The 56412-nt window shown below is 70.0% G+C and carries 57 protein-coding genes (2 of these 57 running past the window's edge); 13 read left to right on the forward strand and 44 right to left on the reverse strand.

Features of this window, described 5'->3' with window-relative positions; all coding sequences use genetic code 11:
* The 9 genes from ABZZ22_RS02520 to ABZZ22_RS02560 form a co-directional block, all read left to right on the forward strand.
* A protein-coding gene (locus ABZZ22_RS02520) for a hypothetical protein (protein WP_354926470.1) crosses the window boundary here: on the forward strand, nt 1-61 show its final stretch. The gene continues 1529 nt to the left of window position 1, outside the view; 61 of the gene's 1590 nt are visible here — the last part of the coding sequence; its start codon lies off the left edge, out of view; the stop codon is at nt 59-61.
* A gap of 2 nt (nt 62-63) precedes the next feature.
* Nucleotides 64-405 carry a hypothetical protein gene (locus ABZZ22_RS02525; RefSeq protein WP_354926472.1) on the forward strand — a complete coding sequence of 114 codons (342 nt, stop codon included), beginning with the start codon at nt 64-66 and terminating at the stop codon, nt 403-405.
* Complete coding sequence (locus ABZZ22_RS02530) at nt 402-743, forward strand: hypothetical protein (protein WP_354926474.1); 342 nt, start codon at nt 402-404, stop codon at nt 741-743. The genes ABZZ22_RS02525 and ABZZ22_RS02530 overlap by 4 nt, the downstream gene beginning before the upstream one ends.
* Nucleotides 744-752: 9 nt before the next feature.
* Complete coding sequence (locus tag ABZZ22_RS02535) at nt 753-1187, forward strand: hypothetical protein (RefSeq protein ID WP_354926476.1); 435 nt, start codon at nt 753-755, stop codon at nt 1185-1187.
* Between the two features lie 2 nt (nt 1188-1189).
* On the forward strand, nt 1190-1621 hold the full coding sequence (locus tag ABZZ22_RS02540; RefSeq protein WP_354926478.1) for a hypothetical protein: 432 nt from the start codon (nt 1190-1192) through the stop codon (nt 1619-1621).
* A 12-nt stretch (nt 1622-1633) separates the two neighbouring features.
* Nucleotides 1634-1939: a hypothetical protein gene (locus tag ABZZ22_RS02545; protein ID WP_354926480.1), complete on the forward strand. Its 306-nt coding sequence runs from the start codon at nt 1634-1636 to the stop codon at nt 1937-1939.
* 155 nt (nt 1940-2094) lie between these two features.
* Nucleotides 2095-3855, forward strand: coding sequence for a hypothetical protein (locus ABZZ22_RS02550; protein WP_354926482.1), 1761 nt, complete (start codon nt 2095-2097; stop codon nt 3853-3855).
* Nucleotides 3855-6548, forward strand: a complete 2694-nt coding sequence (locus ABZZ22_RS02555; RefSeq protein WP_354926484.1) for a hypothetical protein — start codon at nt 3855-3857, stop codon at nt 6546-6548. The genes ABZZ22_RS02550 and ABZZ22_RS02555 overlap by 1 nt, the downstream gene beginning before the upstream one ends.
* 14 nt (nt 6549-6562) lie before the next feature.
* Nucleotides 6563-6901: a hypothetical protein gene (locus tag ABZZ22_RS02560; RefSeq protein ID WP_354926486.1), complete on the forward strand. Its 339-nt coding sequence runs from the start codon at nt 6563-6565 to the stop codon at nt 6899-6901.
* A gap of 69 nt (nt 6902-6970) precedes the next feature.
* Here ABZZ22_RS02560 and ABZZ22_RS02565 read toward each other — a convergent pair whose 3' ends face one another.
* The 9 genes from ABZZ22_RS02565 to rplS all read right to left on the reverse strand — a co-directional run bounded on the left by ABZZ22_RS02565 (nt 6971) and on the right by rplS (nt 10999).
* Entirely contained in the window at nt 6971-7237 is a 267-nt protein-coding gene (locus ABZZ22_RS02565; protein ID WP_354926488.1) for a hypothetical protein, read from the reverse strand.
* Nucleotides 7238-7246: 9 nt separating this feature from the next.
* Complete coding sequence (locus tag ABZZ22_RS02570; RefSeq protein WP_354926490.1) at nt 7247-7402, reverse strand: hypothetical protein; 156 nt, start codon at nt 7400-7402, stop codon at nt 7247-7249.
* Nucleotides 7399-7800, reverse strand: coding sequence for a hypothetical protein (locus tag ABZZ22_RS02575; RefSeq protein WP_354926492.1), 402 nt, complete (start codon nt 7798-7800; stop codon nt 7399-7401). The genes ABZZ22_RS02570 and ABZZ22_RS02575 overlap by 4 nt, the downstream gene beginning before the upstream one ends.
* Nucleotides 7801-7893: 93 nt before the next feature.
* The gene (locus tag ABZZ22_RS02580; RefSeq protein WP_354926494.1) at nt 7894-8151 is read right to left on the reverse strand and encodes a magnesium chelatase domain-containing protein; all 258 of its coding nucleotides are present in this window, start codon (nt 8149-8151) and stop codon (nt 7894-7896) included.
* Complete coding sequence (locus tag ABZZ22_RS02585) at nt 8151-8516, reverse strand: YraN family protein (RefSeq protein WP_179657016.1); 366 nt, start codon at nt 8514-8516, stop codon at nt 8151-8153. Before ABZZ22_RS02585 ends, ABZZ22_RS02580 begins: the two co-directional genes overlap by 1 nt.
* A gap of 128 nt (nt 8517-8644) precedes the next feature.
* A complete protein-coding gene (locus ABZZ22_RS02590) occupies nt 8645-8953 on the reverse strand; it encodes a DUF2469 domain-containing protein (RefSeq protein WP_179657015.1) in 309 nt (102 codons plus the stop codon).
* Between the two features lie 27 nt (nt 8954-8980).
* A complete protein-coding gene (locus tag ABZZ22_RS02595) occupies nt 8981-9637 on the reverse strand; it encodes a ribonuclease HII (protein WP_354926497.1) in 657 nt (218 codons plus the stop codon).
* 32 nt (nt 9638-9669) lie between these two features.
* The gene (lepB, locus tag ABZZ22_RS02600) at nt 9670-10572 is read right to left on the reverse strand and encodes a signal peptidase I (RefSeq protein WP_354926500.1); all 903 of its coding nucleotides are present in this window, start codon (nt 10570-10572) and stop codon (nt 9670-9672) included.
* A 76-nt stretch (nt 10573-10648) separates the two neighbouring features.
* Entirely contained in the window at nt 10649-10999 is a 351-nt protein-coding gene (gene rplS / locus ABZZ22_RS02605) for a 50S ribosomal protein L19 (RefSeq protein ID WP_354926503.1), read from the reverse strand.
* A 359-nt stretch (nt 11000-11358) separates the two neighbouring features.
* On the opposite strand from rplS, the gene ABZZ22_RS02610 reads away from it, so the two are divergent.
* A complete protein-coding gene (locus tag ABZZ22_RS02610) occupies nt 11359-12570 on the forward strand; it encodes a Fic family protein (protein ID WP_354926505.1) in 1212 nt (403 codons plus the stop codon).
* Between the two features lie 63 nt (nt 12571-12633).
* Here the strand turns inward: ABZZ22_RS02610 and ABZZ22_RS02615 are convergent, their stop codons facing one another.
* The 12 genes from ABZZ22_RS02615 to ABZZ22_RS02670 all read right to left on the reverse strand — a co-directional run bounded on the left by ABZZ22_RS02615 (nt 12634) and on the right by ABZZ22_RS02670 (nt 25026).
* A complete protein-coding gene (locus ABZZ22_RS02615; protein ID WP_354926507.1) occupies nt 12634-13890 on the reverse strand; it encodes an ammonium transporter in 1257 nt (418 codons plus the stop codon).
* A gap of 153 nt (nt 13891-14043) precedes the next feature.
* Nucleotides 14044-15216: a tRNA (guanosine(37)-N1)-methyltransferase TrmD gene (gene trmD, locus ABZZ22_RS02620; protein ID WP_354926509.1), complete on the reverse strand. Its 1173-nt coding sequence runs from the start codon at nt 15214-15216 to the stop codon at nt 14044-14046.
* The gene (rimM, locus tag ABZZ22_RS02625) at nt 15213-15779 is read right to left on the reverse strand and encodes a ribosome maturation factor RimM (RefSeq protein WP_354926511.1); all 567 of its coding nucleotides are present in this window, start codon (nt 15777-15779) and stop codon (nt 15213-15215) included. The genes trmD and rimM overlap by 4 nt, the downstream gene beginning before the upstream one ends.
* Before the next feature lie 212 nt (nt 15780-15991).
* Nucleotides 15992-16234 (reverse strand): RNA-binding protein, encoded by a 243-nt coding sequence (locus ABZZ22_RS02630; RefSeq protein WP_292652032.1) that lies wholly within the window; start codon nt 16232-16234, stop codon nt 15992-15994.
* A gap of 5 nt (nt 16235-16239) precedes the next feature.
* The gene (rpsP, locus tag ABZZ22_RS02635) at nt 16240-16785 is read right to left on the reverse strand and encodes a 30S ribosomal protein S16 (protein WP_354926513.1); all 546 of its coding nucleotides are present in this window, start codon (nt 16783-16785) and stop codon (nt 16240-16242) included.
* A gap of 173 nt (nt 16786-16958) precedes the next feature.
* Complete coding sequence (locus ABZZ22_RS02640; RefSeq protein ID WP_354926515.1) at nt 16959-18032, reverse strand: amidohydrolase family protein; 1074 nt, start codon at nt 18030-18032, stop codon at nt 16959-16961.
* Between the two features lie 14 nt (nt 18033-18046).
* Entirely contained in the window at nt 18047-19768 is a 1722-nt protein-coding gene (locus tag ABZZ22_RS02645) for an FHA domain-containing protein (protein ID WP_354926517.1), read from the reverse strand.
* A 165-nt stretch (nt 19769-19933) separates the two neighbouring features.
* Nucleotides 19934-20296 (reverse strand): hypothetical protein, encoded by a 363-nt coding sequence (locus ABZZ22_RS02650; RefSeq protein WP_354926519.1) that lies wholly within the window; start codon nt 20294-20296, stop codon nt 19934-19936.
* An 11-nt stretch (nt 20297-20307) separates the two neighbouring features.
* Nucleotides 20308-21870: a signal recognition particle protein gene (ffh, locus tag ABZZ22_RS02655; protein ID WP_354926521.1), complete on the reverse strand. Its 1563-nt coding sequence runs from the start codon at nt 21868-21870 to the stop codon at nt 20308-20310.
* Nucleotides 21871-22029: 159 nt separating this feature from the next.
* Nucleotides 22030-24243 carry a [protein-PII] uridylyltransferase gene (locus ABZZ22_RS02660; RefSeq protein ID WP_354926523.1) on the reverse strand — a complete coding sequence of 738 codons (2214 nt, stop codon included), beginning with the start codon at nt 24241-24243 and terminating at the stop codon, nt 22030-22032.
* A gap of 21 nt (nt 24244-24264) precedes the next feature.
* The gene (locus tag ABZZ22_RS02665; RefSeq protein ID WP_354926525.1) at nt 24265-24603 is read right to left on the reverse strand and encodes a P-II family nitrogen regulator; all 339 of its coding nucleotides are present in this window, start codon (nt 24601-24603) and stop codon (nt 24265-24267) included.
* Nucleotides 24604-24687: 84 nt separating this feature from the next.
* Nucleotides 24688-25026 carry a P-II family nitrogen regulator gene (locus tag ABZZ22_RS02670; RefSeq protein ID WP_354926527.1) on the reverse strand — a complete coding sequence of 113 codons (339 nt, stop codon included), beginning with the start codon at nt 25024-25026 and terminating at the stop codon, nt 24688-24690.
* A 196-nt stretch (nt 25027-25222) separates the two neighbouring features.
* Here ABZZ22_RS02670 and ABZZ22_RS02675 point away from each other — a divergent pair, with 196 nt between their 5' ends.
* Complete coding sequence (locus ABZZ22_RS02675; RefSeq protein ID WP_354926529.1) at nt 25223-26269, forward strand: class I SAM-dependent methyltransferase; 1047 nt, start codon at nt 25223-25225, stop codon at nt 26267-26269.
* A gap of 161 nt (nt 26270-26430) precedes the next feature.
* On the opposite strand, the gene ABZZ22_RS02680 is transcribed toward ABZZ22_RS02675, so the two are convergent.
* The 20 genes from ABZZ22_RS02680 to ABZZ22_RS02775 all read right to left on the reverse strand — a co-directional run bounded on the left by ABZZ22_RS02680 (nt 26431) and on the right by ABZZ22_RS02775 (nt 49842).
* Nucleotides 26431-27999: a glycosyltransferase gene (locus tag ABZZ22_RS02680; protein WP_354926531.1), complete on the reverse strand. Its 1569-nt coding sequence runs from the start codon at nt 27997-27999 to the stop codon at nt 26431-26433.
* 201 nt (nt 28000-28200) lie between these two features.
* Nucleotides 28201-29151 (reverse strand): sugar phosphate isomerase/epimerase, encoded by a 951-nt coding sequence (locus tag ABZZ22_RS02685; RefSeq protein WP_354926533.1) that lies wholly within the window; start codon nt 29149-29151, stop codon nt 28201-28203.
* Nucleotides 29152-29205: 54 nt separating this feature from the next.
* On the reverse strand, nt 29206-30213 hold the full coding sequence (locus ABZZ22_RS02690; RefSeq protein ID WP_354926535.1) for a sugar phosphate isomerase/epimerase family protein: 1008 nt from the start codon (nt 30211-30213) through the stop codon (nt 29206-29208).
* 26 nt (nt 30214-30239) lie between these two features.
* A complete protein-coding gene (locus ABZZ22_RS02695; protein ID WP_354926537.1) occupies nt 30240-31625 on the reverse strand; it encodes a nucleotide pyrophosphatase/phosphodiesterase family protein in 1386 nt (461 codons plus the stop codon).
* A gap of 76 nt (nt 31626-31701) precedes the next feature.
* Nucleotides 31702-32886, reverse strand: coding sequence for a metabolite traffic protein EboE (gene eboE / locus ABZZ22_RS02700; protein WP_354926539.1), 1185 nt, complete (start codon nt 32884-32886; stop codon nt 31702-31704).
* Nucleotides 32883-33740, reverse strand: coding sequence for a TatD family hydrolase (locus ABZZ22_RS02705; RefSeq protein ID WP_354926541.1), 858 nt, complete (start codon nt 33738-33740; stop codon nt 32883-32885). The genes eboE and ABZZ22_RS02705 overlap by 4 nt, the downstream gene beginning before the upstream one ends.
* Nucleotides 33740-34468, reverse strand: a complete 729-nt coding sequence (locus ABZZ22_RS02710; protein WP_354926543.1) for an EboA domain-containing protein — start codon at nt 34466-34468, stop codon at nt 33740-33742. The genes ABZZ22_RS02705 and ABZZ22_RS02710 overlap by 1 nt, the downstream gene beginning before the upstream one ends.
* Before the next feature lie 32 nt (nt 34469-34500).
* Nucleotides 34501-35370: a sugar phosphate isomerase/epimerase family protein gene (locus ABZZ22_RS02715; protein WP_354926545.1), complete on the reverse strand. Its 870-nt coding sequence runs from the start codon at nt 35368-35370 to the stop codon at nt 34501-34503.
* Complete coding sequence (locus ABZZ22_RS02720; RefSeq protein ID WP_354926547.1) at nt 35367-36215, reverse strand: SCO3242 family prenyltransferase; 849 nt, start codon at nt 36213-36215, stop codon at nt 35367-35369. The genes ABZZ22_RS02715 and ABZZ22_RS02720 overlap by 4 nt, the downstream gene beginning before the upstream one ends.
* Nucleotides 36212-37399: an inositol-3-phosphate synthase gene (locus tag ABZZ22_RS02725; protein WP_354926549.1), complete on the reverse strand. Its 1188-nt coding sequence runs from the start codon at nt 37397-37399 to the stop codon at nt 36212-36214. Before ABZZ22_RS02725 ends, ABZZ22_RS02720 begins: the two co-directional genes overlap by 4 nt.
* Entirely contained in the window at nt 37396-38217 is an 822-nt protein-coding gene (locus ABZZ22_RS02730) for a ThuA domain-containing protein (protein ID WP_354926551.1), read from the reverse strand. The genes ABZZ22_RS02725 and ABZZ22_RS02730 overlap by 4 nt, the downstream gene beginning before the upstream one ends.
* A 67-nt stretch (nt 38218-38284) precedes the next feature.
* Nucleotides 38285-39460, reverse strand: coding sequence for a Gfo/Idh/MocA family oxidoreductase (locus tag ABZZ22_RS02735; RefSeq protein ID WP_354926553.1), 1176 nt, complete (start codon nt 39458-39460; stop codon nt 38285-38287).
* A 77-nt stretch (nt 39461-39537) separates the two neighbouring features.
* Nucleotides 39538-40602, reverse strand: a complete 1065-nt coding sequence (locus tag ABZZ22_RS02740; RefSeq protein WP_354926555.1) for a substrate-binding domain-containing protein — start codon at nt 40600-40602, stop codon at nt 39538-39540.
* Between the two features lie 84 nt (nt 40603-40686).
* Complete coding sequence (locus tag ABZZ22_RS02745) at nt 40687-41736, reverse strand: ABC transporter permease (RefSeq protein WP_354926557.1); 1050 nt, start codon at nt 41734-41736, stop codon at nt 40687-40689.
* 76 nt (nt 41737-41812) lie between these two features.
* A complete protein-coding gene (locus ABZZ22_RS02750) occupies nt 41813-43372 on the reverse strand; it encodes a sugar ABC transporter ATP-binding protein (RefSeq protein WP_354926559.1) in 1560 nt (519 codons plus the stop codon).
* Nucleotides 43369-44649, reverse strand: coding sequence for an ROK family protein (locus ABZZ22_RS02755; RefSeq protein WP_354926561.1), 1281 nt, complete (start codon nt 44647-44649; stop codon nt 43369-43371). Before ABZZ22_RS02755 ends, ABZZ22_RS02750 begins: the two co-directional genes overlap by 4 nt.
* A 235-nt stretch (nt 44650-44884) precedes the next feature.
* Nucleotides 44885-47014, reverse strand: coding sequence for a PQQ-dependent sugar dehydrogenase (locus tag ABZZ22_RS02760; protein ID WP_354926563.1), 2130 nt, complete (start codon nt 47012-47014; stop codon nt 44885-44887).
* A 154-nt stretch (nt 47015-47168) separates the two neighbouring features.
* Nucleotides 47169-48374 (reverse strand): ROK family transcriptional regulator, encoded by a 1206-nt coding sequence (locus ABZZ22_RS02765; protein ID WP_354926565.1) that lies wholly within the window; start codon nt 48372-48374, stop codon nt 47169-47171.
* A gap of 50 nt (nt 48375-48424) precedes the next feature.
* Nucleotides 48425-49561 carry a signal recognition particle-docking protein FtsY gene (gene ftsY / locus ABZZ22_RS02770; protein ID WP_354926625.1) on the reverse strand — a complete coding sequence of 379 codons (1137 nt, stop codon included), beginning with the start codon at nt 49559-49561 and terminating at the stop codon, nt 48425-48427.
* A gap of 56 nt (nt 49562-49617) precedes the next feature.
* A complete protein-coding gene (locus ABZZ22_RS02775) occupies nt 49618-49842 on the reverse strand; it encodes a hypothetical protein (protein ID WP_354926567.1) in 225 nt (74 codons plus the stop codon).
* 195 nt (nt 49843-50037) lie between these two features.
* Between ABZZ22_RS02775 and ABZZ22_RS02780 the strand changes: the two genes are divergently transcribed.
* Both ABZZ22_RS02780 and ABZZ22_RS02785 read left to right on the forward strand, forming a co-directional pair.
* Complete coding sequence (locus ABZZ22_RS02780) at nt 50038-51030, forward strand: glycosyltransferase family 2 protein (RefSeq protein ID WP_354926569.1); 993 nt, start codon at nt 50038-50040, stop codon at nt 51028-51030.
* Nucleotides 51031-51053: 23 nt separating this feature from the next.
* On the forward strand, nt 51054-52097 hold the full coding sequence (locus ABZZ22_RS02785; RefSeq protein ID WP_354926571.1) for a methyltransferase domain-containing protein: 1044 nt from the start codon (nt 51054-51056) through the stop codon (nt 52095-52097).
* A 98-nt stretch (nt 52098-52195) separates the two neighbouring features.
* On the opposite strand, the gene ABZZ22_RS02790 is transcribed toward ABZZ22_RS02785, so the two are convergent.
* The 3 genes from ABZZ22_RS02790 to ABZZ22_RS02800 form a co-directional block, all read right to left on the reverse strand.
* The gene (locus ABZZ22_RS02790) at nt 52196-53236 is read right to left on the reverse strand and encodes an FUSC family protein (protein WP_354926573.1); all 1041 of its coding nucleotides are present in this window, start codon (nt 53234-53236) and stop codon (nt 52196-52198) included.
* 42 nt (nt 53237-53278) lie between these two features.
* Complete coding sequence (locus tag ABZZ22_RS02795) at nt 53279-53899, reverse strand: maleylpyruvate isomerase family mycothiol-dependent enzyme (protein ID WP_354926575.1); 621 nt, start codon at nt 53897-53899, stop codon at nt 53279-53281.
* A 194-nt stretch (nt 53900-54093) separates the two neighbouring features.
* On the reverse strand, nt 54094-56412 hold the 3' portion of the coding sequence (locus tag ABZZ22_RS02800) for a glycosyltransferase (protein ID WP_354926577.1). 828 nt of this gene lie beyond the right edge of the window; 2319 of the gene's 3147 nt are visible here — the last part of the coding sequence; its start codon lies beyond the right edge, outside the window — the gene reads right to left on this strand; it ends in the stop codon at nt 54094-54096.

Here is a 56412-nt window from a genome sequence, read left to right on the forward strand (position 1 = left end):
GGCGGCTGCCCTGCTCGACGGCAACAAGGTCCGCAAGCTCACCTACGACAACGCGGCCTGATCATGGCCACGATCCCCGACCTCGACGCGGTGAAGGACTACCTCGGCTCGGACCACTCATGGTCCGACGTCGAGATCAGTGCTGCCCTCGCGGCGCAGGCCGGGGATCAGGACAAGAAGACGGCCTACGTGGCCGACCCGGAGGACCCCACCTGGTTCCCCGACGCACTCGCCCAGGCGCTGTGTCGGCGGACCCAGGTGGCCCTCTCGCTCCAGCCGCTCCCCCTGGGCGTGCAGATGACCCTGGCCGACGGGGCCGCCGCCACGATCCGCGTGGGCTCCCCGACCAGGGACCCGCTGGTGTCCGACCTCGAGCGGCCCTATCGCAAGCTGGTCATCGGATGACCGCGCGCGAGGAGATCGCCACGGCGGCCTCCACCGTCGAGGGCATCCGGGTCACGCCCTACTACCGGCAGATCGCCAAGCCGGGCGAGGGCTTCGTCTCGATGGGTCCTCGCCAGCGTGGTGACAACGGCTTCGGCTACGTCGCCGAGTGGATCGTCCTCGTGGCCCTGCCGCAGGACTTGAAGGCGGCTGAGGTCTGGCTCGACGCCAACCTCGAGGCCCTCATGGCGGCGATCGACACCGAGATCGTCGTCCAGTCCGCAACCCCCGACACCTTCACATTCCGTGACGGTGCGAGCACCAACGCCGTGGCTATCACTGGCGTCCGAGAGGCCTAGGAGGCCAAGATGGCACGCGTAAACCCTCGCCTCATCGTAGTGATGGCAGGCGACTCCGGCACCGAGACCGACCGCTCCCTCGAGCTGTCCAAGTGCGAGTTCCACTCTGCCGAGGCAGACGTCGAGTTCGTCTCCTTCGAGGAGGCCCGCGCTGGCGGTGCTCGCACCTACACCGCCCAGCTGACCATCGCCCAGGACCACGCCACCGGCACCCTGTGGCGCGAGGTCTGGGACAACGCCGGCGCCACGATCTCCGGCATCTACCAGCCCTACGGCAACGTCACCCCGACCGCGTCTCAGCCTCACTACACCTTCGGCGCCGTCATCTCCGAGCCCGACGGGCTCCTGATGGGCGGGGAGGGCACCACCTCCACGCGAGCGGTCGCCTCCATCGAGGTCGAGTGGGAGCTCGAGGCCAAGCCCGTCGAGGACACCGGGGTCTAGCCATGGTGCGCCCAGGGTTCGGAGTCGAGGTCGTTGGTCTGAAGGAGACCATCCGCGGCCTCAAGGGCCTCGGTGCCGAGGCGTCCGATCTCAAGGACGTCTTCGGCCCGATCGCCTCCGAGGCTCGCGACGTAATGGTCGGGTTCGTCGGATCTCGCTCCGGGCGCCTGGTGCGCTCCCTGAAGGGCTCCAAGGCCCAGAACAAGGCCATCGTCCGCGGCGGCGGCAAGAAGGTCCCCTACGCCGGCGCCGTCCAGTGGGGATGGGGTCGCGGCAACAGCGAGTGGAAGCACGGCCGATACGCCACGGGCATCCGCGGCTCCTTCGCCGGTCAGCACTTCTTCGAGAAGACCGACGCCGTGATGGGTCCGCGCGCCGAGCAGATGTTGGCCGACGGCATCGAAGACATCATCCGCAAGTACGACCTCAGCTAGGAGCTGCACACCATGACCGAGACCGCCGACCGCATGCCGCTGGACGAGCTGGCCGAGACGCTCAACGGGTTCGAGGAGATCGCCATCCAGAAGTCGTTCGGACTCACCCTCGACCACCTCGAGGAGCAGGGCACGATCGCCGTCCGCGCGTTCGCGTTCATCGAGTTCAAGCGCGAGGGCCAGAAGGACACCGCCGCCTACAAAGCGGCCATGGAGATGACCCTGCGCGAGCTCACCGACCGCTACCCCGAGCTCGCCGAGGACGACGACTCCGCCGACCCGATGGCCGGCATCAAGGACGACGACCCAAAAGCCTGACCGCGGCCGCCGATGAGTGGACCCGCCGCAAGGCCAACTTCTGCATGGCCACCGGCTACCCGCCGAGTGAGTACGAGGCCCTGACCGTGCGAGAGCGCCGGATCTGGACCGAGGAGCACCGCCGCATGAACCCGACGAAGTGAGGAGGTAGACCGATGGCCGATCGCCGGATTGTGATCTCGATCCTCGGCAACGCGTCGAGGATGATCAAGTCCGTCTCCAAGGCCGACTCCTCGCTGACCAAGTTCCGCGGCACCGCGCTCAAGGCTGCGCTCGGCATCGCCGCCCTCAACTCCGCCATGACGCTGGGCTCGGCCGCCGTGGTCCTCTTCGCAGGCCTCCTCGCCGCGCTCCCGATCGCACTGGCCGGCATAGGACTGGCCGGGGCCGCGATGGATGAGCGGGTGCAGTCCGCGTTCGGCAACCTCAAGAAGCGAGCCACCGAGACGCTCAAGGGCATCGGCAAGCCGCTCGTCGAGCCCCTGGTCAAGGGCGCCGAGTCACTCGGCCGCGCCTTCGAGTCGGTCGCGCCCTACCTGACCGAGATCTCCCGGGCCGCCGCGCCGCTGGTCTCCGGCTTCTTCGCCAAGGTCGAGACCTTCGCCGACAAGGTCGGCCCCAAGCTCCCCGCGATGTTCCGCAACGCCATCCCCGTCCTCGAGGGCTTCGCCTCCCTGTTCGGGCAGATCGGCAAGGCCATCGGCCGGTTCTTCGGGGGCGACCTGCTCAAGGGCTCCAACCTCAAGGAGGCCTTCACCACCGCGGGCGCTACCATCGCCGGGTTCCTCGACCGCGTCCGCGCGATCGCCGACTTCCTGACCCCGTTCATCGAGCAGATCGCCGCCGGCCTGCAGCCCGTCATCGATGCCGTGGTCGTCGCCTTCGACGCGCTGCTCAAGAAGCTCGAGCCCGTCTCGAAGTGGTTCAAGGAGCACCCGAGCGTCATCCAGGCGCTCGCCACCGCCATCGGGATCGTGGTCGTCGCGCTCTACGCCTTCTCGGTCGTCATGGCGATCGTCAACGCGGTCATGCTGCTGAACCCGGTCACCTGGATCATCCTGGGCATCGTCGCCCTGATCGCGATCATCATCTTGTGCGTCCGGCACTGGGACAAGATCAAGGCGACCATGTCCAAGCTCTGGGGCTGGATCAAGGGTGTCTTCGCCAAGGGCTGGGACTGGCTCAAGAACAAACTCTCGCAGGCCGTACAGGGCTTCGTCCGCGCCAACAAGAAGGCCTGGGACACCGTCAAGAAGGCCTTGGCCACCGCGATCACCTGGTACGTGGGACTGCCCGGGCGCATCCTGCGGGCCGTGGGCCGCTTCGGCTCCCTGCTGCTGTCCAAGGGCCGCGATCTCGTCTCCGGGCTCTCTCGCGGCGTAGTCAATCGCTGGAACGGTCTGCGGTCCTGGATCCGCGGCGTTCCCGGCCGGATCAAGTCCGCTATCGGCAACCTTGGCGGGCTCCTCACCGCCGCCGGTCGCGCCCTCCTCGGTGGGCTCTACAACGGCATCGCCGAGAAGTGGCGCCAGGTGCAGTCCCTGGTCGGCGGGATGGCCAGCTGGATCCGGGACAATAAAGGGCCGATCTCCTACGACCTGCGGCTGCTGATCGACAACGGCAAGGCGCTCATGTCCGGCCTCGACAAGGGCCTCCTGGAGGGCTTCAACCAGAAGGTCAAGAAGACCATCGGGAAGATCACGGACACGATCGGCGCCGGCTTCTCGGCCGAGATCACCCCCGAGTTCAAGGGGGACCTGCTGCCTGCCGGCGCTGCTACACCTGGCGCCGACGGCGGAGTCACGATCCACGTCACCGTGCAAGGCATCGTCGGCGACCCCGTGGCGACCGGCCGCGAGATCGGCAAGGCGATCGGTGCCTACGTCGGCGCCGGCGGACGGGTTCGGGTGGCGTGATGGCTGACCTCGCAGACGACATCAAGGTCGAGGTCCAGTTGCCGCCCGAGGAGGGCGACAACCTGCTCACCAACACCTCCGGCCAGTACGGCGCATGGCAGTGGGCGCCCGACAGCCTGACGACCAACGTCACCATCACCGGGGACCCTGTGGCCCGCACCATCAAGCTGCAGCGAGGCGGCACCGCCGGGTCCACGGGCATCTGGACCGACCCCCTTCCCGTCACGCCCGGGATGTACGCCAACGCCCGCGTCGACCTGACCGCGATCACCACCGGCCACAAGGTCACCCTCGGCCTGCAGTTCTACAACTCCGCCTACCAGGTCATCTCTTGGCACTACTCCAGCCCGAGCACGGCCCTGGACACCCTGGCGTTCTCCTCGGTCACCATCCCGGGCACCGCCGCCTACGCCCGCCTCTTCGTCGTCCTCGACAAGACCGCCGACCCCAACCCCGACACCGGCTCAGCCAACGCCAACGCCCTGGCGACGTTCACCAAGGCGATGGTTACCGAGGTGACCGGCGCTGGTCTGCCCTCGGTCGTGCGCACCAACCTGATGCCCAACGGGGGCTTCCAGTACAGCACCACAGGCTGGACGGTCGGACAGAACATCGCCAGCATCAGCCGCTTCGAGTACGTCGGAGGCGCGTGGGTTCTCCGTGCCGACACCTCCGAGACCACACTGTCGAACGGCGAGGGCTGCTACGTCCACGGCCCCTACGTGTCGGACATTGTGGGTGGGGAGAACTACTCGCTGCGCGTCGACGTCCGCGTCGACGTGATGACCGATGGCCACACCCTCGAGCCCACGATGTACTACTGCTGGTACAACGACAGCAACGCCCAGATCGGCAGCTGCACCTTCGTCGACTCCGGCGTGACGGACGGGTCGTGGGTGCAGTTCTGGCGGATCATCACCGCACCGGCCGGTGCCACCAAGCTCCGCATCAACCCCGGCATGAGACACCGCGGCCCCCCGATCCTGGTCGCGGCCGGCTGGGATTTCGACGTCGACTCGGTCTCGGTCGTCCAGTCCTCGGCCCTGATGCCCTACTGGGACGGCGACACCGCCGACACCTCCAGCCACGTCTACGACTGGACCGGCACCGCTGGCAACTCGCCCAGCACCCGGTCCAGCGTCGGCGCGGTCGAGTACGTCGAGCCCGACGAACAGTTCATCGACGTCACGGGCGGCTACAACCAGTTCACCATCGAGCGCGACGAGCTCGACATCTCCACCATGAACGGAATCGTCGTCGACCCCGCGCTCTCACCGGCCAGGGCCGACTCCATGATCAAGCCCGGGCGCGGCATCCGCGTGTGGGCCTACCGCCCCGAGACCGAGGCCTTCGAGCGCCTGTTCACCGGCAAGCTCGGACCCTGCTCGGTCGAGTACGACCCGCTCGAGGACGAGAAGCGGAACAAGCTCAAGATCACCGTCACCTCCACCGGCCGCGAGTCCACACTGGCCCAGGCCTCCCGCCCCGGTGTCGCCCTGACCGCCGCGGGCCTGCCTGCGCTGGCGCTGTCCAGCGCCGGCGTGCCCTGGGTCGTCGACGGCTCCACCGCCATCACGCCCGCCACCTCCGTGGCCGACAACGAGAGTGCCTCCGCGCTGGACCAGGTCGCCCTGACCCGCGACACCGTCGGCGGGACCGCCTGGATCGACCCCACCGGAACACTCCAGTTCGAGACCACCCTCGGCGCCAAGTCGACCGGACCCGACACGATGGGGCCCGCCGACTACTCCGCCGCGGGGCTCAAGGTGGGCTTCTCCACCGACAACCTCATCAACCAGGTCCTCGTCACCCGCCTCATCCGAGCCTCCGACGGCTCCACCGAGGAGCGGACGGCCGGCCAGACCTACGAGGACGGCGCCTCGGTCCGCGAGTGGGGCGCCCACTCCTACCCGCTGACCATCGCCTCGACCCCCGGCGCGACCTCGGACGCCGAGGTAGCCGCCCAGCGCATCCTCGACGGCAACGCCACCCCGACCCTGGCGATCGAGCAAGTCGAGGTCAACTCCGCCGACGAGCGCACCCACGCATTCCACGACCTCTACGACCTGGTCACCGTCACCGCCGACACCATCGACGGCGAAGTCATCAAGGCGCTGCGCATCGCCCGCCGCAAGGACGAGTTCACCACCGAGAAGCGCCCCGGCGGACAGGGCCGCTGGAGGACCACCTACGGCTTCAAGGTCGAGGGCGTGGTCGCCTCCCCTTCCATCCAGCCGCCCCTGTCCTCAGGGGCGCCAAGCGCGGCTCGGGGGACGGTCACTACCTACATCTCCACCGCTGCCTCTGTGCCGACCGGCGGCTGGGCGACGACGCCCGGGTTCAGCACTGTCCTTGACTCCGCATCCGACACGGCAGCCCTCGCCGACCTCGGATGCTCGTATTCCTCAGGCGTCATCACAGTGACTACTGCCGGATTCCTCACGATTGGGATTCGATACCGCGCGGGCGCAACCGTCGCTGGACTGTTCGCAGCCCGACTGCTGGTGAACGGGACCTCAGCAAAGGAGATCGTGGATCCGAGTTGGAACACCAACTGCACCATCGAGGCCGAGTTGACGCGCCACTTCGATGCCAACGACCAGATCACGATGCAGATCTACAACAACACCGGCGCTTCACGGGCCCTGAATACCGGGTCCACTGGCACGTCCTTCTGCGTGACCCGGTACTAGGAGAGTGACGAGACATGCCCACGACTGAGACGTTGCTGACTGTCGCTGGCATCTGCGGTGCCGCGCTCGTGATGGCTGGCTTCTTCGCCGCGTTCTGGCGTCTCTTCAAGCGGCTGGAGACCCTCACCGAGGGCATCATGGGCAAGCCCGCCGTGACCGACTACGCCAACGAGGTCGTAGAGAAGGCCGTGCCCTCACTCCAGGCTCGAGTGGGGAAGATCGAGGAGCTCCTGGTCATCGCCGCCGACACCAGCGAGCGGCTGATGTCCCTGGAGACGTGGCGCGTCGAGCACGAGGAGTTCTCCCAGGAGCTAGTCCGCCGCCTGCTGGACATGAAGCAGACGACCGACTGACCACCATAACTATGGCGAAGGGCCGAAGTAGCAACTCTGCTACTCGGCCCTCCAGGGGAAATTCTTCCCCTACCAGTGCGCCGGCACGATCTCGAAGTTGTGCCACGCCTGGCTGAACTGCTGCTCGCCGACCTCGCCCAGCTGCGCCAGGCACGCCTCGGCCGCCGCGCCCCTGGACTCATGCCAGAGCACCCGGTGACCCTGGATGCACTTGCCGACGTTCGCGGCCGTGTTCGGGACGGGCGCCCGGGTGGGCTCGGGGGTATCAATCTTGATACCCGCCACGACGGCCAGGGTCAGCAGTGCGCCGACAAGGGCAGCGACGATCAGCTTCATGATGTGCTCCTACTCGTTTCGTCGATCCGCGTGGGCCTGGGCGACCTCGCGAGCGTTCCTGACGCCGTGGACCTCGGCCTTCCAGCCGCAAATGCAGCGCAGGTCGTAGGTGTTCGGGTCGGTCGCCTTCCGCAGCGGCGCGACGGTGACGATGTGCTCGGTCATGACGCCATCTCCTCCTCGGCCTCGCGCCGGCCGACCTCGCGACCGACGTCAGTGGCCTGCTCTTCGCGCCACTCGGCCTCGGCGGAGCTCAGCAGCTCCCAGTTGTCCCCGATCGAGAGGTAGCGACCGGGGCGGAAGGCGAGGAGGTGCTCGCCGCGCCAGTCGATGAACAGGCGCCCCTTGTCGATCTCGAAGGTGAAGCCGAACGGGCGCTTGGCCTTGGGCGGCTCCGGCTGCTTGGTCCGGGTGATCGTGATGGCCATCCAGTGGCCGCACTCGTCGCAGGCGTAACGCTCGTCCTCGCCGGGCTCGACGATGACGCCGTGCCAGGCGTCGGTGCTCTTGCACTTCGGGCAGCTCTCGCCACCGAGGGGGATGTTGGTAGATGATGTGCTCACGGTTCTGACCTCTCGCCAGGTTGGAGCCGAGGCCCTGGCTAGGTGTTCACGCACCTGCTGGGGCCGCTCTACGTTAGAAACGCGATTGCGCCTCTATGACAAGTCGTAGTGCGAGCCGCCCTTCCGAAGGTCGGCAGGCGAGAGCAGCACCGTGATCCGCTTGGTGGCGGGCCACTCCAGCTCGGAGTTGATGATCGCCATCCGCACCCGGTCGCGGCCCTCGGCCAGCACGCTGTCGGCGCGACCGACCAGCGTCACCCCCACCAGACCCGGCGAGACGTCGGCCTGCACGTCGACCAGATGGCCGACCGCGCCGCGAAGCGCGACGCCGTGAGCTCGTGCGTACCCCATCACAGGCCCCTGACGTGCTCGACCAGCGCCGAGCCCCGGGGCGCATGCATCACCGCGACCAGATCGATCCGGATCCCGGGGGCTTGCGCATCGTGCTGCTGCAGCCAGGCCATCCCCAGCCGCTTCAACCGGTCGAGCTTGGTCTTGTCGACCGCCTCGTGTGGCGTCCCGCACCCGTCATGGCTGCGGGTCTTCACCTCGCAGACGACGAGCGTGTCGTCCTCGCGAAGGACCAGGTCGATCTCTCCGTCGGCGCACCGCCAGTTGCGGTCGAGCACGGTCATGCCGGCCTCGACCAGATACCTCTCGGCGACCGATTCGCCGTAGTTTCCCAGCGCGATCCGCGCTGGTGCCGTTGAACTCATCATGGACCTCCTGCCATTCGGCTTCGAGGTCCACACTCATCGCGAGCACCGACAATCCGAGTCGGTTCCAGGACGCCTGGGGATAACCCAGGATCGAGATCACCCTGTGGACGGCAACTGGCCCGAGGTCAGTCCAGCGGCTCGTCGATGTCGGTCGGATTGAGCGTCTCCACGTTCACGTCCTTGAAGGTGAGCACCTTGACCGCCTTCGCGAACCGGGCCGGCCGATACATGTCCCACACCCAGACGTCGTTCATCGACACCTCGAAGTAGACGTCACCCGAGTCCGTACGCGCCCGGACATCGACCTGGTTGCACAGGTAGAAGCGACGGTCGGTCTCGACGACGTACTTGAAGATGCCGACCACGTCGCGATACTCGCGGTAGAGGGTCAGCTCCATCTCGGTCTCGTACTTCTCGAGATCCTCCGCGCTCATGCCGCCGCTCGCTCGCGCTCGCTCATGTCACGACTCTAGAGCCAGTTCCCTCGTAGAACCGGGAAGACTCCACGAGCGCCGGTGATATGCCGAGGGTCCGAGGCGCTCGAGCGCGGCGATGTGGGCGGGCGCGGAGTAGCCCTTGTTGTCAGCCCACGCATAGTCAGGGTGCTCCTCGTGGAGCGCGACCATCAGCGCGTCGCGCGAGGTCTTCGCGAGGATCGAGGCGGCGGCGACCGCGGCGCACTTCATGTCTGCCTTGATCATCGTCGTCACCGGCGGCACCTCGACCTCCTCCACCATCGCGGAGACCTCACCGAAGAGCCCCTCCTGCACCGGTGGGGTCAGATAGTTGTGGTTGCCGTCGAGGAGCAGCGCCTCGGGACGTACGTCCAGGGCACCCAGCGCTCGCTGCCCCGCCAGCCGCATCGCCGCCATGATCCCGACCTCGTCGATCTCGGAGGCCAGGGCATGTCCGACGGCGGAGTCGACGGCCCAGCGGCGCACCTTCGGCGCGAGCAGCTCGCGGGCCTCGGGCGAAAGCAGCTTGGAGTCGCGTACGCCCTGGGGTGCTGTGCGGGTCGCCGCCGAGATCACCACGATCCCGATCGAGACCGGGCCGCAGAGAGCACCCCGCCCCACCTCGTCGACGGCGCCGAGATGGGTGATGCCATCGCGAAGCATGGCACGCTCGACTCTCAAGGTAGGCGCACTGCTCACTGTGACGGCACGTCCTCGAAGCTCTTGGGCCGGTGGATCCACTTCGCGCGGTCCAGCGGCCAGCCCAGCGCGACGACCTTGCCGACCACGTTGTCCTCCGGCACCCAGGGGACCATCGCGCAGTCGGTCTCCTTGGCCGTGCACATGTGCACCGTCGAGTCGGCGGAGTTGGCCCGGTTGTCGCCCATCACGAACAACGACCCGGCGGGCACGGGACCGACCTCCCAGTGGCGGGTGCCGGGCATCGGCCCGAAGCACTCGCCCTCCTTGTTGGGGCGGCCGCATCTGGTCTGGGATGGCCGGGCGTACACCTCGTCGATTGGGACGCCGTTGACGATCAGTCGGCCCTGCTTGTCGCAGCACTCGATGACGTCGCCGGAGACCCCGATCACGCGCTTCACCAGATGGCCGCCCTCGGGATAGAGGCCGATGACGGCGAGCGTCTTGCCGAGTACGTTCTCCGGGCCGGCGGACTCATCGGCACCGAGCCACGAGCCGGGGTCGGAGAAGACCACGACGTCACCGCGCCGGGGTGTGCCCGAGAGCCAGTAGGAGGGCTTCTCCACCAGCACCCGGTCGTCGGTCGCCACCGACGGACCACCCTGCAGGGCTGGCTCCATGGACTCGGAGGGGATGTAGAAGGCCTGAACGAACAGGGCCTTCACGATGATCGCGACCAGCACTGCCAGCACGACCAGGACGATGCCCTCCTGCCAGGCCGACAGCCGGGGCTTGGCCTCCTCCTCGCGGCGCGGACCGGGTCCCGGGCGATGCTGCTCGGGGGCTCGGCGAGGAGCCTGGGGCGAAGACGAGAACGACCGCGATCCCCCTGTCTCGGGCCCGTCCCAACGGGCCTGGGGCCCGACGCCGACGGAGGGATCGCGGTCGTTCGAAGTCACGCGGTGAGTCTAGAGACTCCCTCCACAACGAGCCTCATCGACTCGCAATGCTCAGGAAACCCTCAGACCTCCCGGCTCACGCCTCGCGGCGCTCCTTGATCTTCGCCTTCTTGCCGCGCAGGTTGCGCAGGTAGTAGAGCTTCGCGCGACGGACGTCACCACGGGTGACGACCTCGATCTGCTCGAAGATCGGCGAGTGCAGCGGGAAGGTGCGCTCGACGCCCACACCGAAGGAGACCTTGCGGACGGTGAAGGTGCGGCCGATGCCGGCCCCGTGGATGCGGATCACGACGCCCTGGAAGACCTGGACGCGGGACCGGTTGCCCTCGACGACCTTGACGTGGACCTTGACGGTGTCACCGGCGCGGAACGCCGGCAGGTCGTCACGCTTGGCGGCGTTGCCGACCTCAGCGAGTACGTTGCTCATCTTTTCTCCTCACGCTCGCCACAGGTCGATCGCGGTCATCAATGCCCTGGTCAGGGCGATCTTTGGCGGTGGCCCAGCCGCACTGGCCGGCGGCGCACGGCTCCCCCTGTGGCAGGAGCCTGGCGCGACACCTCCGGGTGTCTTCTTCGGAGCGTGCTTTCGGCCGACTGGACCGGCCCACAAGTCTGCCACAGCGCCATGGACCGCCGAGAATCGAGACGACCGAGCGAGGTCGAGCGGCGAGACGACCGGAGCGAGGTCGAGCGGCGAGCTTGCTCGTCCGTTCGCGCCGAGCGAGGGAGTAACCCCGCGAAGCACGAAGACGTACGCAGCACCCGCTGACGTGGAAGGATGCGTCCGTGACCGATACCGACTGGGCACCGCACACCTACGTGACGCGACCCTATCGGCAGCGGATCCCGCGCGGCCCCCGCGCGGACCGGATGCTCCGTGAGGTGACGGTGGCGCTGCCGCCCCACATCGCCGACCTCGACCTCGCCCTGGAGCGGCCGGTGGCGGCGATGACGACCGCCAGCGCGGGCGCGCTACGTCACCTCGACCTGGTCCACGGGCGGACGATGGCCGGCCTCAACCACCTGCAGCTGCGCACCGAGGCGATCGACTCCTCCAAGATCGAGCACGTCGAGGCCAGCCTGGCCGACTACGGACGGGCGCTGCTGGGGATCGGAGCCAACGCCTCTGCGATCTCGATGGCCTCCGCCACCCAGGCGATGGAGCGGCTGATCCGGGAGGCCGACACCACCCGCAAGATCACCTCCGACGCGATCTTGCGCGCTCACGGCGACCTGTTCGGCCGTCACCCCGATGAGGCGGCCACGGCGGGCAGGTTCCGCACCGTCCAGAACTGGGTCGGCGGCTCCGACTACGCACCCCGGGACACCCTCCACGTGCCGCCCCCGCCGGAGACGGTCGTCGACTACATCGAGGACCTGGTCGCCTTCGCGAACCGGGACGATCTCGCTCCCATCGCCCAGGCGGCGATCGCGCACGCCCAGTTCGAGTCGATCCACCCCTTCATCGACGGCAACGGCCGCATCGGTCGAGCCCTCATCCACGCCGTCCTCCGCCGGCGTCGTGCCTCCCGCCACCTGGCCGTGCCGATCGCGTCGGCACTCGTCGCCCACCGCGACCGCTACTTCGCCGCTCTCGACGACTACCGCGCCGGCACCGCGGCCACGATCATCGCGATGCTCGCCGCCTCGACGACCATCGCCACGACCGAGTCGTGGAAGACCGCCGAAGCGCTGGACCGGATCCGGCGCGGCTGGGGCGGGGCCGCCGGCGACCCACGGCCGGGGTCTGCTGCGTACCGTCTTCTCGACCTGCTCACCGAGGAACCCATCATCAACGCCCCTCTCGTCGCCGAGCGCCTCGACCTCGAGGAAACCACCGAGACCATCGAGGCTCTGGAGCGGGCCGGCGTCCTCGTCGGCGCGAAGCGCAGCCGCCGCTCCCCCGTGTGGCTCACCCCGGCGGTCCTGGGTGAGGTCGAGGACCTCAGCGCCCGCATCCAGCACCAGGCCCGGCAGCTGCCGTACGGGCCGCGGTAGGTCTCGTACGCTGCGAAGCCCGCCCCGGCGAACCAGGACGGGCCTCGCAGCCGAGGTGATCGATCAGCCGAGCTCGGAGTAGCCCGGCTCGTGGAGAACGGTGTCGATACCGGCGACCTCGTCCTCCTCCTTGGCGCGGAAGCCGATGGTCTTCTCGATCGCCATGCCGATGACGAAGGCCACCACGAACGAGAAGGCGATCACGGTGAGCGAGGAGAGAACCTGGGCGCCGAGCAGCTTGAAGCTGCCGCCGAAGACCAGGCTTCCACCGGTGAGCGCCTCGATGCCGAAGATGCCGACCCAGATGCAGCCGATGAACCCGGCGACGAGGTGGATCCCGACGACGTCGAGGGTGTCGTCGAAGCCGAGCTTGAACTTGAGCTCCACGGCCAGGGCGCAGATGGCACCGGCGACGAGGCCGAGGACGAGGGCCCAGACCGGGCTGACGAACGCACAGGCTGGCGTGATGGCGACCAGACCGGTGACGATGCCAGACGCGGCGCCGACGGCGGTCGGCTTGCCGTCCTTGAACTGCTCCACGACGATCCAGCCGATCAGGGCAGCTGCCGGGGCGATGATCGTGTTGATGAAGATCAGCGAGGTCTGACCCTCGTCAGCACCGAAGACACCGGTGTTGAAGCCGAACCAGCCGAACCACAGGATCGCGGCGCCGATCAGCACGAGCGGTACGTTGTGAGCGACCGTCTCCTCCTTGGAGAAGCCGACCTTGCGACGGCCGAGCACGAGCGCCAGGGCGAGCGCCGCGGCACCGGCCGACTGGTGGATCACGGTGCCGCCGGCCCAGTCGAGGGAGCCCCCGAGGCCGTAGACGTTGTTGGCGAGCCAGCCGTAGAAGTTGCCCTCGGCGTCGACGCCCCAGATCCAGCGGAAGGTCGGGAACACCACGAGGGTGGAGAAGAAGACCGCGAAGATCATCCACGGCCAGAAGCGCGCACGGTCAGCGACCGCACCCGAGACCAGCGCGACGGTGATGATGCAGAAGGCGACCAGGAAGGCGTGTCCGCCGAAGAGGTTGCCGGCGTCACCGCTGCCCGCCGTGGCGACCAGGTCGGTCATCCCGAAGTCCTCGAACGGGTTGCCGAAGAGCTTGGTGCCACCGCTGGTGCCGTTGCCGGCGATACCGGTGCCGCCGTAGAGGACGTAGAGGATCGTGACGACGGCCATCGAGCCGAAGCTCAACATCATCATCGAGACGACGGACTTGGCTTTCACCAGACCGCCATAGAAGAAGGCGAGGCCGGGGGTCATGAAGATGACCAGGGCCGCGCACAGGAGTTGCCATGCTAGTTCGACAGACATTCAGTGCCTCATAGAAGTCTCGGGACCGGGCTGTGACGTCACGCGAGCCACGTCGCTCGTCGTACGTATTGCCCGGAATCGTCGCGATGCTTCGTTTCAGAGACCGATGCCTGGTGTTACAGGGAAGTAACAGTGTTGCCGGTTGTCGATCCGCTAGCGGCGAGATCCATGGGTCTTCGTCAAGATGACGGCGCCCGGCGGGGCATCGAGATCCCGGCGCAAGCGGAATCCCGCCTTCTTGTAGATCCGGTGGTTACGCTCGCTCTTGGCGCCGGTGAAGAGCTGGTGGGTCCTGGTGCCGGCCGGAGCGACCGCCTGGATGTGGTCCAGCAACTGGCGGCCGAGACCGCGTCCCTGCATGTCCGGGGCGGTCATCAGCCGTCCGATCTCCCAGACGTCACCGATGAGTCGGGCCCGGACCGAGCCGACCAGCCGCCCGGCGGAGCGGACGACGTAGACGTCGTGGGTCTCCAGCGCGCGCACGGTGTCCTCCAGCGACTCGTGCAGCGGCGGGATCGGGACCCCGGGGTTGTCGTGCATCTCCTGCACCCAGCAGGCGAGCTGCAGCGTGTGCAGCTCCGGCACGTCGGCGCGTACGGCGGGCACGATCTCCCACTTCTCCCCCTCACCGAGCCCGGCCGCCTGGGAGGCGTGGAGCAGGTCGGGGCGGCGTACGGAGGTCCGGACGACCGCCTGCTCGTGGCGCCACTGCGCGATGCGCTTGTGGTCGCCGCTCAGCAGGACCTTCGGGACCTCGAGATCACGCCAGGTCGCGGGCTTGGTGTAGACCGGATACTCCAGAAGGCCGTCCTCGTGGGACTCCTCGAGGAGCGACTCGGCATTGCCCATGAAGCCGGGAAGAAGACGTACGACGGCCTCCGTGATCGCCATGGCGGCGACCTCTCCCCCGTTGAGCACGTAGTCGCCCAGGGAGATCTCGCGGACCTCGGCCCGGGTGGCGGCGTGGTCGAGCACGCGCTGGTCGATGCCCTCGTAGCGGCCGAGCAGGAAGACCAGCCGGTCGCGGGTCGACAGCTCGCGGGCCAGCGCCTGGGTGAACGGCTCCCCACTGGGGGTCGTCACGATGACGGTCGCGCCGTCGATCGCCAGCTCGTCGAACGCCTCACCGAACGGCTCCGGCTTCATCACCATCCCGGCGCCACCGCCGTAGGGGGTGTCGTCGACGGTGCGGTGCTTGTCGTGCGCCCACGCCCGCAGGTCGTGGACCTGGAGGTCCAGCAGGCCGGACTCGATCGCCTTGCCCGGCAGGCTCAGCCGCAGCGGCGCGAGATAGTCGGGAAAGATGGTGAGGTAGTCGAGCCTCACTTGACCGCGTCCTCGTCATCGTCCTCGGCGAACGGCGTGACCAGGCCGGGCCGGTCGGCGATGACGACCTTCCTCTCGGCGAGGTCGACGACGGGCACCAGCGCCTTCACGAACGGCACCAGCGCGTCGCGGCGGTCAGGCGTACGGATCGTCAGCAGGTCCTGGGCACCGCCGTGGACGAGCGCCTTCACCGTGCCCAGCTCGCGGCCCTCCTCGTCGAAGGCGTTCAGGCCGATGAGCTGATGGTCGTAGTACTCGTCGGGGTCCTCGGGGGTCTCCTCGGCCGGTACGTCGGCGAAGAGCAGGGTCCCGCGAGCGGCCTCGGCCTCGTTGCGGTCGGTGATCTCCTCGAAGGCGACCTGGAGCACCTGCCCGTGCCAGCGGGCGCCCTCGACGGTCAGCTGCTCGGCGGCGTACGCCGATCCCTTCGGCGGCTGCGCCCGCAGCACCGTTCCCTCGGCGAACCGCCGGTCAGGCTCGTCGGTGCGCGCCTCGACGGTCACGAACCCACGGATCCCATGCGGCTTGCCGATCCGTCCGACCAGCACCTCGATCAACTCCACGAGGTGAGCCTAGAGGGTGGCGTGCGTCGGGCTGAACTCCTCGGTGCGGGCGGCCGAGCCGGGTGTAACACGCTGTTCGTAGGTCTATCCGGTCGTTATAAAGGGCGAGTAGTCCTACGAACGACGTGTTACACGCGACCCGGTCGCCGAAATGAGCAACGGGCGCCACCCCCGAAGGAGTGGCGCCCGTTGTGCGTTGATGCAGCCGGTGCTCAGCGACCGCCGTCGACGTCGACGAAGTCGATCCGCGCGCCGCCCTTGCCGGCCAGCGCCGAGACGACGGTGCGGAACGCGCTGGCGGTGCGACCGCCGCGGCCGATCACCTTGCCGAGGTCGTCGGGGTGGACCCGGACCTCGAGGACGGAGCCGCGACGAAGCTGCTTGTCGCGCACGCTCACCTCGTCCGGGTTGTCGACGACTCCTCGGACGAGGTGCTCGAGAGCTTCAGCGAGCATGCTGCTCAGGCCTCGGCCTCAGCGGCGGCCGGGGTCTCCTCGGCCTTGGGCTCCTCGGCCTTGGGCTCCTCGGCCTTGGGCTCCTCGGCCTTCGGCTCCTCGGCCTTCGGCTCCTCGGCCTTCGGCTCTTCGGCCTTGGGCTCCTCGACCTTCTCGGCCTTCTCGTCCTTCTTGGCCTTCTTGGTGACAGCCTCGGAACCAGCCGACGCGTGCGCCTCGGCGAGAGCCTTGTTGAAGAGCTCGAGCTTGTCGGGCTTCGGCGCGGCGTGCCGCAGCGTGCCCTCGGCGCCCGGGAGGCCCTTGAACTTCTGCCAGTCGCCGGTCACCTTGAGGATCGCCTCGAGAGCCGGGGTCGGCTGGGCGCCGACGCCGAGCCAGTACTGGGCGCGCTCGGAGTCGACCTGGATGAAGCTCGGCTCCTCCTTGGGACGGTAGAGACCGATCTCCTCGATGACAGCGCCGTCACGCTTCTTGCGCGAGTCGACGATGACGATGCGGTACTGCGGAACCCGGATCTTGCCCAGGCGCTTCAAGCGGATCTTGACAGCCACTGTTGGTGGTATTCCTTTGGAATCGAATATGGGTGAAGAGGCCCGTGTCGGTGTGGGGACACCCGTCAGGCAACTTCGGCGGGCACTGCTGCGCTGGGTGAGAGGGTCCCTGCGCACAGGACACACGTCTCAGTTTGCCAGAGGTCCCCGGAACCGACGAAATCTCAGCCCGGTCAGGCGTAGATCCTCCCCCGGAGTACGACGGCAGCCGGCCGCGCGAGGACGGTGAGGTCCTCGAGGGGGTTGGTGTCGTAGACGACGAAGTCGGCGGGGTCGCCCTCGGCGAGGCCGGGGTTGTGGCCGAGCCAATCCCGGGCACGCCAGGAGGCGGCACCGAGGACGACGTCGGCCGGAAGACCGAGCCGGTGCATGGCGAGGATCTCCGTCGGGAGGACGCCGTGCAGCTGGTCCCCCGCACCGTCGGAGCCCGCGTAGAGAGCGACCCCTGCCTCGTAGGCGCTCATGATCGTCTCGCGACGGCGCGTGTAGAGGTCCTCCATGGTGGCGGCGTACGTCGGGAACTTGGGTGCCGCGGCGGCGGCCAGGTCGGGGAAGATCTCCAGCTGGGCGACGGTCGGGACCAGCGCGGTCCCCTGCTCGGCCATCGTCTCGACGAGGTCGGGGGTCAGCCCGGTGCCGTGCTCGATGCAGTCGATGCCGGCCTCGATCAACCCGGGCAGCACCTCGCTGCCGAAGCAGTGCGCCGTCACGCGGGCGTCGTTGTCGTGGGCGACCTTGATCGCCTCGGCGAACGACTCGGCGGGGAAGGACGGCTTCAGGTCTCCCTCGGCACGGTCGATCCAGTCCCCTACGAGCTTGACCCAGCCGTCCCCGGAGCGGGCCTGCCGCTCGACGGCCTCGGTGAGGCCGTCGGGCTCGACCTCGTCGGCGTAGTTGCGCATGTAGCGCTTCGTACGTCCGATGTGGCGGCCGGCGCGGATCAGCCGGGGCAGGTCGTCGCGGGACTGGACCCAGCGGGTGTCGGCGGCGGAGCCGGCGTCGCGCAGGAGCAGCGCGCCGGCGTCGCGGTCGGCGATCGCCTGGGCCTCGGCGGTCTCCTGGTCGACGGCGCCGTCGGGCCCGAGGCCGACATGGCAGTGGGCGTCGACGAGACCGGGCACGATCCAGCCCGACGCACCGGTCTCCGCCCCCGACGGCCGCTCGTAGGTGATGCGGCCGTCGAGGACGTAGAGGTCAAGCACCTCTCCATCGGGAAGGACCGGGCCGGAGAAGCGCAGAGCAGTCATGTGACGCAGATTACCTACTTCGAGCCAGTCCCTGCAGGCACCTTCACCCCGGCCGCCTCGAGGATCGGGAAGTGCTGGGCGAGCGGAATGACCTGACCGGTGACGACATTGTTGTCGTCCCACCCGATGGAGGTCGGTACGCCGACGAGCTCCCCGTCGTCGTTGACTGCCGCGCCACCGGAGTTGCCGCTGGAGATCCGGGCGGTGACGTCGAAGACGGCCCGCTCCTCCCCTTCGAACGAGAGGATGGTCGCCACGTTGCCCTCCGCGACGGTCGGCGGCTGGAAGAGCACGCCCTTCTTGTCCGCGAAGCTCTCCTTCGGCAGCATCGGGAAGCCGATGGTGGCGATGTAGTCGCCGCGGTCGACCGCATCGGAGTCGCCGAGCGAGATCGTCGGCAGGTCCAGCGAGGACGGGTTCACCGGGTCGCCGTTGCCGTCGGCGATGATCTGCACGACCGCGCTGTCGACCTCGCCGTCGGACTCGATGACCTTGGCGATGTAGTCGGGCTCGCCGACCTTGTAACCCTCGGCCGGATCGGTCATGTGGATGTTGACGACCTCGGGCGAGACGTCGCCTCTGGCGGCGTACTCCGGGATCTTCGCCGGGTCGGCGACGTGCGCGTTGGTGAGGATCTTGCCGTCCGCGGTGACGATCGACCCCGATCCCATCGCGATGGTGTCCTCAGTCGGCGCGTAGGTGATCCAGACGGCTGCCCGCTGCGCGCTGTTGAGCTCGTCCTTGGTCAGGCCGGTGTCCTGGGCTGCCGAGTCGCCGCCGGGGACCACGAACATCGCCACCACCAGTCCGATGACCACCACCGCGGCTGCGGCCCCGATCCCGCCCCACATCAGGAGCTTGTTGCGGCGCTTCGCGGCCGCACGAGCGACCTCGACCTCGGCGGCGTAGATGGGGATGACCTTGAGGATCTCGCCGGCGACCGGGTGCCCGAGGCGGATCTCGGTCTCCTCGTCGATCTCCTGCCTGACCAGCGGCTTCCCCTTGAGGAACGAACCGGTCTGGGAGCCGTTCTCGAAGGTCCAGCCGCCGGGCGTGGCCACCAGCCGGGCGTGCTGGCGAGAGACGCCTTGGTCCTCCAGAACGACCGAGTTGTCGGCCGCGCGGCCGATGGTCACCGTGACCGGGTGACGGAAGCGGTGCTCCTTGCCCTCGGCGACCAGCAGCAGGTCGGGGCCGCTCGGCTCGGTCGGTGGCTGCCCGGGAGCTGACGGGCGTGCCATCCCGGGCGCGATCGTCATCTCAGAGATCCCGTCGTCCGCCGACTGAGCCGGGGGCGCGGGCGGCCGGTGGCTCGGCGCTGCAGGAGCCGCTGCCGGCATCCCCGAGGGCGGGGCCATGGTGGCGCCCGGCCCGGCAAACCCCGTCGGTGGAGGCGGCGGCGCCGGCGCCTGGGCACGCGGAGCACCCGCCGCCACCGGCGCGTCGTCGAGGGTGACGGTGATCGTCGAGCCCGGTCCCGCCGGGCCGAGCTGGATCTGCGTCGCCCCGGTCAACGGCACCTCGGAGACACGGTTTCCGGCGACGTACGTCCCTCCGGCGGAGCCCACGTCGACCAGCTTCCAGCCGGAAGGGTCCGGACGGAGCTCGGCATGAGCACGCGAGACCGAGGTGGACGCGAGCACCACGTCAGCGTCGATCGAGCGCCCGATCCGGACGATCTTGTCGGGCGGGAAGCTGAGCGCACGTCCCGATACGTCTACGCGAAGCGTCTGCATGGACGAATCATGCACCGAAATGGCCCGATCCCCGCGTCGCGAATCGAAGATTCGGCGAACTCGACCCAACCAGTTTCCGTCTGGCGCCGTCCCGAGACCGTGTCCGAAAGCAAACGGCGGTTCCCAGCCCCTATCGGCGACGTCGAACAGCTCCGGGGCGCCGACTCAGATCTGGTCGAGCAGCCAGCTGGGACCCAGCGCCGTCGCCCCGCCGCAGCGCGCCTGCAGCATCCGGTCGGCGCTCACCAGCGTCACCCGGTCCCCCTTGCCGACAGCCTCCCGGACGACCTCGACGATCGCGGCGTCGCCGTCCTTGGGAGCGTGCACGGTGCGGACGTGGGCGTCCTTGCCCGGACGTACGCCGCCCTTGGCCTGTCCCTCCAGGACCAGGACGACCTGGTCGTGCGGGAGGTCGGCCACGAGCAGTGCTTCGTGGAGCCGGCGGGCAGCCCCCGCGCGGTCCTTCCACCACCCATCCGGGCGGGCACCGACGACGTTGGCGCCGTCGACGACCAGGACCGTCGCCACCCGAGCCTCGGCTACTTGAGGAACTTGGAGAAGTCCGCCGGCAGGTTGAGATCGGCGGCAGCCTTCTCGTAGTCGACGTCCTCGCCACCCGGCATCCCGAACGGGTTGGCAGCGGCCGGCTTCTTCTCGGCCTCGGCCTTGGCCTGCTGGGCGGCCTTGGCCGGGTTGCCGGACTTGCGCGCGCCCTTGCCCTTCTTCTTCTGGGCGACCTGCTTGGCACCAGCACGCTTGCCGAAGCCGGCACCGGGCGCGCCGGGCATCCCGGGCATGCCGCCGCCGGAGGCGAGCTGCTTCATCATCTTCGACGCCTCGGTGAAGCGCTGGATCAGCTGGTTGACGTCGGAGACCTGGCGGCCCGAGCCCTTCGCGATGCGGGCGCGGCGGGAGCCGTCGAGGATCTTCGGGTTGGCGCGCTCGGCCGGCGTCATCGACTGGATGATCGCCTGAATCCGGTCGATCTCGCGCTCGTCGAAGTTGTCGAGCTGGTCGCGGAACTGGCCCATCCCCGGCAGCATGCCCATCAGCTTCGACATCGAGCCGAGCTTGCGCAGCTGCTGCATCTGCTTGAGGAAGTCCTCGAGCGTGAACTCGCCGGTCGCGATCTTGGCCGCGTCCTGCTGGGCCTGCTCCTGGTCGAAGGTCTTCTCGGCCTGCTCGATCAGGGTCAGCATGTCGCCCATGTCGAGGATCCGGCCGGCCATCCGGTCGGGGTGGAACAGGTCGAAGTCGGTCATCTTCTCGCCGTTGGAGGCGAACATGACCGGCTTGCCGGTGATCTCGACGATCGAGAGCGCGGCGCCACCGCGGGCGTCACCGTCGAGCTTGGTCAGGACGACGCCGTCGTAGCCGACGCCGTCGAGGAAGGCCTGGGCGGTGTTGACCGCGTCCTGACCGATCATCGCGTCGACGACGAAGAGAACCTCGTCGGGGTTGACCGCCGCCTTGATGTCGGCGGCCTGCCTCATCAGCTCCTCGTCGATGCCGAGACGGCCGGCGGTGTCGACGATGGCCACGTCGTGAAGCTTGCGCTTGGCCTCCTCGACGGCGTCACGGGCGACGTCGACGGGGTTTCCGACACCATTGCCCGGCTGAGGCGCATAGACCGGGACGCCGACGCGCTCACCGTTGACCTGGAGCTGGTTGACCGCGTTGGGCCGCTGCAGGTCGGCGGCCACGAGCAGGGGCGTCTTGCCCTGCTCCTTCAGCCACAGCGCGAGCTTCGCGGCCAGGGTGGTCTTACCGGCACCCTGCAGACCGGCGAGCATGATGACGGTCGGGCCGGTCTTCGCGTAGCGGAGCCGGCGGGTCTCGCCACCCAGGATCGTGACCAGCTCGTCGTTGACGATCTTGACGATCTGCTGGGCGGGGTTCAGCGCCTGGCTGACCTCTTCGCCGCGCGCCCGCTCCTTGACCCGGCCGACGAACTCGCGCACCACCGGCAGCGCGACGTCGGCCTCGAGCAGCGCGATCCGGATCTCGCGAGCGGTGGCATCGATGTCGGCATCGGTGAGGCGGCCCTTGCCCCGGATGTTCTTGAACGTCGTGGCGAGCCGGTCGGAGAGCGTGGCGAACAAAGCGGTCCTTCAGCAGAGTGGTTGTCCTGCCAAGACTAACGAACAGTTGTACGCCGCACGGCATCCGGCAGGGTGAATACTGACCGAGATAGCTCGGTCAGGGCTCACTTCCCTCGTGGAGCTCCGCGAAGGAAGCGCACGCTCACCGAGTTACCTCGGTCAGCATTCGAGCGCCGCGCGCACCGCATGGGCCGCCTCGGCGGCCCGCTGCTCGGCGAGGGCTCCGGCCGAGGCTTCCTGGAGATAGAACACGTCGACGGCCTGCGGGCCGAGGGTGGAGATGTGGGCGGAGCGGACGGCGATCTCCATGCGTGCCAGCGCGGCGGCGACGGTGTAGACGACCCCGGGGCGGTCGACGGTGCGCACCTCGAGCACGGTGGCCTTGCTGGAGGCCTCGGGACGCACCTCGATCGAGGGCTCGCTCCCCCGCGCGGCCGCGCTCGGCGCCAGCCGGGCAGCCGGGTCGAGGCGGCCCTCGGTGATGGCGGAGAAGCGGGTGCGCAGCACCGCGGCGTCGACATAGGAGTCGTCGAGGTCCCACACGCTGACCCCGAAACCTCCCTGCGACCAGGCGCGACACGCTCGCACCGGGAGCCGCGCGACGGCGAAGGTGGCCGCCAGGTCGGCGAGCAGGCCGAGCCGATCGGGCGCGATCGCCCACACCCGGGCACCGTCGGCGAGCGGCTCGGCACGGAATGAGGTCGAGCCCGAACGTACGCTCTCGGGGATCTCCACCGCGGCCTGTGGCCGCTCGCCCGCAGCGATGCCGGTGTCGAGGGCGCGCGCGGCCCGGCGGGCGACGTCGAGGACGAGGCGGGCCCGCCAGCTGGTCCAGGCCTGGGGGCTGGTCGCACGCGCGTCGGCCTCGGTGAGCGCGGTGAGCAGCGCGAGCGCCTCCGCCTCGCCCATCGTGTCGACCACGAGATCGACGGTGGCCGGGTCGTCGGGGTCACGCGTGGTCGCGGTCGTCGAGAGCAGCAGATGCTGGCGCACCAGCAGTGAGATCAGGGCGACCTCGTCGTCGGGGAATCCCATCCGGGTGGCGATCCGGCGGGCAATCGGTTCGCCAGCGACGCAGTGCTCGGTCAAGGAGCCCTTGCCGATGTCGTGGAGCAGCGCCGCGACCAGCAGCACGTCGGGACGGGCCACCCGCGGCAGCAGCGCGACCGCCTCGATGCAGGTCTCGATGGTGTGTCGGTCGACGGTGAAGCGGTGGATGATCGAGGCGTGCGGGAGCAGCCGGATCCGCTCCCACTCGGGCAGGATCCGCGAGACCGCGCCGGTCTCCTCCAGGGTCTCCCAGACTGCGAGCAGCCCGCACCCGGCGCCCACCAACCGTACGAAGATCCGACGCGCCTCCTCGGGCCACGGATCGGGCAGTGCCGGGGTCTCCCGGGCCAGTCGTGCCGCGGTCGGCGGTGCCAGCGCGACGCCGTGCTCGGCGGCCAACGCCGAGGCCCGCAGCAGCATCAGCGGGTCCCGCGCCGGACGAGCCCCCGGCGCGAGCACCACCTCGCCCGAGGCGAGCGCCAGACCATGGCCGAGCGGCGCGAGCCGCGGGCGGCGCGGCGCACCGGGACGCGAGCGCTCCAGGACCCCGTCCACCCGCCGCCAGGCCAGCCGGGACAGATGGGTGAGCCGGCGGCCGATGGTGCGTACGTGGGCCTGCGCGGTGCGCCCGTCGGCCAGCTCGAGCCGCTCGGCGAGCTGGTCCCACATCTCCGGCACGACCCGGTCGGAGGAGCGGCCGGCGATCTCCTGCACGTGGTCACGCACGTCGAGCATCGCCCGGCGCGAGGTCTCCAGGTCGACCGCGGGCACGTCGATCAGCCAGGTCGCCACGATCGCCTTGATCACCACCGCGTCCCGCAGCCCGCCGTACATCTCCTTCAGGTCCGGCACCGAGACGTGCGCGAGCTCGCCGGCGCGCCGGTGACGCTCGTTGCTCATCGTCCGCAGCTCAGGAAGCAGCGCGCGGGCGTGCTTGCGCCAATGCGCCAGCATCGTCGTACGCAGCCGCAGCACGAGCCCGCGGTCGCCAGCCAGGTGCCGGATGTCGAGCAGCCCGAGGGCGACCCGGAGGTCACCGGTCGAGGCCTCGAGCATCTCGGAGAACGAGCGCACCGAGTGGTCGAGCTTCGGCGCGGCGTCCCAGAGCGGATACCAGACCTGCTCGGCCACCGACCCCGGCGAGACGGCGTCGTCGTGCACGAGGACCACGTCCCAGTCGGAGAAGGGCGCGAGCTCGCCGCGCCCGTACCCTCCGACGGCGACCAGGGCGACCCCGACCTCGGGGCCGCCCGCCGCGGCGTACGCCTCGACGCACTGTGCATCGGCCTCAGCGGTGCGCGCCGCCCGGCCCTCAGCGGTCACGCCGTCCCCCTGACGCGAATCTCAGATGGCGTCGTCGTCGCGGTCGCCGGTGCGTACCCGGACGATGGTCTCCAGCGGGGAGACCCAGACCTTGCCGTCACCGATGCGCTCGGTCTTCGCCGAGGTCTCGATGGCGCTGACCACCGACTCGACCTCTTCGTCGGGCACGGCGATCTCGATGCGGATCTTCGGCACCAGGGCGACGTCGTACTCAGCACCGCGGTAGACCTCGGTGTGACCCTTCTGCCGGCCGTAGCCGGAGACCTCGGAGACGGTCATGCCGGTGACACCGACAGCCTCGAGGGCGACGCGGACGTCCTCCCACTTGTGGGGTTTGATCACTGCGGTGACGAGCTTCATTTCTCTCCTCCGGTGGGATTCGACGGACCGACACTCGGACGAAGCTTAATGGTCGCGGGCCGGTGGACCGGCGCCGACCGGCGATCAGAGGGCCTCGACGTCCCGCGCACCGGTGCGTACGCGGACGACCGAGTCGATCGGACTGAGCCAGACCTTCCCGTCGCCGATCCGTCCGGTCTGGGCCGCCTTCACGACGAGCCCGACGACGTCCTCGGCGTCCTGGTCGTCCACCACGATCTCGATGCGGATCTTCGGCACCAGGGCGACGTCGTACTCAGCACCGCGGTAGACCTCGGTGTGACCCTTCTGCCGGCCGTAGCCGGAGACCTCTGAGACGGTCATCCCGGTCACGCCGAAGGCTTCCAGGGCCTCGCGCACGTCCTCCCACTTGTGGGGTTTGATCACTGCGGTCACGAGCTTCACGAGCGGGAGCCTCCAGAGGTCGTCGATCCTGCCATCTTCGCTGCCACCCTCACCCGGAGAAGTTTCGACACCCTGACACGTCTGTCTCCAGCGTGTAACGGAGCGTTTCCCTGTACGTCGCCGAAGCATAGGAACAGCTGACAAATCACCCGTGCCGGACCCGCGTGGCGCCGCCAAAGGTCGCTACCCTCGTCGCATGTCGCACTACGCCGTCGAGATCGACCTCGATCACCGCAACACCAGCCACGTGCAGGTCCTCGACCTGGCTGAGTCGGCCCCGTCGGCGGGCAGCGGGAAGAAGGTCCTCGATGTCGGCTGCTGGACCGGCGAGGTCGGCCGGATCCTCACCGAGCGCGGCTGCACCGTCACCGGCATCGAGCTCGACCGCGAGGCCGCGAGCCTGGCCGAGAAGGTCCTGGAGAAGGTGATCGTCGCCGATCTCGACGCGACGCCGCTGACCGAGCTCGTCGAGCCCGGCTCGTTCGACGTGGTGATCTTCGCCGACGTCCTGGAGCACCTCACCGACCCTCGGGCCGCTCTCGAGCAGGCCCGTGACCTGCTCGCCCCGGACGGCAGGGTGGTCATCTCGATCCCCAACGTGACCCATGGCTCGGTCCGCCTCGCGCTGCTCCAGGGCCGCTGGCAGACCACCGACACCGGCCTCCTGGACCGCACCCACATCAAGTTCTACTCCCGTGAGGGTCTGCTCGCGCTCTTCGCCGAGGCCGGCTACGCCGTCGAGGACCTGCGCGGCACCACCGCCGACCCGCTCAACGTCGAGGTCGCGGTCGACCCGGGGCCGCTGCCCGACGTGGCCGTGGAGTGGGTGCGCCAGCAGCCCGACGCGCTGGTCTACCAGTTCCAGCTCTCCGCCCGCCCGCTCGCCGACGGCGAGCTCGCGCCGGCCCCGCCCGAGCTCGCCCAGGCCGCCCCGGCCGACGAGGTCAGGATCCGCGACGTCCACACCAGGAGGTTCGAGGAGGCCACCCGCTCCCGGCTGGCCACCCGCGACCACATCCTCGGCATCCAGGCCTCCGCCAACTCGGCCCAGGCCCGGGTCGGCTCCCTCTCCAAGCAGCTGCGCGAGGCCCGCGAGGTCAACCGGCGTCGCCGCGAGCGCATCGAGCGGCTGCGCGGCAGGGTCGCCGGCCTCGAGGCCGACCTGACCTACGCCACCCGCCACCCGGTGCGGAACTTCTGCCGCCGGGTCATCCGCCGGCTCCGCCGCGCTGCCCAGGGCTGAGCGACCGCCGACTCGGCGCAACTGTCCCGAGATTCGACGCCGAGTCGGCTCGTCCTGACCAAGATCTCGGCCGAGTCGGCTCGTTACAACGCGCCGACTCGGCGAGGATTCTGGTCAGTTTGCGCCGACTCGGCGAGGTCACGCGGGACAGATGCGCCGGGTCAGCGGACTCCGTTGGAGTAGGCCTCGCGTACGTCCATGTAGTTGCCCCAACGGTTGTTGATGAAGTCCTTCTCCCAGTCGTGGACCGCGTTGTCGCGGCTGATCGACTCGAAGTGGAAGAGGACGACGTCGTGGAGCCAGACCAGCCGCAGGCCGAGCGAGCGGCGGACCTTCAGAGACAGGTCGACGTCGTTGTAGTTGATCGGCAGGCGCTCGCTGAACCCGCCGGCCCCGAAGAAGACCTCGCGCCGCATCGCGACGCACGCGCCGGTGAGCGCGGAGGTCTCCCGGTTGATGTGCAGCTCGCCGTGGTTGCCCCGCTCCTCGGGGCGCGCGCGGTAGTAGGCGTGGGTGATGGTGCCGCTGCCGTAGACCAGACCGGCGTGCTGGATGCGGAAGTCCTCGAAGAGCAGCTTCGGCCCGGTCATCCCGACGTCGGGCTCACGCAGCGGGGCGATCAGCTGCTCGATGACGCCGTCGGAGTAGGCCTCCATGTCGTCGTTGAGGAAGATCAGCACGTCACCGCGCGCATGCGCCGCGCCGACGTTGCACTTGGCGCTGAAGCTGAACTTCTCGGTGAACTCGACCAGCTTGATGTCAGCGCCCTCGATCGCCCGCAGCGCGTCCAGGACCGGCGCCGGGGTCGGAGTGTCGTAGACGATCACGAACTCGACGTCGCGGTGCTTGGTGGAGGCGACGACGGAGCGCACGGTCTCGACGACCATCGCGCGCATCGAACCCCACACGATCGCGCTGGTCCCGATGGTCGGGATGATCACGCTGACCGGAGTGTCCAGGTCGGGCTCCCGCTCGACGCGGTAGAGCCCGGGCGAGACGCCGCGCGAGGCCCTCGCCCGGATCCCCAGCCGGTCCAGCTGCCCCTGCACCGCGCGTACGCCGGCGTCCCAGGCGTACGGCTTGGCCTGGTTGTCGGCGGCGGCCGAGCCGGGCACCTGACGCCAGTGGTAGAGCGCGCCGGGGACGTGGACGATACGTCGCGCCCGCTCGCTGACGCGCAGCACGAGGTCGTGGTCCTGGGAGCCGTCGAACCCCTCTCGGAAGCCGCCGGCCTCCTCCACGACAGAGCGGCGGAACACCGAGAAGTGGGTGCAGTAGTTGTGGTGGCGCAGCCGCTCAGGGGACCAGTCGGGCTTGTAGTAGGCGTCGCGGAGCTCGCCGGCCTCGCTCATCAGGTCCTGGTCGCTGTAGGCGTAGTCGACGTCCTCGAACCGGTCGTAGGCGCGGACCACCTTCTCCATCGCGTTCGGCTCGAGCACGTCGTCGTGGTCGAGCAGGGCGACCAGCTCACCGGTCGCCTCGGCGAGCGACGAGTTCGACGCGGCCACGATCCCGCCGTTCTCGGCACGCTCGACGATCCGCACCCGCGGCTCGGTCGCGGCCAGCTGGCGCAGCCGCGGCAGCACCCAGGAGTCCGGCGAACGATCGTCGCTGAGGATCCACTCCCAGTCCTCGTACGTCTGGCCGAGGACCGACGCGATCGTGTCCTCGAAGGCATCGGCGGGCGGGTTGTAGACGGCGGTGATCAGCGATACCCGGGGCGATGGCATGGGCTTCAGCCTATGACCCCGATCAGCGGTTCCCGGAACCCGACACGGGACGCGCGGAGGTTGGCAACCTGGCCGGCATCCGGGCTTCACCGAGGGTTCACCGGGGCCGGCTGGCGGAGTTGGTGAGCGCGTGCGTGCGGGTTGTGAAGCCGAGAGCGGCCCATGGTCCACTCTCGGCTTCACAACCTCGACCGGCGTACGTCAGTAGCGCAGGCGGCGCAGGTAGGAGTAGCCCACGTCGGCGGTCTGCACCGGTGTGACCTCCGGTGTGTCGTTCTCGACGATGTACTCCTCCACCCTGTGGGCGGCGAAGATCTTCGAGAAGTCGATGAAACCGGTGCCGAGGTCGCAGTGGTCGCCGGTGTCGGGGTGGCGGTCCTTGACGTGGTACTGCCGCACCGACTGCGGAGAGCACTTGATGGTGTCGATGGCGAAGTCGATGGCGTCGTCGTTGGACATCCCGAGGTTCACCCCGCCCGTGACCGCCCAGTAGAGGTCGATCTCGAAGTGGACGTAGGCCGGGTCCAGCTCGCTGGTGAAGACGTCCCACGGGGTGACGCCACCACCCAGATCGGTCGTGAACTCGTGGGCGTGGTTGTGGTAGCCGTAGGCGATCCCGCGAGCCTTAGCGGCCTGCGCCTCGACATTCATCTGCTCGGCCCACCGCTGCCAGTCGGCCAGCGAGCTCGACGCCAGGTAGGGCACGTTCATGAAGCGCTGGCCCATGGTCTCGGCGTTGTCGAGCTTGGCCTCGAGCGCCGCCGGCGAGCCGCTGATGCCGTCGTGGCTCGAGGAGGACCGGATGCCGAGCGAGTCGAGGGTGCCCCGCAGCTCGGCGGCCGTCCGCCCGTAGAGTCCGGCGAGCTCGACCCGTGGGTAGCCGAGGTCGGCCAGGGTCGCCAGGGTCTGGTCGACGCCGGGGCCCTGCATCACGCTGCGCAGCGTGTAGAGCTGGATGCTGATCCGGCCCGGCGGTACGCGGCGGACGCCGGAGACCGCCGCAGCGGCCGGCGACAGCAGGCCCGGCGCGGCAGCCAGAGCGGCTCCACCGGCGACGGCGCCCAGGGCGCCCTTGATCATCGAGCGGCGGCTCAGGCCTCGCTCGGCGAGTGATCGGCGCAGCGCGCCCTCACCGTCGAATCCGTAACACATGGTGTTCCTCTCGGTTGCAGTGACCGACCAGAGCGGCCGGGGACCAGGGGGGGTTCAGTCGTTGGTGCTGAACGCTGCGTCGAAAGCGGCGTCGGGGGCGTCGAAGGCGAGCCGGCGGACGAACTCGAGCGCCTCGGGGGCACCGACGAGACGGTCCATGCCAGCGTCCTCCCACTCGATCGAGATGGGGCCGTCGTAGCCGATGGCGTTGAGCATCCGGAAGCACTGCTCCCACGGGACGTCGCCGTGGCCGGTCGAGACGAAGTCCCAGCCGCGCCGAGGGTCCGCCCAGGCCAGGTGGGAGCCGAGCCGGGCGTTGCGGCCGTTGCCGGTCTGCATCTTCGTGTCCTTGCAGTCCACGTGGTAGATCCGGTCGCGGAAGTCCCACAGGAAGCCCACCGGGTCGACCTGCTGCCACACCATGTGGCTGGGGTCCCAGTTGAGACCGAACGCCTCCCGGTGGCCGATCGCCTCCAGCGTCGCGACGGTCGACCAGTAGTCGTAGGCGATCTCGGACGGGTGGACCTCGTGGGCGAACCGGACCCCGCACTCGTCGAAGACGTCGAGGATCGGGTTCCATCGGTCGGCGAAGTCCTGATAGCCCGCCTCGACCGTCTCCTGGGAGACGGGCGGGAACATCGCGACGTACTTCCAGATGGCGGAGCCGGTGAAGCCGACCACGGTCTTGACGCCGAGGTTCTTCGCCGCGCGGGCGGTCATCTTCATCTCCTCGGCGGCCCGCTGGCGTACGCCCTCGGGGTCGCCGTCGCCCCAGATCTTGGCGGGCAGGATGTCCTGGTGACGCTGGTCGATCGGGTCGTCGCAGACCGCTTGCCCCTTGAGGTGGTTGGAGATCGTGAAGACCTCGAGGTTGTGCTTCTTGAGCAGGTCCAGCTTCTCCTGGACGTAGGTCTCGTCCTCGGCGGCCTGCCAGACGTCGAGGTGGTCGCCCCAGCAGGCGATCTCCAGGCCGTCGTAGCCCCATCCGGAGGCGAGCCGGCACACCTCCTCGAACGGCAGATCGGCCCACTGGCCGGTGAAGAGCGTGATCGGTCGGGTCATGGTTGTCCTTCCTCAGGGGGAGCAGCTCAGACGAGCAGGGATGCGAGCAGGTCGCGGACCTCGGTGGCCTCGAACCGGTCGCGCTTGGCGGAGGCTTCCGAGCAGATGAGCACGGGACCGTGCTCCGGGGTGTCCGGCAGCCGGCCGTGGCTGCCGGAGACCGGGGCGGGATCGAGCGGCACCACGCTCATGGCGTAGCGCAGCCCGGCCTTCTTGCGGGCCAAGGTGGTGGCGGCGCGCAGCTTGACCCAGCGGTCCTCGGGGTCGAGGAACAGCTCGGCGGGGTCGTAGCCCGGCTTCTTGTGGATCTCGACGCCGCGCGCGAAGTCGGGCGCGAGCGCGTCGTCGAGCCAGTAGTAGTAGGTGAACCAGGCGTCGGCCTCGGCCACCAGGACGAGCTCGCCGGCACGCTCGTGGTCGAGTCCGTACGCCGCCTGGCCGCTGCGATCGAGGACCTCGGCGACGCCGTCGAGGCCGGTCAGCAGGGTCCGCACCCGCTCGAGATCGGCGGGATCCTTGATGTAGACGTGGGCGATCTGGTGGTCGGCGACGGCGAAGGCCCGCGAAGTCCACGGGTCGAGCAGCTCCCCGGTGGCGTTGTGGTGGACGTGCAGGAGACCTTCGCGGCGCAGCATCCGGTTGACGTCGACCGGGCGCGAGGCGGGCGTGATCCCGTACTCGCTCAGCAGCACGACGCGGACACCGGCGGCCTCGGCGTCGTCGAGCAGCGGCGCCAGCGTGGCGTCGACGTCGCGGGCGGCCTGGGCGGCCTGCGGGCTGTCGGGACCGAACCTTTGCAGGTCGTAGTCGAGGTGTGGCACGTAGACCAGGGTGAGGTCGTGGTCGGGCATGACCTTGCGGGCGGCCGCGACGATCCAGGCCGAGCTCTTGATCGAGGCGGTGGGCCCCCAGTAGGTGAAGAGCGGGAACGGGCCGAGCTCGTCGGTGAGGGTATCGTGCAGCTCGGGCGGCCAGGTCCAGCAGTCCGGCGACTTCTTGCCGTCGGCGTGGTAGGCCGGGCGCGGGGTGACCGTGGTGTCGACGTCGGCTCCCATGGCGTACCACCAGCAGATGTTGGCGACCTTCGCGCCCGGTCGCCGGCGCCGGACGATGTCCCACAGCTTCTCGCCCCGCACCAGCGCGTTGTGCTGGCGCCATAGGAGCACCTCGCCTAGGTCGCGGAAGTACCAGCCGTTGCCGACGATGCCGTGCTCGCGTGGCAGAGCGCCGGTCAGGAAGGTCGACTGGACCGAGCAGGTCACCGCGGGCAGCACCGTGCCGAGCTCGGCGGTGAACCCCGACTCCCCCACCTGCCGCACTCGCGGCATGTGCTGGAGCAGCTCGGGGGTCATCCCGACGACGTCGATGACCAACAGCTTGTCGTTCGTACGCTCGCTCATGTTGTCGCTCATACCGCCGCCTCCGTCGAAATGGGCAAAGAATACGGACGCGGCGGCCTGAGGCCTATGGTCGCTCGCTGGCGCTCGCTCATGCGGAGGCCTCCTGAAGAAGTTCGAGACCGGAGTCGAGGAGCCGGTCGCGGGTCCAGGCCAGCTCGGCCGCGATACCTGCGACCAGTCCGGCGTCCCCCTCGGGGCGCACCTGTTCGGGCAGCACTCCCCAGGTGTAGGTCTCGACCTCGAGGTGGTCGGCGTGCGCCACCGGGCCGCCGAGAAGTGCGTCGAGCGTGCCCGCCAGGTGGTCCCGGGTGCTGCGCAGCGGCGGCGCAGGGTCGGCATGAAGAGGTACGTGGAAGTGCACCCGCCACGGATGCTCGGCCGGCAACGGACGATGGCCGCCGAGGGCCTCGGGCAGGTCGTCGCGGCTGTCCACCCGTCCCCCGCGCGGTTCACGGGTCTGGTGCAGGAACCGGTCCTCGGCGTAGGAGGCCAGGGCCTCCCGGGTCGCCGGGTCGCTCGGGTCGTCGGCGTGCAGCGCCGCGGAGACCTGGACCTTGACGACGGGAAGTCCGGCCACGTGGAGCCGGTCGAGAGCCTCGGTGGCGTCCTCGAACTGGGTGGCGAGATGGCAGGTGTCGACGCAGATCCCGAGATGCTCCGGCGCGAGCCCGGCGAGGCGGGTCACCGCATCGCGGGTCGTCTCGACGACGCAGCCGGGCTCCGGCTCGAAGCCGACCCGCACCGTCCGGCCGTGCTCGGCCTCGATGCCGGCCAGCCCGTCGGCGAGCTCGCCGATCAGCTCCCGGGCGGCCCGGTCGCGGTCGGTGAACCACGGGGTGCGCCAGCCCAGCGGAAGAGTCGAGATGCTGCCGCGGACGGCGTCGTCGGGAAGCAGCGCAGCCAGCACCCGAGCACAGTCGAGGGTGTAGTCGAGCCGTCGCCGGGTCGACCAGTCCGGGCTGTAGACGTCGCGCTTCACGACCGGGGCGTGGAACCCGGCGTACGGGAAGGCGTTGAGGGTGACGACCTCGAGGCCGTGCCGGTCCAGCCCGGCGCGCAGCCGCTCGAGGGTGGCCGGATCCGCGGCGAGCTCGTGGGCCGTCGCGGCGGGCAGCCAGAGCCCGAGGCCGAGACGTGGGACACCGAGCCGGGCCCGCACCTCGCCGGCGTAGCGGCGGAGCTGGTCGAGGATGCCGTCGACATCCTCGGCCGGATGCACGTTGCTGCAGTAGCCGAGATGGACGACCGTGCCGTCGCGGTGGCGGAACCTCATCCGCGCTCACCTCGCAGCAGCGAGTTGCCGGCGAAGGTGGCGCCCTGGTCGGCCGCAGGTACGTCGAGCAGCAGCCGTCCGCTCTGGCCGAAGAACTCCACCGGGTTGCGCCACAGCACCCGGTCGACGTCGTCCTCGGTGAAGCCGGCCGCGAGCATCGCCTCGCCGGTCGCCCTGGTGCGCAGCGGGTCGCTCTTGCCCCAGTCGGCGGCGGAGTTGACCAGCACGCGGTCCAGACCGCGGCGCTGGAGAATCGCGACCATCCGGTCAGGGTCCATCTTGGTGTCGGGGTAGATCGAGAAGCCCATCCAGGCGCCCGCCTCGTCGACGATGTCGACGGTCATCTCGTTGAGGTGGTCGACGACGACCATCCTGGGCTCCATGCCGGCCGCCTCGACCAGATCGAGGGTGCGGCGGGTCCCGGCGAGCTTGTCGCGGTGGGGCGTGTGCACCATCGCGGGCAGGGCGAACTCGCGGGCCAGCTCCAGCTGACGACTGAACGCCTTCTCCTCGTCCTCGGTCATCGAGTCGAAGCCCACCTCGCCGACCGCGACGACCCCGTCCTTGGCGAGGTAGCGCGGGAGCAGGTCGAGCACCGGCGTGCATCGTGGGTCGTTGGCCTCCTTCGGGTTGAGCGCGATCGTGCAGTGGTGGGCGATGCCGAACTGCGAGGCCCGGAATCGCTCCCAGCCGACCAGCGCGTCGAAGTAGTCGACGAACGAGTCGACGCTGGTCCGGGGCTGGCCGAGCCAGAACGCCGGCTCCACCAGCGCACGGACGCCGGCGGCGTACATCGCCTCGTAGTCGTCGGTCGTGCGCGAGCTCATGTGGATGTGTGGGTCGAAGATGCGCATCAGGACTCCCGAGTGGTCTGAGTGGGGGCGGGAAGGAAGGGCAGCGCGTCGGCGGGCACCTCGCGGCCGGCCGCGGTCCGCTCGGCGGCGTAGTCGGCGACCATCCGGCGCAGCTCGTCGTCGACTCGTGCGTCGGCTCCGTCGAGGCCGGCGACCAGCCGAAGAGGTACGCCGACGAAGAGGCATTTGAGGACACCCTGGCGCCACGCGGCAGCATCCAGACGAGCCGCGTACGTCCCCATGGCGGCGGCCACCAGGCGCGGGTCGTTCGTGCGCATCGCGTCGTGGAGCAGGTCGACGGCCCGGTCGCCGATCGCGTCCTCGAGATGCCCGAGGCCGACCAGGACCGCGCGCCGCTCGTCGGCGTCGCCGAAGCGGTAGAGATCGTGCAGCTCGGTGCTCAACGTGTCGGCGTCGTCCGCGAGGCCGCGGCCGAGCGCCAGCAGCAGCCGCACGCGTACGTCGTCCTCGACACGCTCCGCGCCCGGCTCCGGCGAGGTGCCCGGCGTGCGGCCTATCTCCCGGGCCGCCGCCGGGAAGCGGGTGCGGATCCTCGTCGGGTCGGCCTCGATCTCGGCGCACCACGCCGCGAGGAGCTCGACGTCTGCTGACCGAGGTAACTCGGTCTGGTCGCACCTACTTCGTGGAGTTCCACGAAGTGAGCGATCGCTGGCCGAGTTCCCTCGGTCAGCATTCAGCGGACCTCCACGACGTCGGTGATCGTTCACCGAGTTACCTCGGTCAGCATTCAGCGGACCACTCACGCCGACACCTCCTCGGATTGGGGAAGGGCCTCGAGGGTCCCCCGCAGGAACGCGAGGGAGCGCTCGGCGACGACCGGAGCGGCGTGCGACTGGCGGGGCAGCTCGAGCGCCGCGAGCCCGGTGTAGCCGATCTCGACGAGGGTGCCGAGCGCGGCGGTGAAGTCGACCTCGCCGGTGCCGAGCTCCAGATGCTCGTGGACGCCCTCGACCATGTCGTCGACCTGCACGTTGGCCAGCAGCGGACCGGCCAGGCGGATGGTCTCGGCCATCCCCCGCGGCTCGTTGCACACCACGTGGCCGAGGTCGAGGGTGACTCGGAGCAGCTCCGGATCCTCGAGGCGCCGGCGCAGCTCGAGGACGGCGTCGAGGGTGTCGATGAAGTGGCCGGGCTCGGGCTCGACGGCACACACGACACCGCGGCGGACGGCGAGATCCAGGACTTTCCATACGCCGTCGCACAGCCGGCCCCAGGCACGGTCCCCGTCGACACCGTCCGGGGGGCTGCCCGACCAGAACGAGACCGCCTCGGCGCCGAGGTCGGCCGCGACCTCGACCGCCCGGTGGAGGTAGTCGACCCGGCGGCTCGCCTCCGGAGCCGGGTGGAGCAGCGTCGGATAGTGCTTGCGGCGCGGGTCGAGGATGTAGCGCGCCCCGGTCTCGACCACGACGGAGAGACCGAGCTCCTCCAGCCGGCGTCGCACGTGCGCGACCCGACCTGCCAGGTCTGGTCGGTAGGGGTCGAGGTGGAGGTGGTCGAGGGTCAGGGCGACCCCGTCGTAGCCCAGGTCCGCGAGGACGGCCAGAGCGTCCTCGAGCCGGTGGCTGTGCATGCCGTTGGTTCCGTAGCCGAACCTCAAAGTGCTCATGTCGGGGACACCACCTTCGAGGCGGCCTTGGCGATCGGCCCGGCGGCGAGCAGCCCGAGCGCCGCCAGCGGCGAGCGGCGGGCGACGAGCGCCGCCTGGAGCGGGATCATCCCGCGGATCCCGGCGCCGGTGGCGCGCCGGACCGTGCCGGCATCCGGCGAGGAGACCGCGGCGAGCTGTGCGGAGCCGACGCTGGTCGCGTACGTCGCGGCGAGAGCGACAGGAAGCGCCGCACGCCCGTGGCCGGCCGCAGCGGCCGCAGCGGCGACCGTGACCCCGGCGGCGACCCCGGCGGTGAGGGGCCGGGCGCCGTGGACCTCGCCCCGGCTGAGCAGGGTGACGCCGGCGGTGTGCGCGGCCAGCAGGCCGGCCGGCACCAGGCCTGCCCGCGTACGTCCGCTCGCGCTCGCCCCGAGCAGGACGTCGAGACCTCGGGCTGCGGCCATCGCGACCGGGCCGGCCGGGGTGTCCTTGAGGACGGTGTCGTAGGCCCAGACGGTCCCGGCGAGGGCGGCGGCCGTCGCCGCGGCGGGGCGGCCTCCGACGAGCGCGGCCAGGCCGACACCCGCCGCGGTCAGCCCGGCAGCGACCCCGAGCGCCTCGCCGGGGCTGACCCGGCCGGACGGGATCGGCCGTTCGGGCCTCTCGACGGCGTCGAGGTCACGGTCGGCCCAGTCGTTGAGCGCCATCCCGGCCCAGTAGAGGGCCACCGAGGCGGCCGGCATCGCGAACGACCGGGCCCGCAGCGGTCCGGCCGCGGCCGACCCGGCCAGGGTGTCCCCCGGCACGGTGAGGGCCGCCGGCAGCCGGACCAGCTCGGCGAAGGCTCGGGCAGAGCTCGTCATGCGCCCACCTGACCGACCTTGTCGCACCACGCGACCAGCTCCTCCCACTGCGTACCGAGGCGGTGCTCGGTGGAGCCGGCCGGGTCCTTGAAGAAGAACCCGAGCGGAAGCGGTCCGCTCTCCCCCACCTCCTGCGCGCGCAGGGTGAGCCGGGCCAGGTCGAGCACCAGCGGCGCGGCCAGCGCCGAGTCACAGCCGTTCCAGGTGAACTGCAGCGACATCCGCACCCCGAGGAACCCCTCGAAGGAGACGTGGTCGATGGCGGTCTTCCAGTCGCCGTGGTCGGGGACGTAGTCGATGTGCATCGGCCCCTCCACCGGGTGGCCGAGCATCGCCTCCAGCCCCTGAGCCTTGGTGACGAGCTTGCTGCGGGCGTTGTCCGGGTCGGCGAGCGTGGCGCCGTCGCCGCCACCGAGCATGTTGTACGAGGCCCAGGCGTTGACCTGCAGCGCCCGCGTCGCGAACATCGGTGCCAGCGCGGACTTCAGCAGCGTCTCCCCGGTCTTGCCGTCGGAGCCCGCCCACGGGAGCCCGGCCCGCTCGGCGAGCGTGACCAGCACCGGCAGCCGCGGCCCGGGACTGGGCGTGAACGAGACCACCGGGCAGCCGGCCCGGTAGGCGGCCAGGACGTAGACCGAGCTGGCCGGCAGCGGCGACTCCCCCGCGGTCAGCGCCGCGTCGAGGGCGTCGGGGTCGGCCAGCGGTCCGCCGACCACGATGTCGGCCGGCGGCTCGGTGCTCGCCACGTCGACCACGACCACTCGCTCGAGGCCGTGCTCCTCACGGAAGGCGACCAGATCGGCGCTCAGCCGCTCGACCGCCGCACCCTGAGGCTCCTCGCTGGCCGGGTCGTAGCCCGTACGCAGCCGCCCCTCGACCTCCGCCAGCTCGCCCGCGATCGGCGGCAGGATCCCTGCAGGGAGGACCCCGCCGGCGGCGAGCCGTTCGGCACGCTTCACGAGCGTCTCGACATCGAGGTCGTGCCCGCCGATCACCAGGTCGTCGAGAGAGGGCAGCCCGGCGGCCGTGATCTCCGGCTGCTCGGCGACCAGTCCGACCCGTCCGGCGAGCCCGGCCCGGACGGCCAGCGCGCCGACCGTCGTGGTGACTCCCACCGAGCCACAGGCGCCGACAAGCCAGAGCCCTACGCGGGCGGCTTCCTGGGCTTCCTGACGCTCGCTCATCGGTCCCCCTCGCAGCGGAACCGCTCAACCCCGGCGACCATCTGGATGCCACCGAGCACGTGGGAGAGGAACTCCGGCTCGGTGAACGACTCCGAGGTGTGGCCCATCCCGGTGTAGAAGGCCCGGCCACCGTCGTACTCGTGGCACCAGGCGATCGGGTGCGGGTCACCCATGGCGTGCCGACCCGGGTCATAGCTGCGCTCGTCGAGGTCGGCGAGGACACGGATCGACTCAGCCGGCCGATCCCCGAAGCTGTACCACTCGTCCCAGCGCGTCCACCGCTTCGGCAGCCCGGCCGTGGCCGCGGTGTTGTGCGCGTGCACCTTCACCGTCGCGGTCTGCTGGGCGGGGTGACCGGCGAAGTAGGCACCGACGAGGCCGCCGTACCAGGGCCAGTCGTACTCGGTGTCGGAGGCTGCGTGGACTCCCACATAGCCGCCCCCGTCCTGGATGTAGCGCTCGAACGCACCCTGCTGACCCGCGTCGAGCACGTCACCGGTGGTGGAGAGCCACAGGACCGCCTCGTACGTCGCCAGGTCGGTGTCGTTGAACACGGCCGCGTCCTCGGTGGCGGTCACGGTGAAGCCGTTCTCGGCCCCGAGCCTCTCGATCGCCGCGATACCGTCGGGGATGGAGCCGTGCCGGAACCCGGCCGTCTTGGAGAAGACCAGGACGTCGTACGTCCCGACCCCCTCGCTCGCCTCATAACGGTCGGCGCTCGCGGCCGGCGTCGGTGACAGGCCCGGGGCGAAGGCGGCTACCGCCACCAGCCCCACACCCGAGATCAGCGTCCGGAACCTTCTCGATCCGTGCTTCATGGTGCATGTCCCTTCTGTGCTCAACGGTCTTGAACAGGCTGGAGGTCGACGTGGCCCCGGGGTCGGATCAGACGGGGATCTCCTGCCACGTCCTCGTGTCGGAGCTGGTCTCCACCGCGGCGAGCACGCGCTGCACCTGGAGACCGTCGGCGAAGCTCGGCGCCGGGTCGGTGCCGTCACCGAGCGCCCGGACCAGGTCGACGACCTGGTGGGTGAAGCCGTGCTCGTAGCCGAGGCCGTGGCCCGGCGGCCACCAGGCCGACACCCACGGGTGCTCGGGCTCGGTGACCACGATCCGGCGGAAGCCGGCCTCGGCGTCCGGCAGGGTCGCGTCGTGGAAGTGCAGGACGTTCATGTCCTCGAAGTCGAACGCCAGGCTGCCCTTCGAACCGTTGATCTCGATCCGGATCGCGTTCTTGCGGCCGGTGGCGAAGCGGGTGGCCTCGAACGAGCCGACCGCTCCCCCGGCGAACCGGGCCAGGAAGAGCGCGGTGTCGTCGACGGTGACCGGACCACGGCCGGCCCCGGCGGTGGCGGAGAGCCCGGAGGAGTCCTCGGCGACCGGGCGCTCCTTGACGAACGTCTCCAGCATCCCGGAGACCTCTTGGATCCGGTCGCCGGTGATGTGCTGGGTCAGGTCGATGATGTGGGCGCCGATGTCGCCGAGGGCGCCCGAGCCGGCCTTGGACTTGTCGAGGCGCCAGCTCAGCGGGGCCTCGGGGTCGGCGAGCCAGTCCTGGAGGTACTGCGCACGAACGTGGTGGAGCTCCCCGAGCCGGCCGTCGGCGACCAGCTTCTTGGCCAGCGCGATGGCGGGCACCCGGCGGTAGGTGAACCCCACCATCGTGCGCACTCCGCGCTCGGCGGCCACCGCGGCGGCCGCAGCCATCCGCTCGGCCTCGGCCACGCTGTTGGCCAGCGGCTTCTCGCACAGGACGTGCTTGCCGGCCTCGAGCGCGGCGATCGCGATCTCCGCGTGCGTGTCGCCGGGGGTGCACACGTCGACCAGGTCGACGTCGTCGCGGGCGATCACGTCACGCCAGTCGGTGGCGCTCTCCTCCCAGCCGAACCGGGTCGCGGCCTCGGCGACGCGGGTCGCGTCACGGCCGCAGACGACCTGCATACGCGGGGTCAGGGGAAGGTCGAAGAAGCGGTGGGCGCTGCGCCAGGCGTGGGAGTGGACGGCGCCCATGAAGGCATAGCCGATCATCCCCACACCGAGCGTGGCTTTCTGCTCGGTCATCGGAACTCGATCCTGTGTTCGGTGGTGTCGCTCCGCGCCCGAGCGCGGAGCGATCTTGCGGTCTGGCTGGGCCGGGCTCAGGACTCGAAGGCCGTGGGCAGGAACTCGTCCACGTTGTCCTTGGTGACGACCGGCGCGTCCAGCTGGATCGTGCGCGGCACGGTCACCTCGACGAGATCGGACATCGCCTTGTCCTGCGCCAGGAGCCGGGCGAGCTTGATGCCGTCGGCGGCCTGCGTGGAGGGGTAGATGACGGTCGCCTTGAGGACGCCCTTGTCGCCCTCGATCTCGCGCATCGCGTTGGCCGAGCCGGCACCGCCGATCATGGTGAACTCGTCGCGGCCGGCGTTGTTGATCGCGGCGAGGACGCCGACGCCCTGGTCATCGTCGTGGTTCCACAGGAAGTCGATCTTCGGTGCGGCCTGGAGCAGGTTGGAGGCCGACTTCTCGCCACCCTCCACGGTGAAGTCGGCGGCGACCCGGTTGTCGACGTCGAGGTCACACTTGGCCAGCGCGTCCTTGAAGCCCTTGCTGCGGTCCTGGGTCAGCGGCAGCGAGTCGATGCCGGCGATCTCGGCGACGACGGCGTCGGTCTTGCCGGCGGCCTGCTCGCAGACGTACTCACCGGCAGAGACGCCCATGCCGTAGTTGTCGCCGAGCACGGTGACCCGCGCGGCGTTGGGGTCGTTGAACTCACGGTCGACGTTGATGACCGGGATGCCGGCCTCCATCGCCTTGAGCGCCACCGGCGTCAACGCGGCGCCGTCGAAGGGCAGCAGCACGATGGCGTCGACCTTGTCGTTGATGAAGGTCTCGACCTGGCTGATCTGCAGACCGACCTCGTTGGTGCCCTCCGCCAGCCGGAAGTCGACGTCCTCGTACGCCTCGGCAGCGGTCTTGGCCTGCTCGCTGATCGCACCCATCCAGCCGTGGTCGGCGGCGGGGGCCGAGAAGCCGATGACGACCGTGTCGCCCTTCTCGTCGTTGGAGCCGGCCTCGGCGTTGGAGGTGCCGCCGACGTTCTCCGACTTCTCGGGGGTGTTGCTGATGCAGGCCGAGAGGGCGAACACCGAGAGGCCGACGACGACGCCGGTGCCCACGCGTCGGGCGAGCGTGAGTCTTGCTGGGGACTTCAGGTTCATGGAAGTGCTCCTAGATCGTGCGGAGGTGGAGGGGCGGGTGAGTCCGAGAGATCCGAGAACGGCTGGCTGGACGGCGTCGGGCGGTCATGACCCTGGCTGTCGGGAGAACCGCTTCTGCAGCAGCACGGCGGCGATGATGATCAGGCCCTTGGTGAAGGCCTGAGCGGAGATCGAGAGGTTGTTGAGCACGAAGACGTTGGTGAGGGTCGCGAAGATCAGCACCCCGAAGACAGTGCCGACGATGGTGCCGCGGCCGCCGGCGAGCAGGGTGCCGCCGATGACGACCGCCGCGATGGCGTCGAGCTCGTAGAGCTGGCCGTGGGTGGCGCTCCCCACCGTGGTGCGGCTGATCAGCATCACCGCGGCGATGCCGCAGCAGACCCCGACGAGCACGTAGAGGAGCATGGTGTGGCGGCGGACGTTGATGCCGGCCAGGCGCGAGGCCTCCGGGTTGCCGCCGATGGCCAGCGTGCGCCGGCCGAAGGTGGTGCGGTTGAGCAGGACCCAGCCGACCACGGCCACGATGGCGAAGATCCAGATCAGCACCGAGATCCCGAGCACGTCGCGGGAGAACGCGTCGGTGAAGCCCGGCACGCTGACGATCTGGGTCTTGCGCGCCGAGATGATCTCGGCCAGACCGCGGGCGCTGGCCATCATCGCCAGCGTGGCGATGAACGGCACCACCCCGCCGTACGCCACCAGCAACCCGTTGATCAGGCCGGCGCCCGCGCCGACCAGGAGGGCGGTGGTCACGATGAAGATCCAGTGGATGTCGTTGGCCATCGCCTGGGTGGCCAACGTCGTGCACCATACCGAGGAGAGCGCGACCAGCGCACCCACCGAGAGGTCGATGCCGCCGCCGGTGATCACGAACGTCATCCCGATGCTGACCACGCCGATCACCGCGGCGAGACGCAGGATCGTCATCACGTTGTCGACCGAGGCGAACCGCTCACCGCCGGTGACGATGCCGATGACTGCCAGCAGGCCCAGCGCCAGGACCAGACCGAGGTTGTGGCCCATGCCGCTGCGCAGCAGCTGGCCGAGACCACCGGGCTCGGCCCGGCGGGCCGCCTCCTTCTCGACCCGGGCTGTGTCAGCCAGGGTGGCGGCATCGGTGGGGGTGTCGCTCATGCCGCCACCTCCGTAGGGCAAATCTGAGAATACGGACGCGGCGGCCTGAGGCTTGTTGCCGCTCGCTTGCGCTCGCTCATGCGACCTCTCCTTCCATCACGAGGTCCAGGACCTTCGACTCATCGATCTCGGTGGCGGGTCCCTCGTGGACGACGGAGCCCTCGCTGATGACGAGGACACGGTCGGCGAGACCGAGCACCTCCTCCACCTCGCTGGACACCACGACCACGGCGACACCTTCGTCGGCCAGGCGGCGGACGAGGCTGTAGATCTCGCTGCGCGCCCCGACGTCGACGCCCCTGGTGGGCTCGTCGAGGAGCAGCACCTTGCAGTCGCGCAGCAGCCACCTGGCGAGCACGACCTTCTGCTGGTTGCCGCCGGACAGGTTGCGGACCGGCCGGTCCACCCCGGCAGGACGTACGTCGAGCGAGCGGGTCAGCTCCTCGGCGGCGCGACGCTCGGCAGCGCTGTCCAGGAAGCTGGCCTTGGAGAACCGGCCCAGGGACGAGACCGTCACGTTGCGGTAGACCGCCTGGTCGAGCAGCAGCCCCTGGCTCTTGCGCTCCTCGGGAGCCAGGCCGACCCCGGCCGCGACCGCGGCACGGACCGAGCCGCGGCGCAGCGGGCGGCCGTTGACGGTGACCGTGCCCGTGGACGAGCGGCGGGCGCCGTAGATGGTCTCCAGGATCTCCGAGCGGCCGGAGCCGACCAGGCCCGCCAGACCGACGATCTCGCCGGCGTGGACACGCAGGTCGACGTCGTGGAAGCGGTCGCCGGAGAGACCGCTGGCCTCGAGCACCGGCGTGCCGTCCCGACCGGGTCGCGTCGTGGGGCGCTCGGGGAAGACGTACTCGATCTCGCGGCCGGTCATCAGCGTGATCAGCTCCGAGGTCGGGGTCTCCGCGACCGAGAGCCCGGTGGCCACGGTGCGGCCGTCCTTGAGGACCGTGATCCGGTCGCCGATCTGCCGGATCTCGTCCAGGCGGTGGGAGATGTAGATGATCGCGACGCCCTCCGCGGTGAGGCCGCGGACCACCCGGAAGAGATTGTCGACCTCCTCCTGGTCGAGGACCGCGGACGGCTCGTCGAGGATGAGCAGCCGGGTGTCGTGGGACAGCGCCCGCGCCATGCTGACGATCTGCTGGCCTGCCGGGGAGAGGTCACCGACCAGCTTGTTCGGGTCGACCTCGCTGTGGCCGAGCCGAGCCAGGAGCGCACGCACCCGCTGGGTCGCCTCGGCGCGGCGGCTGAACCCGGCGGTGGCGAGCTCGTGGCCGAGGAAGACGTTCTCGGTGACGGTGAGCCCCGGGACCAGGTCGAGCTCCTGGTAGATGGTCGAGATGCCGCGCTTCATGGCGGCGACCGGCGTGGTCAACCGGACCGGCTCGCCCTCCCAGCGGATCTCGCCCTCGTCGGGCTGGTACGACGCGGAGAGCACCTTGATCAGGGTCGACTTGCCGGCGCCGTTCTGCCCGAGCAGGCAGTGCACCTCACCCGCGCGGACGTCGAGATCGACGCCGCCGAGAGCGAGCACACCGGGGAACCGCTTCACGATCCCGGTCATCTGGAGCAGTACGTCACCCCCGCCTGCCCGGGCGGCGGGGCCGTCCGGCGACGGCTCGGGGGTCAAGGTCATCGGGTTCCTCCGTGCAGTTCGGCGAGAGCGGTGGGATCGGAGAGCAGCGGTTCGAGGGAGACCAGGGCGCCGCCGCGAACTGCGGCGGTCGGGCCGAAGGTGGAGATCGCGACCCTGGTGCCACCGGCATGCGGCGCGAGCACGTCGGCGGCGAGCCGCGTCTCGAGCGCTGGGAGCAGCCACTCGCCGAGCACGGCGAAGTAGCCGCTGAGCACGACGGTGCCAGGGTTGAGCGTGTTGACCAGGACGGCGGCGCCGGCGCCGAGCCAGGCACCGACCTCGTCCAGCGCGGCCAGGGTGCGGCCGTCGGCGAGACGGGCCCGATCGACCAGGGTGGCGAGCCTCTCCTCCAGGGTCAGTGCGGGATCGCGGACCGGATCGTCGGGGTCGGTCGCCGCGTCGAGCAGCGGCCGCAGGCCGACCGCGGTCTCCCAGCAGCCGGTGCGGCCGCAGCCGCAGAGGCGACCGCGGGGGTCGACCCGGAGATGGCCGATCTCCCCGGCCCAGCCGTGCCGTCCGCGGACCACCCGGCCGGCGCTGACGACCGCGCCGCCCAGTCCGACCTCGCCGTAGAGCACGATCATGTCGGCACGGTCGGCATCGCTGGGCTCTAGCTCGGCGGTGGCGGCGAGGGTGGCCTCGTTGGCCACCCTCACCGGCGGCACAGGCGGCACCGGCCCCACCGATCCAGCCGTGACAGCCAGCCTGCGGCGTACCTCCGCGACGACGTCGATGTCGCGCCAGCCGAGGTTGGGGGCGATCGTGACGAGCTCCGTGGTGGCGTCGACGAGACCGGCGACTCCGACGGTGATGCCGGTGACGGTCGCGCCGGCGGTCCGTGCCTCGGCGAGTGCGTCCGCGACCAGGTCGGCGACCTCGTCCAGGACGATCTCCGGCGGAAGGTTTCGGCCGTCGATGCCGCGCCGGGCCTCGGCGATCACGGATCCGGACAGGTCGACGGCGAGGACGGCGAGGTGGTCGACGTTGATCTCCGCACCCACCCCGCACACTGCGCCACCGACGAGCCGGACCTGGACACCGGGACGGCCGGCACCACGGCGGCCGGCGTCCTCGCAGGAGACCAGCCCGAGCTCGACGAGCTCGTCGACCAGCCCGGTCGCCACCGAGCGGGTCAGCCCGGTCTCCTCGGCCAGGCGGCCGCGCGAACGCGGCCCGCCGTCGCGCAGGGACCGGAGCAGCAGGCCGAGGCGCGCGGACCGGACGGCCGCCGGGTCGGCGGTCGCGGAGACCCGCACGGTGATGTCTGCGTCGCGCATGGTGGCCTCCTGTCCGCGGTCGTGATGGGTCGCTCGCCGAAACGTCTCTGTGATGGCAGTCACAGAATTCGGCGCTCGGGAGACAAACTAGTGACCCCTGACACGTTCTACAACCCCTTCATGGCGGTTTCTGCAAAGTTTGTGTCGAACTTTGAAAAGTTGTTGGACAAAGTAACCGATAGGGGGCACCCGGCCGTGCTCGGCCGGGTGCCCCCTTCCAGATCGAACGCGAGGGTCACTCGCTGGGAGCGATCACCACCTCGTCGCTTCCGGTGAGCGCCGGGAGGTCGCCCTCGCCCGGGTCGGTGTACTCGGCCACGAAGACCGCGTTCAGGTCGTCGTGCTCCGGGTCGTGGCCACCAGGGACGGTCGTCACGATCGAGCCGCTGCAACCGTTCGCCGTCGTCTGCGGGTGCCCGTGCTCGTCGTGGCCCAGGACGTACGTCACCGAGACCCGGCTGCAGTCGACCGCCTGGTCGTCGGTCACCTCGACCTGGAACTGGACGGTGTCACCGAAGTGGAACGCCTCTCCCGGGGCGGGGCTGGTCGTCAGGGTCACCACCGGCACGTCGTTGCCGACGATCACGTCGACGTCCGCGGAGGCATGCTTGCCGCGACCCGCCTTGCCCTTGTCGGTGACGGTCAGGGTCGCCCGGTAGGCGCCCGGCTCCTCGTAGGTGTGGGTGGCGGTCTTCCCGGTGGCGTCGAAGGTGCCGTCACCGTCGAAGTCCCACTGGTAGACGAGGCGATCGCCATCCTGGTCGGTCGTCCCAGCGCTGTCGAAGGCGACGGTCAGCGGCGGCTGGCCGGCGGTCTGGTCGGCGCTGATCACCGGCTTCGGGGTGTGGTTGCCGCTGCGGGCGATGTAGTCGATCCGGGAGACCTGGGCCTCCTCGTTCTCGCTGAAGAAGCCGTCACCGTACTCGAGCATGTAGAGCGAGCCGTTCTTGCCGAACTCCAGGTCCATCACGTTGTCCGTGACGAACGACGAGAGCAGGGACTCGATGCCGGTCAGCTCGCCGTCGGCGTCGAGCCGCATCCCCTTGATGTAGTCCCGGCCCCACTCGGCGAAGAGCGGAACACCGTCGTAGTACTCCGGCCAGGCACCGGAGCGAGGACCGCTCGCCACCGACTTCTTGAAGTCGTACGCCGGGCCGGCCATCGGTGCGATGCCGCCCGTGCCGAGCTCTGGGAACTTCTCCGACTGGCCGTAGGTGTACCAGACGGTCGGCTGGGTGACCGGCGGGAGCTGGGTCAGCCCGGTGTTGTGCCGCGAGTCGTTGACAGGAGCCTCGCAGTCGAAGGCCGGTCCCGAGGTCCCGGTCGCGAAGTCGTAGTCGCGGTAGGGCATCTCCGCGGTCGCGCACAGCGGCCAGCCGTAGTTGGCCGGCTCGGTGACGACCGTCCACTTGCCCTGGCCCGCCGGACCACGGTCGGGGTTCGTCGAGCCCGCGTCGGGCGAGTAGTCGGCGACGTAGACGCGGTCGGTCTGCGGGTCGATCTCGATCCGGAACGGATTGCGCAGGCCCATCGCGTAGATCTCCGGACGGGTCTTGTCGGTGCCCGGCGCGAACAGGTTCCCGGCGGGGACGGTGTAGCCGCCCCCGGCCTTCGGCTTGATCCGCAGGAGCTTGCCGCGCAGGTCGTCGGTGTTGGCGGCCGTACGCCGCGCATCGAAGGCCGGGCTGCGGTTCTCGCGGTCGTCGAGCGGGGCGTACCCGTCGGACTGGAACGGGTCGGTGTCGTCGCCGGTGGCGAGGATGAGGTTGCCCGCGGAGTCGAAGACGATGTCGCCGCCGACATGGCAGCAACGTCCTCGGTCCACCGGTACGTCGATGATCTGCTGCTCGGTGGACAGGTCGATCTTTCCGCCGGCGTACTGGTAGCGCGAGAGCCGGATCGCGCCCTTGAAGGGCTCGAAGTCGGCGGGCGAGCCGTACTCGGGGGCGTCACCCTCGTTGACGTCCGGCGTGGCCGGGTCGTCGACAGGGGTGTTCATGGGGGGCGAGTAGTAGACGTAGACCCACTTGTTGGTGCGGCCGTTGTATCCGGGGTCCAGAGCGATGCTCTGCAGACCCTCCTCGTCGTGCTGGTAGACGTCGAACTCGGCTGCGACGCTATTGACGCCGGTCTCGGCGTCGTTGAGCCACACCTTCCCGGCGCGGGTGGTGTGGAGGACGTCCCCGTCGGGCAGGACCGCGAGGTCCATCGGCTCACCGGGGCGGTCGTTGAGGGTCACCTTCTCGAAGTCGGTGTCCGGCGGCGGGGCGCCCGTGGGGGCGGCGTCCGCGGACGTCGTGAGGGGGAGAACCAGGAGGCCGGAGACCACGGTGGTGGCGACGCTCCAGAGGGTGAATCTGCGCACGGTCCATCTCCTTCTCTCGCTGTCGTGGGAGGTAGCGAGATCGCTGGCGAACGTAGCGATGTGACGCGGGTCACGTCAAGCAAGTTGCGTACTTTCGCAAGAGATTTTCGAAAGATGAGACGGTGAGTTGCCCTCGAAGCGGCCTGAGGTGGAGTTACGCCTCGCCGCTGCTGGGCGCGTAGACGGAGGCGCTGATCAGGTGAGCGGCGCCGATGACGCCGCCCTCGTCGCCGAGCTCGCTGAGCACGATCGGGAGGTTGCCGGTCGCCAGCGGCAGCGAGCGCCGGTAGGTCACGCTGCGGATCTCGGCGAGCAGACCGTGGCCCAGCTTGCTGACCCGGCCGCCGATGACGATGAGCCCGGGATTGAAGAACGACACCAGGCTGGCGAGCACCTGGCCGATGCGGTGACCGCTCTCGCGGATGAGCTGGACGGCCTGAGCGTCACCGCGAGCCACCGCGACGGCGATGTCCTCCGCGCTCAGCTCGCCCTTCTCCGCGAGCAGCTCGGCCAGCACCGGGGAGCGACCGGAACGGGCCGCCGCGAGCGCCTCGCGAGCCAGCGCCGCTCCCCCGGAGAACGCCTCCAGGCAGCCGGTGTTGCCGCAGGCGCAGGTGGGTCCGAAGTCCTCGACCCGGATGTGGCCGATGTCGCCGGCGCAGCCGTCGACACCGCGGTAGAGCTCTCCGTCGACGACGATCCCGCAGCCGATGCCGGTGCCGATCTTGACGTAGAGGAAGTCGCGGGCGGTCCGGGCGACACCAGCGTGCTGCTCCCCCGCCGCGAGCACGTTCACGTCGTTGTCGAGCACGACCGGACAGCCCAGCTCCCGCGCGACCGCGTCCCGCACCGGGTAACCGTCCCAGCCCGGCATGATCGGCGGCGACACCGAGACGCCGCGGTGGAAGTCGACCGGGCCGGGTACGCCGACTCCCGCGCCCATCGGCTCGGCGACGCCGTGCTCGTCCAGCAGCGTACGGACCTCGTCGAGCGCGGTCGCCAGCACCTTCTCCGGCCCGCTGCGGATGTCGCACGCCCGGGTGCGGGTCTCGATCACCGACAGCCGTCCGTCGGTGAGGCCGACGGACATGCTCGTGGCGCCGATCGAGATGCCGACGAACCGGATGTCCGGCGCCAGGTCGACCAGCGTCGAGCGCCGACCGCCCCGGGATGCCGCCGGGCCGACCTCGTGGGCCATGCCCAGCTCGGTGAGGCGCGCGACCTCAGCCGCGATCGTGGTGCGGGAGACGTTCAGCCGGTCGGCGAGCTGCACCCGCGAGAGGGGGCCCTCGTCGCGGAGCTGGGCGAGCAGTCGTGCCTGCATGGAGGTCTCGGCCCGGCCGGCGAGTGAATGGCGCATACCGGCGATCCTGCCACGTGGGACGGGGTGACCGATATACGCGTGGACGCCTAGCCGAGGAGCGCGTCGACGAAGGCCTCGGGGGTGAACGGGGTCAGGTCGTCGGGGCCCTCGCCGAGGCCGACGAGCTTGACCGGGACACCGAGCTCGCGCTGGACGGCGACGACGATGCCGCCCTTGGCGGAGCCGTCGAGCTTGGTCAGGACGATGCCGGTGACGGCGACGGCCTCGCTGAAGACGCGAGCCTGGATGAGGCCATTCTGGCCGGTGGTCGCGTCGAGGACGAGCAGGACCTCGGTGACCGGGGTCTGCTTCTCGATGACTCGCTTGACCTTGCCGAGCTCGTCCATCAGGCCGGCCTTGTTCTGCAGCCGCCCGGCGGTGTCGACGATGACCGTGTCGACGCCCTTGTCGAGGCCCTCCTTGACGGAGTCGAAGGCGACGCTGGCCGGGTCGGTGCCCTCCGGCCCGCGGACGACCTCGACGCCGACGCGCTCACCCCAGGTGGTGAGCTGCTCGGCAGCGGCGGCACGGAAGGTGTCGGCTGCACCCAGGACTACCTTGTGGTCCTCGGAGACCAGGATGCGGGCCAGCTTGCCGGTCGTGGTGGTCTTGCCGGTGCCGTTGACCCCGACCATCAGCACCACGCCCGGAGCGCCGTCGGCGCCGCGGACCTGGAGCCGGCGGTCCATCTCCGGGTCGACCAGCTTGACCAGCTCCTCGCGCAGCGCCGCCTTCGGGCTCGCCTTGCCGCCCTCGACGCGCAGCCGGGTGCGCAGTCCCTCGACCAGCTCCTGGGTCGGCGCGACGCCGATGTCTGCGGTGAGCAGGAGGTCCTCGATCGCCTCCCAGGTGCCCTCGTCGAGCCGGTCGGTCGAGAGCAGGTTGAGCAGACCTCGGCCCAACGCGTTGGACCCGGCCAGGCGCTGGCGCAGCCGCACCAGGCGAGAGGCGGTGCTCTCCGGCTTCTCGATGACCGGGGCGGAGGGCTCGGACGGCACCGTCTCCGGCTCTGCGGTCTCCTCGACCGTCGGCGCCTCCGGGCGGGTGATGACATCGGTCTCCGCCTGCGGCGGAAGCGTACGGCCCTTGCGGCGCCGGGTGGTGGTGACCAGACCGGCGATGCCGCCGCCGATGATCGCGACAGCGGCGACCGCGATGATGACGATGAGGGTGACCATGTCCATGGGCCTCATCCAATCAAACTACGGCCCCAAACAGAGAGTCCTGCCGGGTGCGGACGCTAAGCGTTCTTCTCCGTGGCTCCCGGGTTGCTCTCACCGAGCAGCTCACTGAGATGGTCCTCGCGACGCTCCTGCAGACGCGTCGCCGGGCTGAGCGTGGGGGCCGTGTCGACGGCCCGCTCCATCGCCTCACCCAGCTTGGAGACGTACGGCATCTTCTGTCCGCGGTGGGGGAAGACCGTGTAGACGATCACCAGGCCTGCCAGAGCGACGATGAGAAACATCGCCACGAAGATGACAAAGATGGTCAGCACTGGCTCGGCCAGCCCCCTTCTGGATACGCACGGACGGCCCCAACCCTTGCACAACCCGCGCCCCGAGCCCACAACGCCACGCGGCCGCGTGGGACCGGGCGACGGGCGTCCGTCGTACGGCGCGGGATCTCGACAACGTCCACCGGGCCGGTAGTGTTTCGCGGCATGAGGATCATCGGGACAATGATGGTCCGGGACGAGGTCGATATCGTCGCCGCGATGATCGAGCACCACCTGGACCAGGGTGTCGACACGTTGATCGTCACGGACAACGCCTCGGTCGACGGCACCACGGAGGTGCTCGAGCGCTACGCCGCGACGGGGCGGGTCGAGCTCCACCACGACCCCGTCCACGAGAAGCAGCAGGGCAAGGTCGTCACCGCGATGGCCCGCCGGGCGCGCACCCACTTCCGCGCCGACTGGGTCCTCAACCTCGACGCCGACGAGTTCCTCGTACCCAAGGACAAGGGCCTGAGCGTACGTCAGGCGCTCGAGGCCACTCCCCTGTCCCTGAACGCGTTCACCGTCGAGGTGGAGAACCTCATCGGCCCGCCCGCCTGGCAGGGCGGCGGCGTCAACCGGCTCCAGTGGCGCGACCGGCGCTCGGACGAGCGCCTCGAGGCCGCCGGACTGCACGCCCACCCCACGCCCAACGCGGTCCACCGCGGCGAGTCCGACGTCAAGGTCGTCCAGGGCAACCACTTCGTCTCACTGAAGAGCAACGGCCAGCCGGCCGACGAGGTCGCCATGGAGGTCCTCCACCTCCCCTGGCGGTCCTGGTCCCAGCTCGAGCGCAAGGTGATCAACGCCGGCAAGGGCTACGAGGCCAACCCGGGGCTCAAGCCGAGCCCGCGCCACCACGGGATGCGGGACTACCAGCGCTACCTCGCCGGGACGCTGCAGGACGCCTATCTCGCCCGCACCCCCACCCGCGCCGAGCTCGCCGCGGGGGCCTTCTCGGGCGACTACTCCCTCGACGACTGGCTGACCAACCACCTGCAGATCGTGCTCACCCGCTCACTGGTCCCCGACCTGCTCCGCGACGTGCTCGACCCCGAGAACGACAAGGCCGTGCCCGAAGACGAGCACGCCCGCGGTGCCGAGCGCGGCCGGGCCGCCCTTGCCGCCGAGCCCTACATCCCACCCCGCAAAAGCTGAAACTCTCTTCAGGAGGACCTGTCTTGCCCACCTTCAGGGGCGCCGTACGCCGCGGCCTCGCTGCCGCGGGTCTGCAGACCGTCAACGCCGCCGACGCCGAGGCCGCCCGCCTGCACCACCGGATCGACGAGCTCAAGCAGCGCAACCAGAAGCTGCGTACGAAGGTGGACCGGTTGCAGGGCGACCGCAACCGCACCACCGCGGTGCCGGCGATCCCGGGCCAGGACCGGCTCGGCCTGCGGCGCGAGCAGGTGCTCGCCGGGGTCAAGCCCGACGCCCTGATCCTGGAGATCGGCCCCGCGCACAACGCGATCCTGCCCAAGCGCGACGGCTACGACGTACGCATCGTCGACTATCTCGACCGCGAGGGTCTGGTGAAGCGCTACGCCGGCTTCTCCCAGTACGACCCCCACGACATCGAGGAGGTCGACTACGTCTTCCAGCCTGGAACTCCCTGGTCAGAGGTGATCCCGGAGCGCTTCGACCTGATCGTCGCCTCCCACGTCATCGAGCACACCACCTCGATGATCGACTTCCTCAACGAGTGCGAGAAGCTGCTCGAGCCCGACGGCGTGCTCGCCCTGGTCATCCCCGACCACCGCTACTGCTTCGACCGGTTCCGGGAGCGGGCCTCGCTCTCGCGGGTCATCGACGCCTCGCTCTACCCGTCGTCGGTGCACACCATGGGCGCGGTCATCGAGGAGCGACTCAACGCGGCCAAGCACGGCGGCATCACCGCCTGGGGCCCACGCCACAAGGGCGACTACACCTTCGCCAACGGGCTGGAGACCGTGAAGGCCAGCGGCGAGGAGGCGCGCCGCGGGGAGCGCTACATCGACACCCACAACTGGGTCTGCACCCCCAACCACCTCCGCCTGCTCCTCCAGGACCTCGCCGACCTCGACTTCATCTCGTTGCGGGAGACCTCCTTCCACGACACCGTCAAGCACGAGTTCTTCATCAACCTGTCCCCCTCCGGGGAAGGCACCGGCCTCGCCCGTGAGGACCTCCTCGTCCTAGCCGACGACGAGCGCCGGGTGTTGGACCAGGCAGTCTTCGAGAAGTAGAGCTCTGGTGTAGCCGAGTCGGCGCAACTGCACGCCTTGGCGCGAAGCGAAGCGAGCGAGGCGAGCGGTTGCGCCGACTCGGTGCGCAATCCTCTACCTCAGCGGCGGCGGATCTCGCGGAGGACGAAGGCGGCGGCGAGGCCGACGACGACTCCGAGGAAGGTCTCGGCCAGGCGCGACCACAGCAGCGCGTCGGCGGGCTGCGGATGGCCGAGCTGGACCATCAGCAGCGAGAGCGGGGTGATGGCGACGAGCGCGAGGCCGTAGTGGCGCCCGACGAGGAGCTCGGTGATCGCCTGGAGCGCGGCGACGACGACCGCGACGACGAGGGCGGGAAGCGAGATCGACAGCAGCACGGCTGCCACAACCAGACCGACCAGGGTGCCGACCACGCGCTGCAGCCCGCGGGTCGTCTGAGCCAGCAGTCCGGTGACCCCGAACGGCACCGCCGCGGCCACCATCGCCCAGTACGTGTGGCTCAGTCCGAGCCCGGTCGAGACCGTGCCGGCGAGAACGACCGCGACGACGACCGCCGTCGCGTGATCAAGCCGGATCTCACCCCGCGCTGCATCCACAGATCCGCAGGAGCCGACCAGCCGCTCCTCGAGAAGTCCGAGGAGCACGGCCAGCCCGGCCGCGCCCGTGGCCACGCCGACCGCCACCGCGACCCCAGCGGGGGCCACTGGGAGCGCCGCGCAGGTCGCCACCGCGAAGACCGGGAACATCGGCCCCGGCGGCCGCAGCACGAACCGGTCGGACAGCATCGACCCGACCGCGGCCCACACCGCAGCGACGGGAATGACGAGCCAGGCTCGGTGTGGCGAGGTTGCCACGAGCGCACCGCACAGGACCGCCGCGCACATGAGCGCCCCGGCCGCAGCCTGCGTGCGCCACCGGCCGCGCAGCGGCTGACGCCCCCCGTAGATGGAGGCGAAGGTGCCGAAACAGGCGTACGCCGCGAGCTCAATGTGGCCAACCCCCGCCAGCGCCACCAGCGCGACCAGCAACGTCACGCTCGCCCGCCAGGCGGGCGAGCCACTTCCCGGCGCCGGCGAGATGCGAACGGATTCCTGCACCAGCCGCTCGAGCCGGCTCACCTCGCTGCCCAACCGTTCGCCTCCGCCCCGCACTGCCGTCATCGCCATCCAGCACCTTACGGCCACCTGGACTCACCAGATAGTTCAGCTCATCCTGCGGCGGAGCTCGGGAGTCCCCTCCCCCTCCAAGCCGGCCAGCACCACATCCCGTCCGGCCATCGCCATGACCAGATCGAGCAGGCGCCCGGCGACCTCGAGGCCGTCGCCGGCCACGAACTCCGCGTCGACCGCTCGGAGCCGAAGGCCCGCGACCAACGTCTTGCTGTTGACCGCGAAGTCCTTGGTGGCGAAGAACGTCGCGACCGCCATCAGGCCGTCAGGGTCGGGGGTGTGCTGGATGCCGAGCGGCCGCCGGATGTCCTCGCCGTGCACGATCATCTCCCCCAGCCCAGCGACGCTCTCCTTGCGTGGCAGCCCGATCGGGCCGATCTCCGCGAAGCGCTCCAGCGTCTCCTCGACTGAGGACCCGCGGAACTCCTCGAGCCGCCTGCGGTTGTGCACGTCCGGATCGAACCGCGCCCCGATCATGCTGCGCAGCCAGCCGGGGAACGAGAGTCGCGAGGCCGCGCCGAGATGCGCCACGACCTCCTCCACGTCCCACTCCCCGCAAAGGGTGGCCGAGCGCCATTGAGCAGGTGAGAGCGTCCTCAGGTCATCGACCAGCGCGTCCCGCTCGCGCAGCTGGATCACCGAAAGCTTCGTCATGCGGACACCCTGACAGGTCACGTACGCGGTGAGGAGTGACACCTCGACCGACGTACGTGACTTCTCGCCCGACGCGAGTGACACCTCGGCCGACGCGAGTGACACCTCGACCGACGTACGTGACTTCTCGCCCGACGCGAGTGACACCTCGGCCGACGGGGGTGACGCCTCGGCCGACGGGGGTGACGCCTCGGCTAGAGACGGTCGCGGTTGGCCCTCTCCTCGAGCGCGATGTCGAGAAGGGTGCGGGCGCGAGCGTCGAAGCCGTGGTCTCGGTGGATGCGGGCGGCCTCGGCGCGGATGTGCTCGTCGGTGCCGAAGACGACCGACGGGTCGGGCATCGATGACCACTTCACCAAGTCCTCGGGCGTCTCGTAGACCTGAACAGTGTCGCCGAAGACGTCGCGGAGGCCGACGACGTCGTCGGAGACGACTCGGGCGCCGGAGGCGACGGCGTCGAAGAGCCGGTTGGAGATGAAGCCGTAGTCGCGCATGTCGGCCCAGTGGTCGTTGAGCACGACCCCGGCGGCCCGGTACTCCGCGCCGAGGCGGACGTTGGGCATGTGCTGGGCCTTGACGTAGTGGCGCGGGATGTAGGGCTCCCAGCCGTGGCCGTAGACCGACAGCGGCAGCCCCGCGGCGACCGCGTCGTGGATGATCGGGCGCTCGACGTCACGCGAGGTGCCGACGAAGAGCACCGCGTGTCCGCTGTCGGGCAGGGCCCGGTCCGGGTTGAACAGCTCAGGGTCGGTGGCCTGCAGCAACGGGTCGATACGGATCCCCCAGCGTGCCGACATCCGCTCGGCCCAGGCCGGCCCGGCAGCCAGCAGCCGGTCGAAGCCGGCAGCCTCGGCCCGGGTGACCGCGTCGGGGTGGGAGATCACCCAGCCGATGTTGATCCGGCCGTCGGGGGCCGGGAAGTAGCGCGAGAGGCCACGCAGGGTGAGCACGACGTCGTCGTCGAGAGCGCTCGGTCGCTCCCACTCGTAGTGGTGGTCGACCACCGCCGACTGGCCGAGCTTGCGCAGCGACCGCGCCAGCGCACGCGCGAAGTGGGTGTCACCCCAGCGCTCCCCCTCCGGCGCTCCGGGCGCGGAGATCTTGATCGACCAGCGCAGCTGCGGGACGCCCTCGACGATCGACGCTCGCGGGATCGGGGCGAGGATCGGGCGGGTGGCGGCGTACGTCTTCGCGGGGCCGGTCGGCTCACCTGCCGTGGCCCGGCCGACGACCTGGTAGCCGCAGGCCGCCCAGGCGGCCACGTCGTCGCGCGGCTCGACCCGGCCGGCCCAGCGGTCGAGGTAGATCAGCCGGTTGCGTGGGGCGCGCGCGAAGCGGCCCTTCGACTTCGACTCGTGGTGGACGACCTCCGCGGTGGTCACCACCCGGAACGACCCCGGTCGCAGCGCGGCGAGCCGGTGGCACAGGTCGACGTCCTCCATGCCGTTGGTGAAGATCGGGTCGAACCCCTGCAGGGCGACGACGTCGCGATAGCGCATCGCCAGCGCGGCGCCGGTCAACGCCGAGAACCGGTGACCCTCGAGACCGACGGCGTCCTCGGCCGGATACTCGGCGAGCATGTTGTAGGGCAGCCCGCCGTAGGGCGGGAAGACGACCCCGGCCGACTGCACCGAGCCGCTCGGGTAGAGCAGCAGCGGCTGCGCCGCGAGCACCTCGGGATCCTCGAGAGCCGAGACCAGCGGCTCCAGCCAGCCGGCCAGCGCTGTGGTGTCGTTGTTGAGGAAGACCACGGTCTCCCCGGTGACGTACGGGATGGCGAAGTTGTTGCCGAGCGCGAAGTTGTGGTTGACGGTGCTGTGCACCACCTTCACCTCGGGGAACCGCGGCGGCAGCGAGTCGAGCACCGCCGAGACGCGGGCCGAGGAGCCGTTGTCCCAGACCACGATCTCGAGCCGCTTCGCCCCTGCCCCGTGCTCCATCACGGCCTCGACCGCACCCACGGTCAGCAGCGAGTCGTCATAGGTCGGGATGACGACCGAGACCACGTCCGGGTCGGGCGCCCGCTCCGCGAGCGCGGCCCAGTCGACGAACGCGCCGTTGCGGACGACGTCCTCCCACGACTCCAGGTCGTAGGGATCCAGCGGGAGCCGGTCCTGGCGCGGACGGCGCGGGTTGATGCCCTGGCGCCGCTCGACGCCGACCTCGGGGACGACCTCGACCTCGGCCTTCGCGGTCAGCCGCAGCGCAAGGTCGTAGGCCCAGCCGACGCCGATACCGGCACGGGGCCCGCCGACCTCGTTCAGCAGCGGCGCGGAGATCAGCAGCCGCGAGAGCAGGACCCGCATCAGCGGGCCGGGGACATCGGGGCCGGGCACGAGCGGAGGTACGTCGATGGCGAACCGCTGCTCCGGCTGCCACGGGCGCTCGAGCACGTCGGCGACCAGCGGCCTCCCGGCCGACTGCGCCACCGAGGCCAGCCGCGCGAGACGGCCAGGACTCCAGACGTCTCCCCCGGCGACGTACGCGACGAAGTCACCGCTCACCTGGGCGAA

Origin of the sequence: Nocardioides sp. NPDC006273, assembly GCF_040613495.1 — a bacterium.
GTDB lineage: Bacteria > Actinomycetota > Actinomycetes > Propionibacteriales > Nocardioidaceae > Nocardioides.

Bases quoted from the DNA above. Each gene is read 5' to 3' on its own strand.
- ABZZ22_RS02525 (WP_354926472.1), top strand. From the start codon at position 64: ATGGCCACGATCCCCGACCTCGACGCGGTGAAGGACTACCTCGGCTCG.
- ABZZ22_RS02530 (WP_354926474.1), top strand. From the start codon at position 402: ATGACCGCGCGCGAGGAGATCGCCACGGCGGCCTCCACCGTCGAGGGC.
- ABZZ22_RS02535 (WP_354926476.1), top strand. From the start codon at position 753: ATGGCACGCGTAAACCCTCGCCTCATCGTAGTGATGGCAGGCGACTCC.
- ABZZ22_RS02540 (WP_354926478.1), top strand. From the start codon at position 1,190: ATGGTGCGCCCAGGGTTCGGAGTCGAGGTCGTTGGTCTGAAGGAGACC.
- ABZZ22_RS02545 (WP_354926480.1), top strand. From the start codon at position 1,634: ATGACCGAGACCGCCGACCGCATGCCGCTGGACGAGCTGGCCGAGACG.
- ABZZ22_RS02550 (WP_354926482.1), top strand. From the start codon at position 2,095: ATGGCCGATCGCCGGATTGTGATCTCGATCCTCGGCAACGCGTCGAGG.
- ABZZ22_RS02555 (WP_354926484.1), top strand. From the start codon at position 3,855: ATGGCTGACCTCGCAGACGACATCAAGGTCGAGGTCCAGTTGCCGCCC.
- ABZZ22_RS02560 (WP_354926486.1), top strand. From the start codon at position 6,563: ATGCCCACGACTGAGACGTTGCTGACTGTCGCTGGCATCTGCGGTGCC.
- ABZZ22_RS02565 (WP_354926488.1), bottom strand. From the start codon at position 7,237: ATGAAGCTGATCGTCGCTGCCCTTGTCGGCGCACTGCTGACCCTGGCC.
- ABZZ22_RS02570 (WP_354926490.1), bottom strand. From the start codon at position 7,402: ATGACCGAGCACATCGTCACCGTCGCGCCGCTGCGGAAGGCGACCGAC.
- ABZZ22_RS02580 (WP_354926494.1), bottom strand. From the start codon at position 8,151: ATGGGGTACGCACGAGCTCACGGCGTCGCGCTTCGCGGCGCGGTCGGC.
- ABZZ22_RS02585 (WP_179657016.1), bottom strand. From the start codon at position 8,516: ATGAGTTCAACGGCACCAGCGCGGATCGCGCTGGGAAACTACGGCGAA.
- ABZZ22_RS02590 (WP_179657015.1), bottom strand. From the start codon at position 8,953: ATGAGCGCGGAGGATCTCGAGAAGTACGAGACCGAGATGGAGCTGACC.
- ABZZ22_RS02595 (WP_354926497.1), bottom strand. From the start codon at position 9,637: ATGCTTCGCGATGGCATCACCCATCTCGGCGCCGTCGACGAGGTGGGG.
- rplS (WP_354926503.1), bottom strand. From the start codon at position 10,999: ATGAGCAACGTACTCGCTGAGGTCGGCAACGCCGCCAAGCGTGACGAC.
- ABZZ22_RS02615 (WP_354926507.1), bottom strand. From the start codon at position 13,890: ATGTCTGTCGAACTAGCATGGCAACTCCTGTGCGCGGCCCTGGTCATC.
- ABZZ22_RS02630 (WP_292652032.1), bottom strand. From the start codon at position 16,234: ATGCTCGCTGAAGCTCTCGAGCACCTCGTCCGAGGAGTCGTCGACAAC.
- ABZZ22_RS02640 (WP_354926515.1), bottom strand. From the start codon at position 18,032: ATGACTGCTCTGCGCTTCTCCGGCCCGGTCCTTCCCGATGGAGAGGTG.
- ABZZ22_RS02645 (WP_354926517.1), bottom strand. From the start codon at position 19,768: ATGCAGACGCTTCGCGTAGACGTATCGGGACGTGCGCTCAGCTTCCCG.
- ABZZ22_RS02665 (WP_354926525.1), bottom strand. From the start codon at position 24,603: ATGAAGCTCGTCACCGCAGTGATCAAACCCCACAAGTGGGAGGACGTC.
- ABZZ22_RS02675 (WP_354926529.1), top strand. From the start codon at position 25,223: ATGTCGCACTACGCCGTCGAGATCGACCTCGATCACCGCAACACCAGC.
- ABZZ22_RS02680 (WP_354926531.1), bottom strand. From the start codon at position 27,999: ATGCCATCGCCCCGGGTATCGCTGATCACCGCCGTCTACAACCCGCCC.
- ABZZ22_RS02685 (WP_354926533.1), bottom strand. From the start codon at position 29,151: ATGTGTTACGGATTCGACGGTGAGGGCGCGCTGCGCCGATCACTCGCC.
- ABZZ22_RS02690 (WP_354926535.1), bottom strand. From the start codon at position 30,213: ATGACCCGACCGATCACGCTCTTCACCGGCCAGTGGGCCGATCTGCCG.
- ABZZ22_RS02695 (WP_354926537.1), bottom strand. From the start codon at position 31,625: ATGAGCGACAACATGAGCGAGCGTACGAACGACAAGCTGTTGGTCATC.
- eboE (WP_354926539.1), bottom strand. From the start codon at position 32,886: ATGAGGTTCCGCCACCGCGACGGCACGGTCGTCCATCTCGGCTACTGC.
- ABZZ22_RS02705 (WP_354926541.1), bottom strand. From the start codon at position 33,740: ATGCGCATCTTCGACCCACACATCCACATGAGCTCGCGCACGACCGAC.
- ABZZ22_RS02715 (WP_354926545.1), bottom strand. From the start codon at position 35,370: ATGAGCACTTTGAGGTTCGGCTACGGAACCAACGGCATGCACAGCCAC.
- ABZZ22_RS02720 (WP_354926547.1), bottom strand. From the start codon at position 36,215: ATGACGAGCTCTGCCCGAGCCTTCGCCGAGCTGGTCCGGCTGCCGGCG.
- ABZZ22_RS02725 (WP_354926549.1), bottom strand. From the start codon at position 37,399: ATGAGCGAGCGTCAGGAAGCCCAGGAAGCCGCCCGCGTAGGGCTCTGG.
- ABZZ22_RS02730 (WP_354926551.1), bottom strand. From the start codon at position 38,217: ATGAAGCACGGATCGAGAAGGTTCCGGACGCTGATCTCGGGTGTGGGG.
- ABZZ22_RS02735 (WP_354926553.1), bottom strand. From the start codon at position 39,460: ATGACCGAGCAGAAAGCCACGCTCGGTGTGGGGATGATCGGCTATGCC.
- ABZZ22_RS02740 (WP_354926555.1), bottom strand. From the start codon at position 40,602: ATGAACCTGAAGTCCCCAGCAAGACTCACGCTCGCCCGACGCGTGGGC.
- ABZZ22_RS02745 (WP_354926557.1), bottom strand. From the start codon at position 41,736: ATGAGCGACACCCCCACCGATGCCGCCACCCTGGCTGACACAGCCCGG.
- ABZZ22_RS02750 (WP_354926559.1), bottom strand. From the start codon at position 43,372: ATGACCTTGACCCCCGAGCCGTCGCCGGACGGCCCCGCCGCCCGGGCA.
- ABZZ22_RS02755 (WP_354926561.1), bottom strand. From the start codon at position 44,649: ATGCGCGACGCAGACATCACCGTGCGGGTCTCCGCGACCGCCGACCCG.
- ABZZ22_RS02765 (WP_354926565.1), bottom strand. From the start codon at position 48,374: ATGCGCCATTCACTCGCCGGCCGGGCCGAGACCTCCATGCAGGCACGA.
- ftsY (WP_354926625.1), bottom strand. From the start codon at position 49,561: ATGGACATGGTCACCCTCATCGTCATCATCGCGGTCGCCGCTGTCGCG.
- ABZZ22_RS02775 (WP_354926567.1), bottom strand. From the start codon at position 49,842: ATGTTTCTCATCGTCGCTCTGGCAGGCCTGGTGATCGTCTACACGGTC.
- ABZZ22_RS02780 (WP_354926569.1), top strand. From the start codon at position 50,038: ATGAGGATCATCGGGACAATGATGGTCCGGGACGAGGTCGATATCGTC.
- ABZZ22_RS02790 (WP_354926573.1), bottom strand. From the start codon at position 53,236: ATGACGGCAGTGCGGGGCGGAGGCGAACGGTTGGGCAGCGAGGTGAGC.
- ABZZ22_RS02795 (WP_354926575.1), bottom strand. From the start codon at position 53,899: ATGACGAAGCTTTCGGTGATCCAGCTGCGCGAGCGGGACGCGCTGGTC.